At 66.3% G+C, this 56399-nt stretch carries 57 protein-coding genes, 4 tRNA genes and 1 pseudogene (2 of these 62 running past the window's edge); 46 read left to right on the top strand and 16 right to left on the bottom strand.

What is annotated here, in order from left to right; translation table 11 throughout:
* Nucleotides 1–342, top strand: partial view of an FAD-dependent oxidoreductase gene (locus HLA91_RS01615; RefSeq protein ID WP_170273256.1) — the 3' portion only. 1080 nt of this gene lie to the left of the window's left edge; 342 of the gene's 1422 nt are visible here — the last part of the coding sequence; its start codon lies beyond the left edge, outside the window; the stop codon is at nucleotides 340–342.
* A 73-nt stretch (nucleotides 343–415) separates the two neighbouring features.
* Here the strand turns inward: HLA91_RS01615 and HLA91_RS01620 are convergent, their stop codons facing one another.
* Complete coding sequence (locus tag HLA91_RS01620) at nucleotides 416–907, bottom strand: YajQ family cyclic di-GMP-binding protein (protein ID WP_102161404.1); 492 nt, start codon at nucleotides 905–907, stop codon at nucleotides 416–418.
* A 125-nt stretch (nucleotides 908–1032) separates the two neighbouring features.
* On the opposite strand from HLA91_RS01620, the gene HLA91_RS01625 reads away from it, so the two are divergent.
* A tRNA-Tyr gene (locus HLA91_RS01625) sits at nucleotides 1033–1114 on the top strand.
* A gap of 138 nt (nucleotides 1115–1252) precedes the next feature.
* On the opposite strand, the gene HLA91_RS01630 is transcribed toward HLA91_RS01625, so the two are convergent.
* The 7 genes from HLA91_RS01630 to HLA91_RS01660 form a co-directional block, all read right to left on the bottom strand.
* On the bottom strand, nucleotides 1253–1597 hold the full coding sequence (locus HLA91_RS01630) for a transcriptional regulator (RefSeq protein ID WP_170273257.1): 345 nt from the start codon (nucleotides 1595–1597) through the stop codon (nucleotides 1253–1255).
* A 22-nt stretch (nucleotides 1598–1619) separates the two neighbouring features.
* A complete protein-coding gene (locus HLA91_RS01635; RefSeq protein WP_170273258.1) occupies nucleotides 1620–2075 on the bottom strand; it encodes a hypothetical protein in 456 nt (151 codons plus the stop codon).
* A 109-nt stretch (nucleotides 2076–2184) separates the two neighbouring features.
* The gene (locus HLA91_RS01640) at nucleotides 2185–3027 is read right to left on the bottom strand and encodes an LPXTG cell wall anchor domain-containing protein (RefSeq protein ID WP_170273259.1); all 843 of its coding nucleotides are present in this window, start codon (nucleotides 3025–3027) and stop codon (nucleotides 2185–2187) included.
* On the bottom strand, nucleotides 3020–3604 hold the full coding sequence (locus HLA91_RS01645; protein ID WP_170273260.1) for a signal peptidase I: 585 nt from the start codon (nucleotides 3602–3604) through the stop codon (nucleotides 3020–3022). The genes HLA91_RS01640 and HLA91_RS01645 overlap by 8 nt, the downstream gene beginning before the upstream one ends.
* Nucleotides 3604–4821, bottom strand: a complete 1218-nt coding sequence (locus HLA91_RS01650) for a hypothetical protein (protein WP_170273261.1) — start codon at nucleotides 4819–4821, stop codon at nucleotides 3604–3606. The genes HLA91_RS01645 and HLA91_RS01650 overlap by 1 nt, the downstream gene beginning before the upstream one ends.
* A 47-nt stretch (nucleotides 4822–4868) precedes the next feature.
* Nucleotides 4869–5492, bottom strand: a complete 624-nt coding sequence (locus HLA91_RS01655) for a hypothetical protein (RefSeq protein ID WP_170273262.1) — start codon at nucleotides 5490–5492, stop codon at nucleotides 4869–4871.
* A gap of 4 nt (nucleotides 5493–5496) precedes the next feature.
* Complete coding sequence (locus HLA91_RS01660; RefSeq protein WP_170273263.1) at nucleotides 5497–6078, bottom strand: alternate-type signal peptide domain-containing protein; 582 nt, start codon at nucleotides 6076–6078, stop codon at nucleotides 5497–5499.
* Between the two features lie 523 nt (nucleotides 6079–6601).
* Between HLA91_RS01660 and glsA the strand changes: the two genes are divergently transcribed.
* The 5 genes and pseudogenes from glsA (at nucleotide 6602) to HLA91_RS01680 (ending at nucleotide 9419) form a co-directional block, all read left to right on the top strand.
* Nucleotides 6602–8395 (top strand): glutaminase A, encoded by a 1794-nt coding sequence (gene glsA / locus HLA91_RS01665; protein ID WP_170273264.1) that lies wholly within the window; start codon nucleotides 6602–6604, stop codon nucleotides 8393–8395.
* Nucleotides 8395–8598 (top strand): annotated as a pseudogene (locus tag HLA91_RS13730) (glycerophosphodiester phosphodiesterase); the annotation flags it as partial. The gene glsA and the pseudogene HLA91_RS13730, both read left to right, overlap by 1 nt.
* Before the next feature lie 46 nt (nucleotides 8599–8644).
* Entirely contained in the window at nucleotides 8645–9187 is a 543-nt protein-coding gene (locus tag HLA91_RS01670) for a glycerophosphodiester phosphodiesterase (RefSeq protein ID WP_239557136.1), read from the top strand.
* A 56-nt stretch (nucleotides 9188–9243) separates the two neighbouring features.
* A tRNA-Thr gene (locus tag HLA91_RS01675) sits at nucleotides 9244–9316 on the top strand.
* Between the two features lie 26 nt (nucleotides 9317–9342).
* Nucleotides 9343–9419: transfer RNA gene (locus HLA91_RS01680), tRNA-Met, on the top strand.
* A gap of 82 nt (nucleotides 9420–9501) precedes the next feature.
* On the opposite strand, the gene HLA91_RS01685 is transcribed toward HLA91_RS01680, so the two are convergent.
* A complete protein-coding gene (locus HLA91_RS01685; RefSeq protein WP_239557137.1) occupies nucleotides 9502–11166 on the bottom strand; it encodes a class I adenylate-forming enzyme family protein in 1665 nt (554 codons plus the stop codon).
* Nucleotides 11163–12116 (bottom strand): cyclase family protein, encoded by a 954-nt coding sequence (locus HLA91_RS01690; protein WP_170273265.1) that lies wholly within the window; start codon nucleotides 12114–12116, stop codon nucleotides 11163–11165. The genes HLA91_RS01685 and HLA91_RS01690 overlap by 4 nt, the downstream gene beginning before the upstream one ends.
* Nucleotides 12117–12576: 460 nt before the next feature.
* Here HLA91_RS01690 and HLA91_RS01695 point away from each other — a divergent pair, with 460 nt between their 5' ends.
* From HLA91_RS01695 to HLA91_RS01710, 4 genes are all read left to right on the top strand, one after another.
* The gene (locus HLA91_RS01695; RefSeq protein ID WP_170273266.1) at nucleotides 12577–13464 is read left to right on the top strand and encodes a TetR-type transcription factor C-terminal domain-containing protein; all 888 of its coding nucleotides are present in this window, start codon (nucleotides 12577–12579) and stop codon (nucleotides 13462–13464) included.
* Between the two features lie 124 nt (nucleotides 13465–13588).
* Nucleotides 13589–14044: an FAS1-like dehydratase domain-containing protein gene (locus HLA91_RS01700; RefSeq protein ID WP_170273267.1), complete on the top strand. Its 456-nt coding sequence runs from the start codon at nucleotides 13589–13591 to the stop codon at nucleotides 14042–14044.
* Nucleotides 14041–14532 (top strand): MaoC/PaaZ C-terminal domain-containing protein, encoded by a 492-nt coding sequence (locus HLA91_RS01705; RefSeq protein ID WP_170273268.1) that lies wholly within the window; start codon nucleotides 14041–14043, stop codon nucleotides 14530–14532. The genes HLA91_RS01700 and HLA91_RS01705 overlap by 4 nt, the downstream gene beginning before the upstream one ends.
* Nucleotides 14529–15659 carry a UDP-N-acetylmuramate dehydrogenase gene (locus tag HLA91_RS01710; protein ID WP_170273269.1) on the top strand — a complete coding sequence of 377 codons (1131 nt, stop codon included), beginning with the start codon at nucleotides 14529–14531 and terminating at the stop codon, nucleotides 15657–15659. The genes HLA91_RS01705 and HLA91_RS01710 overlap by 4 nt, the downstream gene beginning before the upstream one ends.
* A gap of 38 nt (nucleotides 15660–15697) precedes the next feature.
* Here HLA91_RS01710 and HLA91_RS01715 read toward each other — a convergent pair whose 3' ends face one another.
* Complete coding sequence (locus HLA91_RS01715) at nucleotides 15698–16720, bottom strand: adenosine deaminase (RefSeq protein WP_170273270.1); 1023 nt, start codon at nucleotides 16718–16720, stop codon at nucleotides 15698–15700.
* Between the two features lie 106 nt (nucleotides 16721–16826).
* Here HLA91_RS01715 and HLA91_RS01720 point away from each other — a divergent pair, with 106 nt between their 5' ends.
* The 8 genes from HLA91_RS01720 to rplL all read left to right on the top strand — a co-directional run bounded on the left by HLA91_RS01720 (nucleotide 16827) and on the right by rplL (nucleotide 22983).
* Nucleotides 16827–18578: a metallophosphoesterase family protein gene (locus tag HLA91_RS01720; RefSeq protein ID WP_170273271.1), complete on the top strand. Its 1752-nt coding sequence runs from the start codon at nucleotides 16827–16829 to the stop codon at nucleotides 18576–18578.
* Between the two features lie 107 nt (nucleotides 18579–18685).
* Nucleotides 18686–18758: transfer RNA gene (locus HLA91_RS01725), tRNA-Trp, on the top strand.
* Between the two features lie 40 nt (nucleotides 18759–18798).
* Entirely contained in the window at nucleotides 18799–19050 is a 252-nt protein-coding gene (gene secE / locus HLA91_RS01730; RefSeq protein ID WP_404801662.1) for a preprotein translocase subunit SecE, read from the top strand.
* A gap of 91 nt (nucleotides 19051–19141) precedes the next feature.
* On the top strand, nucleotides 19142–19909 hold the full coding sequence (gene nusG / locus HLA91_RS01735) for a transcription termination/antitermination protein NusG (protein WP_170273272.1): 768 nt from the start codon (nucleotides 19142–19144) through the stop codon (nucleotides 19907–19909).
* A gap of 248 nt (nucleotides 19910–20157) precedes the next feature.
* Entirely contained in the window at nucleotides 20158–20595 is a 438-nt protein-coding gene (gene rplK / locus HLA91_RS01740; protein WP_102161444.1) for a 50S ribosomal protein L11, read from the top strand.
* Nucleotides 20596–20697: 102 nt separating this feature from the next.
* Nucleotides 20698–21393: a 50S ribosomal protein L1 gene (gene rplA / locus HLA91_RS01745; protein WP_102161446.1), complete on the top strand. Its 696-nt coding sequence runs from the start codon at nucleotides 20698–20700 to the stop codon at nucleotides 21391–21393.
* A 589-nt stretch (nucleotides 21394–21982) separates the two neighbouring features.
* Nucleotides 21983–22519, top strand: a complete 537-nt coding sequence (gene rplJ / locus HLA91_RS01750) for a 50S ribosomal protein L10 (RefSeq protein ID WP_170273273.1) — start codon at nucleotides 21983–21985, stop codon at nucleotides 22517–22519.
* A 71-nt stretch (nucleotides 22520–22590) separates the two neighbouring features.
* On the top strand, nucleotides 22591–22983 hold the full coding sequence (gene rplL / locus HLA91_RS01755; protein WP_102161449.1) for a 50S ribosomal protein L7/L12: 393 nt from the start codon (nucleotides 22591–22593) through the stop codon (nucleotides 22981–22983).
* 102 nt (nucleotides 22984–23085) lie between these two features.
* Here the strand turns inward: rplL and HLA91_RS01760 are convergent, their stop codons facing one another.
* Both HLA91_RS01760 and HLA91_RS01765 read right to left on the bottom strand, forming a co-directional pair.
* Nucleotides 23086–23427: an MGMT family protein gene (locus HLA91_RS01760; RefSeq protein WP_170273274.1), complete on the bottom strand. Its 342-nt coding sequence runs from the start codon at nucleotides 23425–23427 to the stop codon at nucleotides 23086–23088.
* Nucleotides 23420–26581 carry a hypothetical protein gene (locus HLA91_RS01765; protein ID WP_170273275.1) on the bottom strand — a complete coding sequence of 1054 codons (3162 nt, stop codon included), beginning with the start codon at nucleotides 26579–26581 and terminating at the stop codon, nucleotides 23420–23422. Before HLA91_RS01765 ends, HLA91_RS01760 begins: the two co-directional genes overlap by 8 nt.
* Nucleotides 26582–27244: 663 nt before the next feature.
* On the opposite strand from HLA91_RS01765, the gene HLA91_RS01770 reads away from it, so the two are divergent.
* Entirely contained in the window at nucleotides 27245–27811 is a 567-nt protein-coding gene (locus tag HLA91_RS01770; protein ID WP_170273276.1) for a hypothetical protein, read from the top strand.
* Between the two features lie 20 nt (nucleotides 27812–27831).
* Here the strand turns inward: HLA91_RS01770 and HLA91_RS01775 are convergent, their stop codons facing one another.
* The gene (locus tag HLA91_RS01775; protein WP_170273277.1) at nucleotides 27832–28632 is read right to left on the bottom strand and encodes an MBL fold metallo-hydrolase; all 801 of its coding nucleotides are present in this window, start codon (nucleotides 28630–28632) and stop codon (nucleotides 27832–27834) included.
* A gap of 313 nt (nucleotides 28633–28945) precedes the next feature.
* On the opposite strand from HLA91_RS01775, the gene rpoB reads away from it, so the two are divergent.
* The 3 genes from rpoB (at nucleotide 28946) to HLA91_RS01790 (ending at nucleotide 37661) form a co-directional block, all read left to right on the top strand.
* Entirely contained in the window at nucleotides 28946–32431 is a 3486-nt protein-coding gene (rpoB, locus tag HLA91_RS01780) for a DNA-directed RNA polymerase subunit beta (RefSeq protein ID WP_170273278.1), read from the top strand.
* Nucleotides 32432–32528: 97 nt separating this feature from the next.
* Entirely contained in the window at nucleotides 32529–36401 is a 3873-nt protein-coding gene (locus HLA91_RS01785) for a DNA-directed RNA polymerase subunit beta' (protein ID WP_170273279.1), read from the top strand.
* A 456-nt stretch (nucleotides 36402–36857) separates the two neighbouring features.
* Nucleotides 36858–37661: a hypothetical protein gene (locus HLA91_RS01790; protein ID WP_212753878.1), complete on the top strand. Its 804-nt coding sequence runs from the start codon at nucleotides 36858–36860 to the stop codon at nucleotides 37659–37661.
* Here the strand turns inward: HLA91_RS01790 and HLA91_RS01795 are convergent.
* Together HLA91_RS01795 and HLA91_RS01800 are read right to left on the bottom strand one after the other, a co-directional pair.
* Nucleotides 37609–38634: a 6-phosphofructokinase gene (locus HLA91_RS01795; protein WP_170273281.1), complete on the bottom strand. Its 1026-nt coding sequence runs from the start codon at nucleotides 38632–38634 to the stop codon at nucleotides 37609–37611. The two genes, HLA91_RS01790 and HLA91_RS01795, sit on opposite strands and share 53 nt — an antisense overlap.
* Before the next feature lie 56 nt (nucleotides 38635–38690).
* The gene (locus HLA91_RS01800) at nucleotides 38691–39374 is read right to left on the bottom strand and encodes a DUF1707 SHOCT-like domain-containing protein (RefSeq protein WP_170273282.1); all 684 of its coding nucleotides are present in this window, start codon (nucleotides 39372–39374) and stop codon (nucleotides 38691–38693) included.
* A 495-nt stretch (nucleotides 39375–39869) separates the two neighbouring features.
* Here HLA91_RS01800 and rpsL point away from each other — a divergent pair, with 495 nt between their 5' ends.
* The 23 genes from rpsL to rpsH form a co-directional block, all read left to right on the top strand.
* Nucleotides 39870–40244, top strand: a complete 375-nt coding sequence (gene rpsL, locus HLA91_RS01805) for a 30S ribosomal protein S12 (protein ID WP_102161472.1) — start codon at nucleotides 39870–39872, stop codon at nucleotides 40242–40244.
* Nucleotides 40244–40714: a 30S ribosomal protein S7 gene (rpsG, locus tag HLA91_RS01810; RefSeq protein ID WP_170273283.1), complete on the top strand. Its 471-nt coding sequence runs from the start codon at nucleotides 40244–40246 to the stop codon at nucleotides 40712–40714. Before rpsL ends, rpsG begins: the two co-directional genes overlap by 1 nt.
* Nucleotides 40715–40786: 72 nt before the next feature.
* Nucleotides 40787–42892: an elongation factor G gene (gene fusA, locus HLA91_RS01815; RefSeq protein WP_102161476.1), complete on the top strand. Its 2106-nt coding sequence runs from the start codon at nucleotides 40787–40789 to the stop codon at nucleotides 42890–42892.
* Between the two features lie 99 nt (nucleotides 42893–42991).
* Nucleotides 42992–44200 (top strand): elongation factor Tu, encoded by a 1209-nt coding sequence (gene tuf / locus HLA91_RS01820; RefSeq protein ID WP_102161478.1) that lies wholly within the window; start codon nucleotides 42992–42994, stop codon nucleotides 44198–44200.
* 253 nt (nucleotides 44201–44453) lie between these two features.
* Nucleotides 44454–45761, top strand: a complete 1308-nt coding sequence (locus HLA91_RS01825) for an extracellular solute-binding protein (protein WP_204514178.1) — start codon at nucleotides 44454–44456, stop codon at nucleotides 45759–45761.
* Nucleotides 45758–46744, top strand: a complete 987-nt coding sequence (locus tag HLA91_RS01830) for a carbohydrate ABC transporter permease (RefSeq protein ID WP_406907626.1) — start codon at nucleotides 45758–45760, stop codon at nucleotides 46742–46744. The genes HLA91_RS01825 and HLA91_RS01830 overlap by 4 nt, the downstream gene beginning before the upstream one ends.
* Before the next feature lie 3 nt (nucleotides 46745–46747).
* Nucleotides 46748–47596, top strand: a complete 849-nt coding sequence (locus HLA91_RS01835; RefSeq protein ID WP_102161480.1) for a carbohydrate ABC transporter permease — start codon at nucleotides 46748–46750, stop codon at nucleotides 47594–47596.
* Nucleotides 47597–47671: 75 nt separating this feature from the next.
* Nucleotides 47672–48937 (top strand): ABC transporter ATP-binding protein, encoded by a 1266-nt coding sequence (locus HLA91_RS01840; protein ID WP_102161483.1) that lies wholly within the window; start codon nucleotides 47672–47674, stop codon nucleotides 48935–48937.
* Nucleotides 48938–49362: 425 nt separating this feature from the next.
* Nucleotides 49363–49671 carry a 30S ribosomal protein S10 gene (gene rpsJ, locus HLA91_RS01845; protein WP_009379191.1) on the top strand — a complete coding sequence of 103 codons (309 nt, stop codon included), beginning with the start codon at nucleotides 49363–49365 and terminating at the stop codon, nucleotides 49669–49671.
* Between the two features lie 9 nt (nucleotides 49672–49680).
* Nucleotides 49681–50355 carry a 50S ribosomal protein L3 gene (rplC, locus tag HLA91_RS01850; protein WP_102161485.1) on the top strand — a complete coding sequence of 225 codons (675 nt, stop codon included), beginning with the start codon at nucleotides 49681–49683 and terminating at the stop codon, nucleotides 50353–50355.
* A gap of 5 nt (nucleotides 50356–50360) precedes the next feature.
* Nucleotides 50361–51038, top strand: a complete 678-nt coding sequence (gene rplD, locus HLA91_RS01855) for a 50S ribosomal protein L4 (RefSeq protein WP_102161487.1) — start codon at nucleotides 50361–50363, stop codon at nucleotides 51036–51038.
* On the top strand, nucleotides 51035–51334 hold the full coding sequence (rplW, locus tag HLA91_RS01860; protein WP_102161489.1) for a 50S ribosomal protein L23: 300 nt from the start codon (nucleotides 51035–51037) through the stop codon (nucleotides 51332–51334). Before rplD ends, rplW begins: the two co-directional genes overlap by 4 nt.
* A 32-nt stretch (nucleotides 51335–51366) precedes the next feature.
* Entirely contained in the window at nucleotides 51367–52203 is an 837-nt protein-coding gene (gene rplB / locus HLA91_RS01865) for a 50S ribosomal protein L2 (protein ID WP_102161491.1), read from the top strand.
* A gap of 15 nt (nucleotides 52204–52218) precedes the next feature.
* The gene (gene rpsS, locus HLA91_RS01870) at nucleotides 52219–52500 is read left to right on the top strand and encodes a 30S ribosomal protein S19 (protein WP_102161493.1); all 282 of its coding nucleotides are present in this window, start codon (nucleotides 52219–52221) and stop codon (nucleotides 52498–52500) included.
* Nucleotides 52501–52539: 39 nt separating this feature from the next.
* Complete coding sequence (gene rplV / locus HLA91_RS01875; RefSeq protein ID WP_102161496.1) at nucleotides 52540–52923, top strand: 50S ribosomal protein L22; 384 nt, start codon at nucleotides 52540–52542, stop codon at nucleotides 52921–52923.
* Entirely contained in the window at nucleotides 52923–53744 is an 822-nt protein-coding gene (gene rpsC / locus HLA91_RS01880; protein WP_102161498.1) for a 30S ribosomal protein S3, read from the top strand. The genes rplV and rpsC overlap by 1 nt, the downstream gene beginning before the upstream one ends.
* A gap of 2 nt (nucleotides 53745–53746) precedes the next feature.
* Nucleotides 53747–54163, top strand: a complete 417-nt coding sequence (gene rplP / locus HLA91_RS01885; RefSeq protein WP_102161500.1) for a 50S ribosomal protein L16 — start codon at nucleotides 53747–53749, stop codon at nucleotides 54161–54163.
* 2 nt (nucleotides 54164–54165) lie between these two features.
* Entirely contained in the window at nucleotides 54166–54417 is a 252-nt protein-coding gene (rpmC, locus tag HLA91_RS01890; protein WP_102161503.1) for a 50S ribosomal protein L29, read from the top strand.
* On the top strand, nucleotides 54417–54713 hold the full coding sequence (rpsQ, locus tag HLA91_RS01895) for a 30S ribosomal protein S17 (RefSeq protein ID WP_102161504.1): 297 nt from the start codon (nucleotides 54417–54419) through the stop codon (nucleotides 54711–54713). The genes rpmC and rpsQ overlap by 1 nt, the downstream gene beginning before the upstream one ends.
* A gap of 196 nt (nucleotides 54714–54909) precedes the next feature.
* Nucleotides 54910–55278, top strand: coding sequence for a 50S ribosomal protein L14 (rplN, locus tag HLA91_RS01900; RefSeq protein ID WP_102161506.1), 369 nt, complete (start codon nucleotides 54910–54912; stop codon nucleotides 55276–55278).
* A 2-nt stretch (nucleotides 55279–55280) separates the two neighbouring features.
* Complete coding sequence (gene rplX / locus HLA91_RS01905) at nucleotides 55281–55649, top strand: 50S ribosomal protein L24 (protein WP_102161507.1); 369 nt, start codon at nucleotides 55281–55283, stop codon at nucleotides 55647–55649.
* On the top strand, nucleotides 55649–56221 hold the full coding sequence (gene rplE, locus HLA91_RS01910; RefSeq protein WP_165884687.1) for a 50S ribosomal protein L5: 573 nt from the start codon (nucleotides 55649–55651) through the stop codon (nucleotides 56219–56221). The genes rplX and rplE overlap by 1 nt, the downstream gene beginning before the upstream one ends.
* A gap of 66 nt (nucleotides 56222–56287) precedes the next feature.
* Nucleotides 56288–56399: the start of a 30S ribosomal protein S8 gene (gene rpsH, locus HLA91_RS01915; RefSeq protein ID WP_102161510.1), read on the top strand. 287 nt of this gene lie beyond the right edge of the window; only the first 112 of its 399 coding nucleotides appear in the window; the start codon lies at nucleotides 56288–56290; its stop codon lies beyond the right edge, outside the window.

Consider the following 56399-nt stretch of genomic DNA (forward strand, 5'->3'; position numbering starts at 1 on the left):
GGCGTGTACGCCACCGGCTGGATCAAGCGCGGACCCGTCGGGCTCATCGGCCACACGAAGGGCGATGCGCTCGAGACGATCACCCACCTCATCGAAGACCATGTCGCCGGCCGGCTGCCGGCCCCGTCGGCCCCGGGCGAGGACGCGATCATCGAACGGCTTGCCGCCAAGGGCGTCGACTACGTCGACTGGGAGGGCTACCACCGGCTCGAAGCCGCGGAGAAGCAGCTGGGCGAACCGCACGGCCGTGAGCGGATCAAGATCGCCACCCGTGAGGGCATGCTCGCCGAAGCCCGCCGCGCCGTCGAGGCAGCCGACCCCGTCGCCGTCGGCGAAGGCTGACCCCGACCGCCTCAGGCACAGACGAAACCGGCCGGCACCCACACGGGTGCCGGCCGGTTCAGTCTTGGGGCAGTCAGCGGTAATTGGTGAACTGCAAGTCGACGTCGAGGTCTTTGCCCTTGAGCAGGGCGATGACGGCCTGCAGGTCATCGCGCTTCTTCGAGCTCACCCGCAGCTCCTCGCCCTGGATCTGGGCTTTGACGCCCTTGGGGCCCTCATCGCGGATGATCTTCGCGATCTTCTTCGCGTTCTCCTTGTCGATGCCCTCCTTGAGGTGACCCTCCAGTCGGTACTCCTTGCCCGAGGCGTACGGGTCGCCGGTCTCGAGGGACTTGAGCGAGATGCCGCGGCGCACGAGCTTGGACTGGAAGACATCGAGCACGGCCTTGACGCGGTCCTCGCTCACCGCCTTCATCATGATCGACTCGCCGGACCATTCGATCGAGGCGTCGGTGCCCTTGAAGTCGTAGCGGGAGCGGATCTCCTTCGCCGCCTGATTCAGGGCGTTGTCGGCTTCCTGCCGGTCGACTTCGGAGACGATGTCGAATGACGATTCGCTGGCCATGGATCCTCCTGGAGACGGTGACGGTTCGCACACCAGTCTAGGCGCTGAGGCGATTGGCGTTTCGGCCGCGAAGCTAGTATTCTTCCATAGGTGCTTGAGCGCGCATGCGCGTCAAGCGCACACCTGGCAGGTTGCCCGAGCGGCCAAAGGGAGCTGACTGTAAATCAGCCGGCATTGCCTTCATAGGTTCGAATCCTATACCTGCCACAGCCAAGGCCCGAGGCGTTCTCGCCTCGGGCCTTCGCCGTCGCCGGGTCTATGCCGTCGCCGGGACTATGCCGTCGCCAGGCCTGTGCGGTCGCCGGGCCTGTGCGGCCGGGTTCGCAGGGTGGTGCCGGCTGCGGCTCACCTGGTGCTCGGTTCGTCTTCCGCCTCGGCTTCGCTGAACGCCAGGTCCGCGATCTGGCGCAGGCCGGCCATATGCGCGTCATAGACCTTCCGGCCGGCTGGGGTGAGGCTCAGCCACGTGCGCGCCCGCTTGCCGACGAAGCCCTTGCGGACGGCCACGATCTCCTCGTCTTCGAGGGCGGAGATGTGCTTCGACAGCGTCGAATCGCTGACGCCGAGCTGCTCGCGGATCGTGCGGAAGTCCGCTCGCACACAGCCGTGGAGTCCGGCGACGAGGGCCAGCCGTGTCGGGTTCGTCAGCAGCGGGCACAGCTGTGCAATCGCATTCTGGTGGGTGCTCATGATCGTTCTCCTGTCTGGCGGCTCACGCGCGGCGGCGCAGCACGGCCATCGCCACGGTGGTGACGAGGATGATGAAGCCGGCGGCCAGGTCGGCGTACAGCGGGGTGGCGAGCAGGTTCGCTGCCATCGCCGCGCCGATGTAGGCGCCCACCTGCAGCACGAGCACCGTGACGAGCAGGGCGGTGTCCCGGCGCGCCCACGAGCGGGCGGCGGAGTAGATGACCGCACCGGGGATGAGCAGTGCGAGGGAGAGCAGGATCCGCAGGATGAACAGCGGTGAGCCTCCCGCCTCGGCGTCAGCGGCGACGACGAGCGACCCGGCGGTCATCGCTGCCCCGGAGGCCAGGAGGCCAGCGGCCAGGGGCAGCGTGTTGGCACGCGCCGAGGTGGTGTGCGCCTGTTCGGCTGCGGCGAGTGATGCGCGGGCTTCGGCTGGGTCGGGGTGCTGGTGGGCGTGTGCTGAGGTGCGGTCGGTCATCGTGACTCCTTCGTCTCTTCGTCTGTCGCTTTCAGCAACTGATGTCAGAGTATCAACCACTTTCCAGTTGGGCAAGTGGTTGAGGTGGGGGAATCTGTTCGGCTGCGCCTCAGCGCTGTGTGGCGTCCTCTTCTGCATCGTGGCGCCGACGGCGAGCCACAAGCAGCGCGGTGATGCCGGCGCCGATCGTCACCAGCCCTGCCGCCAGGAGCAGCAGCGTCTCCGCTCCGGTGCGCGGCAACGGTGCCCAGCGGTCGGCCTCGTCATCGCGCGGCGGGCTGCGATCGCCGTCCTCGGAGTCGCTCTCAGGTCCCGGCGAGGTGGTCGAGGCGGACGGATCCGGCCCGGGCTCATCGCTCGGGTCCGCACTCGGGTCAGGGTTCGGGTCAGGGCTCGGCTCAGACGTCGGCGGCGGATCGGGATCGTCTTCGCCGCTGAGCTGGAGAACGAGATCGAGATCGAGGTACCGCGACTGCGTCGCATTCGGCGCCGAGAACGGCAGCACGGCCTCGGTGTCGAGGCGGGCGGTAGCCTGCGGGGCGAGCTCGCCGAGGTCGACTGTCAGAGGTTCGGCACGCAGCTGGCGGACGGTCGCAGAGCTCCCGTTCATGCCCACGGCGAGTACATCGTCGATCGCTGCCGTGTCCGCCGGCCCGATCCAGCGCATCTGCACGCGAACGGCGATCGGCACATCGGTGGCATTCCTCAGCCACACCGTGTCGTCGACACGGTCACCGGGGGAGAGGCGGTCGACGCTGTCGAACAGCTGCCGGGGCAGCTGCGGCGCCCAGTGCTCACCGTCGACGGAGACGTCGATGGGAGCCGCCGCCGAGGCGGTGGTCGCCGTGGCAGGCAGCACGCCCAGGGTGAGAGCGAGGGCTGCGAGGGCGGCCAGCAGGGCGCGTGCGACTCGGCGCGCGGGGGCGTGCTGTAAGGCGGAGGTCTCAAGCATCAGTGCGCACCTCCTCGGCGTCGGGGGAGTGCTCCTCGGGTGCGGTCTCATCCTCGGAATCCGGGCGGCGTCGCACGCGGTCGCGGCCGGCGAGCAGCAGCTGCCAGATCGCGTAGCCGATGAGCGTCAGGCCGATGACGGTGATCGCAGCGATCTTCGTCGACCCGTCGATGCCGAGCGCGATGTGTCCGACGTAGGGGAGGTGGTAGACGACGACGCCGCGGATCTGCTTGGGCAGCACCGCCTCCGGGTCGGGCGCGTTGTTGGCATCACCCTGGGTGGTGAAGGACTTCTCGCCGGCTCCGTTGACACCGATGCCGGTGACCCGGTGCGTGACGAGCGTGTCGTCATCAGGGTTGGGCATGAACGTGATGACATCGCCGACGGAGACCTCGGACGCGCCCTCGACCGGTTTGACGTAGACCTGCGAACCCGGCGGGATCGCAGGCTCCATCGACCCAGTCAGCACCGTCAGCGGCACCCACCCCATGAGGCGGGGGACGACGACCATCGCCAGCAGCAGGGCGGTGAGGGCCCCGGCGACGATCCACAGCAGCCATCTCAGGAGGGTGCGCATCACCACTCCTCGCTCGGCATGTTCGGGTCGCCGGTGAGGTTGTTCGGCGGGACGATATTGCGCTCGCAGAAGTTGTTCTGCTTACCGGTGAGGCCGTCCCAGGACACGGTCCAGCCCTGGGAGATGACGAAGGTCGTCTGCTGGGTGTCGTTCATGACGCCGACGATGGCGAAATCGCGGTAGGCCGGGACGCCGTTGCCACCGGGACCGCGGATGATGCCGCGTTCGACGAACACCTGGCGCTGATCCTCCGGGATGTTGCCGTTGGGGAACCGCTCGGCCAAGGGATTATCGGTCTTGCGCAGGACGGCCGAGTCGGTGATCTTCGCCCAGCTTCCGCCGGTCGGGCGTGACCAGACCTCCCACCGGGCGATGATGTGCGCCGAGGATGCCATCGACGTGCTCGCCGGCCATTCCCATGCCAGCTTCATATAGCCGGAGGTCGTGCGCTGCTGGCCGCGCTCGCAGCCCAGGGCGGCGCCGTTGACGCTCGTGACCTCCGGTGACGGAATCAGCTGGGGCATCGCCACGCGGTAGAGGCTGGTGATGTGCGCGCTCTCCGTGCCGTCGGTCGAGAGCTTCTCGACTGCTTCGACCTCGGTTGCGGCCTTGATGCCGGCGCCGGCGAAACGGCGCAGCAGCACCTCGCGCTCTTCCGTGGTCTCAGATGGCACGCCGAGGTCGACGCGCATGCACAGCAGTCGCGTCTCACCCGGCGGCAGCGTGAACCGTGCGTCGCCGGTGAGCGGAGTGTAGACACCGTCGGCAGGAGCCGAGGTGCCGGTCTGCTTCACTGTCCACACCGTTTCGTGGCCGGTGCTGTGACATGAGGTCTCCCCGTGCGGAGCCAGCGTGTAGACGATGCGGGAGTTGCGGATCGGGTCGAGGTAGATGTCCGGCGCGGTCGAACCGTAGCTGTAGCGGTTCGCCAGCGTCGTGCGCGTGATGTGCATCGTCCGTGCCAGGGTCTGCGAATGATTCGTCACCCTGATGCCCGGGTGGTTCCAGGTCGGCGGATCGGCCGGATCCGGATTGTCGGTGGAGTCGGGCTGATCCGCGAAGTCGAAGGTGTACTCATCGGCGGTCGCGCTCACCTGATCGGTGGTGAGCTCGTCATACCACCGCGCCAGTGTGGCGCCGGTGGGAGCGATGAACACGGCGATGAAGACGAGGAGCACTGCCGCGATGGACAGAGGGGTGATCCATGTGCGTCTCACGGTTGTGCTCCTTTCATCTCCTGCGGTGCCGGCCCAGCGGGACCGGACTAGGGCGTCACCTGGCGTACGCTGACGGTCAGGGCGCCAAGGTCGATGCTGTTCGCCTCGAATGAAGCAGGCCACTTCTCCGGTGTCGTCACGGTCGTGCGCACCAGCCATACTGCGGTCCTGGCCTCATCCGGGTCGCTTCCGCTGATCGCCACCGGTTCGTTCACCGGCTGGCCGTCGCGGAGGAATTCCGAGCGTGCGGTCGTTCCGGCCGGCAGTTCGTTCGTCGCGCTGCTGCGGTCGATCTGCACCTCGGCTTCCAGGTTCGTGCCCTCGCCGGCGGCGTGGAAGCTCTCCTCGATGAGCAGCTGGTCGCCGGGCAGCAGCAGCTGCCCTTCGAGTTCAGCTGCCGTGAGTTCACGGCACGCCGCGAACCCGCTCGGTGTCGTGCATGCGGTGCCGCCGGTGAAGGTCCGCTGATCTTCGGGAAAGCGGCTGTGCAGCTGCACCGGAGCGGTGGAGCCGGCCTCAAGCGTGAGCGAGCCGGAGGAGATCTGGGTATCCGGCAGGGTGGTCTCTTCGTACCACTTCGCCAGGGTGACGCCGGTCGAGGACAGGAGGACCAGTCCCAGACCGGCGGCCACCCCGGCTGCCGCTACCCGTCGCACGGAGGCAACGGTCATCAGATCAGGGGTTGTCGTTCTGATCGAGTTCGATCTTGATCTCGGAGAGGTTGACGGTTCCGTCCTCGCCACGGTCGCCCCACCAGTTGGACTTGTCTTCGGCCGGATCTTCGCCATCAGCCGTCAATGGGAACGTCAGCTCGACGGACACCGGGATCGCGGCAGTGTCGCCGGGTCTGACGGTCTGCTCGGTCTCGGTGCCGTTACCGACAACGGTCGTGACCTCGACGATATTGGCAAGATCGCCGGTGACGGTGCCTGTGGTGTTGACCTTCAGTGTGGCGACGAGGTTGTCGCCTTCGAGGTCAGGGGTGACGTTTGCGGTGTAGCGCAGTCTGTCACCGGGCACCATCTTGAACTGGGCCTCATCGATGGTCTGACCGCTGTTGAGGTCGGTCCACTGGGCTCCGTCGACAGTCATGTTCAGGTGACCTGACTGCAGGCTGCTTTCGCCGATCGAGGCCTCTTCGTACCACTTGGCGAAGGTGGTGCCGAGTCCGGCGAGCAGGGCCACACCGAGGGCACCGGCTGCGGCTGCCTTGACGGCACGACGATTGGGCTTCTTCTGCGTTGGCGTTTCGGTCATGAGAGATCCGTTCCTCACGTGGGTTGTTTTGCGGCATGCTTCAGTGGCTGTGCGCCTTGGAAGTGGCCCAGGCGCCAGCGTGGAGCAGGCTCAAGTTTATGTGAATTTGAAGATATAAACAATTCAATTCGACAGAGATGCCTGTATAGTATCTGTATACAGTCGCATCTGCGGACACATTTATGAATGCATACTTGAGCCATGCACTGCTGCACAGTAACAGCAGGTGAGTGGTTAGTGGGCGGTTAGCTGACGCATGTGCAAATCCTGCGTAGAGGGCTCACGCGAGATGAATGTGAGCTGAATGCACCTCATAGAAGTGATGAACACCTCATGGCTGCACGCTTCTGCGGGGCAGACGCGAGTGCCTTTGCAGATGCGGAGGGCTCGCCTCGCCGTCCACTCGTCGCCGAACCGGTGCCCATCCGTCTCCGTCGCGCGAACTTCAGACATCAACGGGGTTCGCTGTCTCTGCCGTGCGAACAGTCAGCGTGGGGCAGGAGGTGTCGGCTAGCCTGGAACCATGCAATCGCCCATTCAGCAGTACCTCGACTCCGTGCACGAGCGTCTCTTCGATGTCCACGGCGGTGAACAGCCGCAGAACAACCCCTCTCTCGCCGAGGCCGGCCCTGATCTGTGCGGCCTGGCGATGACAACCGCTGACGGATACACCTACACCTCCGGTGACGCCGAGGTGCCCTTCAGTATGCAGTCGATCTCCAAAGTGTTCTGCTACGCCATCGCGCTGCAGGACCGCGGCTTCCGGTTCATGGACGCGAAGATCGACGTCGAGCCCTCCGGCTCCTCGTTCAAGGACCTCTCCAGTGAGGCCAACACCGGCAGGCCGAAGAACCCGCTCATCAACATCGGTGCGATTGCGGCAACCGCGCAGATTCTGCCGGACTCCGACGGCGAGGTCTTCGACAAGATCCTGCGCGTCATGTCCGACTGCGCTGCCCGGGACCTCGAAGTCGACGAGGTCTCATATGAGGCGGATCGCGACGGCGGCATGCACAACCGCGCGCTGTCATGGTTCCTTGCCTCATGGGGCATCATCGACGGCGACCCGCTGCCGGCCTTCGACGACTACAGTCGCCAGTGCGCCATCCTCACCAGCGCGAAGGACCTGTCGATCATGTCCGCGACGCTGACCAACCTCGGCGTCAACCCGGTCACCGGCAAGCGCGTGTTCTCCCGCCAGGTCGCCCAGCGGGTGCTGTCGGTCATGCTCACCTGCGGCATGTACGACGACTCCGGTGACTGGGTGTCCTCGGTCGGCATGCCGGCCAAGAGCGGCGTCGGCGGCGGCATCATCTCCGCTCTGCCCGGCCAGCTCGGCATCGCCACCTACGCTCCGCCGCTCGACCAGCACGGTTCGAGCGTGCGCGGTCTGGCCGCCCACCGGATCCTCTCCCGCGACCTGGAGCTGCACTTCGTGCGCACCTCTAAGGCCGGCCTGTCGACGATCCGCACGCACGACACCATCGACCATGTGCCCTCGACGACCCGTCGTCCGGAAGCCGCCGAGGCGGTCCTCACCGAATACGGCGAGCGCGCCCACGTGCTCGAAGTCATGGGCGACCTGCTGTTCTCCGGCATCGAAGTGCTTTCCCGTGAGGTCGCCACATTCGACAAGAACACCGTCTGCGTCGTCGTCGACCTCTCGCGTGCCGATCACATCGCCGAGGTCTCAGTCAAGGCGATCTCGCGGCTGGCCGCCGCCCTCGCCGACGTCGACACCTCCCTCGGTCTCGTCGACCCGTTCGACCGGCTGGCGAACCTTCTGGTGCCCGTCGACATGCAGGTCGAGATCTTCGAGGACCGCAACGATGCCCTGTCATGGGCCGAGGATCAGATTCTCCGCGAGTACGGCGACGAGGACTGCTTCCCCGACGAGGCGATCTCCACTCCAGTGCTGCTCGAAGGCATCGACGAGAAGATCCGTGAGAAGGTCGTCAGCCTGCTCAAGCGCGAGGAGTACGACACCGGCGATATCGTCCGCAAGGTCGGTGACGAGTTCGACGGCATTCGGTTCATCGTCTCCGGCGAGGTGCACACGCTCAATCCTGAGGATGAGGGCGGCGACGTCAACGCGCAGCTCGTCGCCGGCATGTCCTTCGGTGAGCTCGCCCTCAATGAGACCTACCATCAGCCCTTCGATGTCCGCGTCGCTGAGCCGACCGTCGTCGAACTGCTGTCGAAGTCCGCGATCGAGAAGCTGGAGAAGTCGGATCCGGAAGCCGCGGCCATGCTGTGGCGTGCGATCGCGGTCGAAGGCTACATCCGCCTCGGGCAGGTCATGCGAGGAGTCAACTGATGCTCGAGGCGTTCCTCGCCGACCACGGGTACCCGCACACCCCCGGCGGGGAGCACAAGCCGTGGGTCATCGCCCACCGCGGCTACTCGGGAGTCGCACCGGAGAACACCCTCGTCGCCATCGAAGCCGCCCGGGTGCTCGGATCCGACTGGATCGAGATCGACATCGGGATCAGTGCCGACGGGACCCCGATCGTGCTGCACGATACGACCCTGAACCGCACCACCTGCGACGGGAACCGCAGCGCAGATGAGCGACGAGCGGATCTCACTGGCCGATGCCGGCTCGTGGCTGGGCCCGGGCTTCATCGGCCAGCGGGTGCCGAAGCTGCGCACCGTGCTCGCCAACCTCGCAGACTTCGACGGCAACCTGCTCTTGGAGTTCAAAGACGACTGGTCGCCAGGTGCGATCGCGCAGGTCGCTGACGACATCATGGCCACCGGGATGGCTGACCGGATGATCCTGCAGAGCTTCTCTCCCGCAACGCTCACGGCCGTGCGCGACCTCATCCCCATGGTTGCCCGCGGGCTGCTGCGCATGGTTCCACGGCCGGAGGACAAGACGCTGGCCTCGGATCTCGATGTGACCTTCTACAACCCGTCGCGGCGCGGCTTCTTCCTCCGGCAGGCGCTGCTGGAGGAGTTCATGGCCGAGGGCTACGGATGCCTTGTGTGGACGTCGAATGTGCCTGCCGACTGGGAGCGCCTCATGGCCGCTGGAGTGCACGGCATCATCACTGATCACCCGGGCCGTCTGCAGGGCTATCTGAGCGCCAAATACGACGCTGATTGAGCACCCCGGAGCTGATTTTGCCCGCGGCTGGAAAGTGTGTATAGTGTTTTCTCGTTGCCCCGATAGCTCAGTCGGCAGAGCATCTCCATGGTAAGGAGAAGGTCAAGGGTTCGATTCCCTTTCGGGGCTCTCGTGCCGCTCAAAAGCGGTACTGCGGCGGGGTAGCTCAGGTGGTTAGAGCGCACGACTCATAATCGTGAGGTCGCGGGATCGAGCCCCGCCCCCGCTACCACTGAAGCAGAACCCTCACCCGCCGGGTGGGGGTTCTCCTCATTGCGCCAGGTTTCCTTCCTGCAGTCGCTCTACCGCCGGGCTCAGGTGCCGCGCAGCTTTCGGCGCAGGATCTTCCCCGTCGCCGTCTTCGGCATCTCATCGAGGATCTCGATGGAGCGCGGATACTTGTATGCGGCCAGATCGGCTTTGCAGAAATCGATGAGCTCGCCAGGGGTCACGGTGCGCCCCTCGTGCAGCGTGACGAAGGCGATGACGGTCTCTCCGCGGTATGCGTCTGCGGCGCCGACGACGGCGGCCTCGGCGACGGCGGGATGCGTGTAGAGGACATCCTCGACCTCGCGCGGCCACACCTTGTAGCCGGAGGCGTTGATCATGTCCTTCTTCCTGTCGACGAGGTAGTACCACCCGTCTGCGTCGACGAACCCGATGTCACCCGTTCTCAGCCACCCATCGGCAAAGCTCTCCGCTATGGCATCGGGGCGATTCCAGTAGCCCGGCGTGATCTGCGGACCGCGCACCAGGATCTCCCCGTATGTCCCCGCCTGGACATCGGCGCGCTGCTCATCGGCGATGCGAACCTGCGTGTCGTATACCGGTCTGCCCACGGACAGTGCGCCGGAGACCGGATCGACCGGTGCCCGCTGGCCGCGGGGGACGAGGTGTGTCGGCGAGGAGGTCTCGCTCATGCCGTAGACATTGTGGACATACGTGCCGAAGATCCCTTCGAGCCGGTCGGCCAGGGCCGGTGCGATCGGAGCGCCACCGGAGTAGATCGTGCGCAGGCTGGCGAAGTCAGCGGCCGTCGCCGCCGGGCAGTCGGCCAGCGCCATGAGCGCAGTGATCGCTCCGATGGTGAAGACCGAACGGCTGTGGCGCATCGATTCGAGCATCACCTGCGGGTGGAAGCGGTGGCTCAGGACGATCGGTGCTCCCACGCGCAAGCCCAGCAGCACATGACCGACCATCCCGGTGATGTGGAACAGCGGAGCGATCGCCAGAATCGGCTCACCGGGCTGAAGAGCCGACATCTGCACATAGGTTTCAGCATTGAACGTCAGATTCCCATGGGTGTTCATCGCACCCTTGGGCCTGCCGGTCGTGCCCGAGGTGTACGTCAGCAGCGCGACATCATCTGCGCAGACCGCAGCCGGCCGGTAGTCCGACCCGTGTGGGAGAGCATCAGCAGACACGACCTCGGCGGAGCCGACACGGCCGAGCAGCTCGGGCGGCACGGGGACGGCAGATGTCTCGAACTGCTCTCCGGTCTGCCTCCATGCGGTATGCGGTGCCAGTATGACGAGCCTGACGTCTCCGATGCCGTCTGCCACCACCTGCTGGGCGACCTGTGTCCACAGCCCAGGGAGGGCGATGAGCGCCACGGCAGCGGAGTCCTCCAGCTGAAACGCCAGCTCCCGGCCGGTGTTCATCGGGTTGATCGGCACGCCGATCGCCCCGAGCTTCCATGTGGCCAGCAGCCCGGTGACGAAGATGGGGTCGTTCTGCACGAACAGCGCCACCCGGTCGCCCGCCGCCACTCCGGTGCCGGCGAGAGCGCGCGCAAGGCGGTGGGCCTCAGCGTCGACCTCGGCGTATGTCCATCTCCGGTCGAAGGCGTGGATGACCTCGGCGTCAGGGTCAGTCGCCAGTGCCGAAGCGCACATCTGCGGCACTGTGTGATGCGGTGGGCTCAGGTGCTGTTCCAGCGGCAGCATCGGATCCGGTGGTCGGCGGCGTGGAGTCGTCATCGCAGCGCCACAGGGTTGACCGGAGAGCCGGTGGCCCGGTGGATCTTCAACGGTGCTGCGACGTAGAAGAACGTGTAGCGGCGGTCTTCGGCGCATGCTTCTGCCAGAGATTCCAGATCGCAGATCTCGGTGAAGGCGACCCCGAGGTTGCGCATGAGCGCATTGTGCAGGACGAGTGCTGCACCGGAGTCCGGATCGGTCGTGACCTCGTTGGCGATCGTATCGGTGACGAGATTCGGGATCTCCATGTCGGCAAACCACTGCACAAGCTCCGGACTGTAGGTCAGCCCTGGTTCGCAGAAGTCGGTGTAGAAGTCATCGCCCTGTTCGAAGAACAGCTGGAGGTGATTGGTGCGGATGACGAGGATGTCTCGCTTGCTGATGGTGACTCCCTGGCGCTCCGCGCACTCCAGCAGGTCAGTGTGATCGAAGGTGTGATTGGCCTCCATCGCCTCGACGCCGAAATGACGCGCCATATCGAGCAGCACGCCGGTGCCGACGACACCGCGCTGAGCGATCGGCTCGACGCTCGCCTTGTCCATGCCCCCGATGGTCGTGCGAGCGTCATAGCCGTTCCACAGCTTCCCGTCGTACCAGACGTGGCCGAGGGCGTCGTACTGGGTCGACCCCTGCAGGAATGCTTCGATCTTGTCGTCTGCATAGTGCAGCCCGCCGGGGAACTGCGGTGCATCATTGCTATCCCAGGTGGCTTCGTCCATCACCATTTCACGCTCAGCCGGAGAGCGGCCCGGCCACACTGGATCGCCCTGCGGGTCGCCGATGAGCCGCTGCAGAGTATGCACCTCGCCAGTCTTGATATGAGCAGCACCGCGGAGCACCTCCTCGGCACTGAGGTAGTTCAGGGCCCCGACTTCGTCGTCTGGGCCCCACTTCCCCCAGTTCTTCGGGGCATCGGCGAGCAGAGCGGTGAGGTCGAGTGCTTCAGTCATGGCGTTCCTCCCATAGAACTCAGGATGTGCGATCTGTGCCGCAGGGTCCGAACCGGTGGCGGCGGAAGCGATCGCTGTGTTGAAATTTTAGTTGCAGTGAACAAACGTTAGGTAGACGTGTGTCGATCTTCGGCATCGGCCTGTCTGCTGTCAATACCCATTCGGGTATTGATCCCGAAGGTCTCGGCGGGCTGAGAGGGCGGCCGGGGTGTCTGTGAGCTGCGCGCTGTCCTCAGGCCACGGTGCCTGCGGCATCTCTATGAGGAGGTCTGCATCGCCTGCCGGCGCTGCTAGCTGTGATTCCATGGTTCGGCGCACACATGGACTGTGGAGCAGGTCGCACGTCACCCCGAGAACTCCACCCTGCCGGCAGCGCCAAGGCCCGCCGCGGCCGCACAGAGAAGCCGGGGCGCGGGGCAGGCGGCTGGACAGCACCGCGCCGTGCTCTATGCTGTTTAGCATGGTTAAAGAAGCGGATCTGAGCGGTGCCAGCGTCGGTGGGCGCGTGAGAGCCGCACGCACGCGAGCCGGCCTGACACTTGAGGAGCTGAGCTCGCAGATCGGTGTCAGCCCTGCCACCCTGTCCCTCATCGAGCGCGAGCGCGTCTCCGTCACCGTCGAGCGGGTCTCGCAGCTGGCTGAGGTGCTCGGCCTCGAACTCGAGGACCTCATGTACTCCGGTGACTTCGAGCCGAGCGCGGTGCGCACCGGACCCGGCGGCCGCGAACACGCCGGTGCCCCACACCTCGTGCGCGGCGCCCCCGATGCCCCGCATCCCAAGATCGTCGAGGCGATCATCGACTGCTTCGTGCGCTGGGGCTACCACGGCACCTCGATGCGGCAGATCGCGCAGGCTGGCGGGGTGAGCGTCGCCGGGGTCTACCACTACTTCACGTCCAAGCAGCAGATGCTCGTCAGCCTCATGGACGAGACGATGGCCGAGCTCATCAGCCGGCTCGACGATGTGCTCACGGCGGCAGAAGGCCAGCCGGTCGAGGAGCGCTACCGGCAAGTGGTGCGCGAGCTGGCGCTGTTCCATCTGGAGCAGCGGCGCAAGGGCTTCATCGGAGCCAGTGAGATGCGCAGCATCGACGAACCCGACCGCTCCCGCATCGCCGGACTGCGTCGCGACGTGCAGCACACCGTCGACGCACTCGCGCGCGAAGGCATTGAGACCGGTGCATTCACCAACCCCGACTGGCGCTTCGCCGGCCGCGTGGTGTCGAACATGTGCACCTCGACCTCGCAGTGGTACGACCCCGAGGGGCCGGTGCCCAAGGACACCGCCGCCGACAACCTCGCCGACTACGCCCTGGCGATGATGCGGGTGCCCGGCCCCGGGCGATAGACTCGCAGACATGGGACTGCCGCACGTCCCCGGTCAGCGGCCGGGAGGTGCCGGCAGTCTGTCCACCTGAGCCGGACGAACCCGCACGGGCACCGTGCCTGTGCCCAAGGAGGTACATCTGCCGATGGCTGTCAACACCGAGCTGCAGGGTGCGAGCTACGCCCTGCCGGAGCCCTATGAGGTCTCCCGCGAGGCGATCATCGAGTTCGCCCGCGCGACCGGGGCGCAGAACCGCGCCCACCGCAGTGCTGAGGCCGCAGCCGAGTTCGGCTACGCCGACGTCGTCGCCCCGCCGACGTTCGCCGTCATCCCCTCCCAGCGCGCCGAAGCGCTCTACATCTCCAACCCGGAAGCCGGCATCGACTTCTCCCGCGTCGTCCACGGTTCCGAGCAGTTCACCTACGCCCGCCCGATCGTCGCCGGCGACAAGCTCAACGCCGTCTGCCACGTCGATGGACTGCGCGAGGCCGGCGGGCATGCGATGATCACCACCCGCACCGAACTTACCGACGCGAACAGCGACGACGCCCCCGTGGTCACCGTGACCTCGACGATCGTCGTGCGAGGAGGAGAAGCATGAACGAGCCCGTCGAACGCGAGGAATACCGTCCCTCCGGCACCGACCTGGCGCCGAAGCTGCGCGACCAGGAGGTCGGCCGCACCGTCGTCTCCGCCCGCATCCCGCTCTCCCGCGCTGATCTCGTCGCCTACGCCGGCGCCTCGGGAGACCACAACCCGATCCACTGGAACGAGCGCTTCGCCCGCGAGGTCGGCCTCGACGACGTCATCGCCCACGGCATGCTCTCGATGGGATCCGTGCTCGCCCGCATCACCGAATGGGCCGCCGACCCCGGTGCGATCGTCGACTGCCGCACCCGCTTCACCGCCCCGGTCATCGTCGCCGATGCGGCCTCCGGCACCCCGGACACCCCGACGGCCTACCTCGACATGGCCGCCGTCGTCGGCGCAATCGATGAAGAGGCCGGCATCGTGCGCCTCGACATCTCCGTCAGCTGCGGTGAGGACACCGTGCTCGGACGCACCCAGGCGAAGGTGCGGTTGGCGTGAGCCGGACACAGCTGGCGGACTACGCGACGATGCGCGTCGGCGGCCCGGCCGCCGACCTCACCGTCGCCGGCACCCGCGAGGAGCTGATCGACTTCCTCACCGCCCACCCGCTGACTGCTGACCGGGCGGCTGAGTTTCCCAGCAGCGGGGGAGAGGCAGCCGGCAGCGGGCAGGGACTGAACCCCGATGTGCTCTTCATCGCCGGCGGATCCAACCTCGTCATCAGCGATGACGGCTTCGCCGGGCCCGTGTGCCTCATCCGCACCAGCGGCATGGAGTTCACCGAGCTCGGCGGCAACCGGGTGCTGCTGCGCGTGGCAGCCGGCGAGAACTGGGACGACTGCGTCGCCGAGACCGTCGCCCGCGGGCTCTCCGGGCTCGAAGCGCTCTCCGGAATCCCCGGCTCAGCCGGTGCGACCCCGGTGCAGAACGTCGGCGCCTACGGAGCCGAGGTCGCCGACACCCTCGAATCCGTCACCGTCTACGATCGGCTCTCCGGCGACGTCATCACCCTGCCGCGCGCCGAGCTCGAATTCGGTTACCGCACCTCCCGGCTCAAGCGCACCACCGCCGAGATCGGCACCGTGCGCTTCGTCGTCCTCGACGTCAGCTTCGCGCTCACCTCCTCGGCCGAGTCCGCGCCGATCCGCTACCGGCAGCTCGCCGCTGCGCTCGGCGTCGACCTCGAAGACCGGGTGCCGCTGGCCGAAGTGCGCGAAGCCGTGCTCGCCGTCCGTGCCTCCAAGGGCATGGTCCTCGACCCTGCCGACCACGACACGTGGTCATGCGGGTCGTTCTTCACCAACCCGATCGTCCCGCTCTCCACCCCGCTGCCCGACGGGGCGCCGGAATACCCGGTCATCGACCCGCTCACCGGCATGCGCGATGAGCACCGGAAGAAGACCTCGGCCGCCTGGCTCATCGACCGAGCCGGGTTCCACAAGGGATTCGGGATCGGCGAACAGCGCGCCCGCCTGTCGACCAAGCACACGCTGGCGCTGACCAACCGCGGGCAGGCACGCACCGCCGACATCCTCGACCTCGCCCGCCACATCCGCGACGGAGTCGAGGAATCCACCGGCATCCGGCTCGAACCCGAACCCAACCTCATCGGCTGCCGGATCTGAGCTCCCGGGGCCGGCAGGCGCGGTCGGCCGCGGCAGGCTCAGCCTGCGGCCTCCCAGCGGTCGATGTCACTGATCGCGGCCTGCCGGATCCGCTCAGGTGCCAGTGAGATCGCAAAGGACTGCCGGGCAAGCTCGGCGATCTCCGCCCGGGTCAGCCCCGCCTCGGCGGCGGCAGCATACTGATCGACCAGCCGCGAATCGAAGATGAGCGGGTCATCGGCCCCGAGCGCGATCTGCGCACCGGAGTCGAACAGCCGGCGCAGCGGCACCTGCTCATCGGTGGCGTACACCCCGAGCGAGACGTTCGAACCCGGGCACACCTCCAGGCCGATACCGGCGTCAACGATCTGGTCCAGCAGCTGCGGATCCTCCACCGCCCGCACCCCGTGCCCGAGGCGGTGGGGGCGCAGGTGCGCGATGACCTCGCGGATGTGCGCGGGTCCGAGCAGCTCCCCGCCGTGGGGCAGGGAGGCCAGGCCGGCTCGGCGGGCGATGCGGAAGGCGTGCCGGAACTCTGCAGTGTCGCCGCGGCGCTCATCGTTCGACAGCCCGAAGCCGACGACGGTGGCGGCCTCATCGCCGGCGTACTGGGCGGCAAGCCGGGCCAGTGTGCGGGCCTCGAACTGGCTGCGGGTGCGGGAGGCGGCGACGATGATCGCCATGCCGAAGTCCGGCCCAGACTGGCGGGCGGCCTCATCGAGGACGATCTCCAAAGCCGGAGTGATGCCGCCGACGTAGGGGCCATAGGAGGTCGGGTCGATCTGCAGCTCCAGCCAGCGCGAGCCCTCGGCCCGTTCGGCGGCTGCGGCCTCGGCGACGACCCGGCGCATGATCGTCTCCCCGCGCACGACCGCGCGGGCGGCATCGTAGAGGCGCTGGAAGCGGAACCAGCCGCGCTGGTCAGGGGACAGGTTCGTCGGAGTCGAACCGACGATGCCGCGCGGCAGCCGGATGCCGGCCTCGGCGGCGAGCTCGGCGAGCGTCTCATCAGCCAGCGAGCCGGTGAAGTGCAGGTGCAGGTGGGCCTTGGGAAGTGCGCGCAGATCCTCCCGTGTCACCATGACGACAGTCTAGTCGATGCCCCGCTGCGCCTGCCGCCGGCAGCCGGCATCTGCCCTGATGGGCTGGCCTGTCACCCGGCGGTGGGCCGCTCGTATAATTGCCCGCATGGTCTCAGCTCAGCGCCCCGCACGCCGGGCAATCTCCCGCCTCGCAGCCGCGGCGCGATTCCTGGCCGCAGCCCTCGGACTGTTCCTCGCAGGCGCCCTGCTCGCTGCACCGTGGGCGGTGACGACCGCGCAGACCGAGGCGAACTTCGGCCCGCACGATGCAACCTATGCGGTCACGACCGACGGGGCGATCACCGTCGACCTCGGGCCGATCGGCGAGCTCGTGATACCGGCAGGCGACAGACTCCCGCTGGGCCTCGGCGTTGACGTCACCGTCGAGGAGATCCCGAACCATGCCGGCGTGCCGGTCTCGACGATCGACGAACTCGCCCAGGACGCCACCGCCTATGCCAGCCTGTTCGGCGATATCGACGCACTCGTCACCGTCGTGCGCAACGGCATCATCGCCGATGCGCTCACCCGCGACCTCATCGCCGCCGGAGTGATCACCGTGGTGGCCGGGGCCTACCTGCTGCACAGGCGCACCCGCCCGCAGCTCGCGACCTCCAGCGAGCGGGACCCGGCCGACGGGCCGATGACCGCGCTCGTGCTCAGCCTCGCCGCGGTGCTCATCGCCATCATCGCCGTGCCGGTGAGCGCGCCCAAGCAGATCACCCCGAACCCGGTGTTCGACCGCACACCGCTGGCCGGGTCCGAGGTGACCGGCAGGTTCTCCGGCATCATCGACGAAGTCGCCCGCGTCGTCACCGACTACTACGACGACAACGAGACCTTCTACGACACCGCCCGCACGAGCCTGGACGCCGCCTGGCTCAGGCGCCCGACCAGCCCGCGCACGACCTCGGGCGCGGACCTGGTGCCCCGGCCCAACTGGGACCAGCCGCTGGCCGGCGACCCGCCAGCCGGTGGCGACGGAGCCCAGGCCGCGACCGGGGAGGCGGCCACCGGCGGGGCTGTCGGCGAGGCGGCCGATAACGGGGAGGCCCAGGCGGGCGGGCAGGCCGGTGCACAAGAGAATGAGCCGGCCGGCGTCATCACCGTGCTCATGGCCTCCGACATCCACTGCAACACCGGCATGTCGCGGGTGCTCGCCCGCGCCGCCCAGCTGTCGGGGGCCGACCTCTACCTCGACGGCGGGGACATCACGATGACCGGCACCACCGCCGAGAACATCTGTGTCGACTCCGTGCACCAGGCGCTGCCGGACGACCTGCCCCGCGTCTACGTCAAAGGCAACCACGACTCGGCCGACACCGCCGCCCACGCCCGCTCACTCGGCTGGAAGGTCCTCGACGGACAGCCGGTGACCGCCGCCGGACTGACGTTCTTCGGGCTGCCGGATCCGCGGCGCACCGTTTTCCCCACCGGCGACGTGCTCGAACGCGGAGAGACCGGCGCCGAGTTCACCGACCGGGTCGCCGCCGAGGCGTGTGCGACCGAGGACATCGACACTCTCGTCATCCACGACCCCAGGCAGGCAGCGGCGGCCCTCGGCGAGGGCTGCGCAGGCTTCGCCATCTCCGGCCACTGGCACCGGCGGGTCGGGCCAGAAGCGTTCGGCCCGGCCACCCGGTTCGTCAACTCGACGACCGGCGGGGCACTGGCCAATGCGCTGACACCGGGCCCGCTCAAGATGCCCGCCGAGTTCTCCTTCATCCGCTACGACGCACAGACCCGCCAGCCCATCGACGTGCAGGTCGTCACCGTCGACATGGACGCACAGGTCAGCTTCAGCCCGTGGATGCCCATCCCGCAGCCGGGCCCCTGGGCGCCGGCCGAAGCGGAGTGAACCGTCGTTAGACGGATGAGACATCGAACGTGTATGCTCGTACCTTGGCGGAAGCCGACCCGGGTCCCCGGGTCTGTTTCATGTCCCGGCCGTGCCCGCACGGCCGAAGGGGTGTGGCGCAATTGGTAGCGCAACGGTCTCCAAAACCGTAGGTTGCAGGTTCGAGTCCTGTCACCCCTGCTGAGAACGGCGAAGCACAACGACCCCCGAGTGAGGAAGCGTGACCGAGACACCCGCAGGAACCTCTGAGAAGCGCGGCTTCTTCGGTACGATCATGCAGTTCTTCCGCGAGGTGATCAGCGAGCTCAAGAAGGTGGTCACGCCCACCCGCAAGGAGCTCATCAACTACACGCTCGTCGTGCTCGGGTTCGTCATCTTCATGATGCTGCTCGTCACCGTCTTGGATCTGCTGTTCGGAAAGCTCTCCGGCTTCGTCTTCGGCGGCTCGCCGATCTGGCCTCTGTGGGGTTAGTCGGCTGATCCAGCCGCTGATCGGCGACACAGCCGCAGACGCGCCCGCACACGCCAGGCCACGCCCCACGACCTAAGCACAAGGAGAACAGGTGTCGGACAACACCCCGGAAACCGAGAACCTCGACGCAGCCGCAGAGCCGACTGCCGATGAGGCTGTCACTGAGGAGACTGCCAGCCAGCCGGCCGCCGACGAGGCGACCGAGCAGGCGCCGGCCGCCGAGGACACCGGCGACGAGCACGATCCGGCCGAGGAATTCAAGTCCGAGCTGCGCATGAAGGACGGCGACTGGTACGTCATCCACTCCTACGCCGGCTACGAGAACCGCGTGAAGGCCAACCTCGAGAACCGCATCATCTCGCTGGACATGGAAGACTACATCTTCGAGATCCAGGTGCCGATGGAAGACGTCATCGAGGTCAAGAACGCCCAGCGCAAGCAGGTCCGCCGGGTGCGCATCCCCGGCTACGTGCTCGTGCGCATGGAGCTGACCGACGAATCATGGGGCGTTGTGCGCCACACCCCGGGTGTCACCGGCTTCGTCGGCAACGCCTACGACCCCGTCCCGCTCACCATCGACGAGGTCTTCTCGATGCTCGCTCCGGTCTTCGAAGAGGAGCAGGCCAAGGCCGCTGCCGAAGCCGGCGAGCAGGCGAAGGCCGCCGCTGAGGGCGGAGCCGCCTACGAGGTCGAATTCGAAGTCGGCGAATCCGTCATGGTCAAGGAGGGCTCCTTCGAAGGACACCCGGCCACGATCCAGGAGATCCGCCCCGAATCGCAGAAGCTCACCGTCCTGCTGTCGATCTTCGAGCGCGATGTTCCCGTCGAACTCGGCTTCGACCAGGTCGCCAAGATCTGAGCCGCACCACAGCGTTCGCCGGCACATCCCGGCACACAGCCGCGCCCGAGGTGAGAACCGCCTCGGGCGCGGCGGCGTCTGGAGGGCCTAGGGCTGGATTTAACAACCACGGGCTGTTCATGGAATAATGGTGTGGTTTGCGCCTGCGACATTCATCGGAGCGCGGCGCAGCACCCCTGACGCATCCCGCGCAGGGAACGACCCTCGGCAGCCGCCGAGGGCTTCATCGAAGTATTAAGGACCGAAGAATGCCTCCCAAGAAAAAGGTAGCCGGCCTGATCAAGCTTCAGATCCAGGCTGGTGCGGCCAACCCCGCACCGCCGATCGGCCCCGCGCTTGGTCAGCACGGCGTCAACATCATGGAGTTCTGCAAGGCGTACAACGCCGCAACGGAATCCATGCGTGGCAACGTCGTCCCGGTTGAAATCACCGTCTACGAAGACCGCTCGTTCACCTTCATCACGAAGACTCCGCCGGCTGCGGAGCTCATCAAGAAGGCCGCCGGTCTGAAGTCGGGCTCGGCCACCCCGCACACCGACAAGGTCGGACATCTGACCAAGGACCAGGTGCGCGAGATCGCCGAAACCAAGATGCCGGACCTCAACGCCAACGACATCGACGCAGCGTCGAAGATCGTCGCCGGCACCGCCCGCTCGATGGGAATCACCACCGACGTCGAAATGTGATGAACGGTGCCCCGGCTCGGTGGAACCGGCCGGCAACGGCACCGACATCACGTGGTAGGAGCAGCGCGCTCCCCGACACCACAACTGCAAGGAGAGAAGCAGATGGCAAAGCGCTCAAAGGCCTATCAGGCCGCCGCGGAGAAGATCGCGGCTGACACATACTACGAACCGGCTCAGGCAGTCTCCCTGGCCAAGGACACCTCTGTCGCGAAGTTCGACGCCACCGTGGAGGTCGCTCTGCGCCTCGGCGTAGACCCGCGCAAGGCTGACCAGATGGTGCGCGGCACCGTCAACCTCCCGCACGGTACCGGCAAGACCGCTAAGGTCCTGGTGTTCGCAGCCGGCGACCGTGCCGAAGCAGCCCGCGAAGCAGGTGCCGACTACGTCGGCTCCGATGACCTGCTCGAGAAGGTCGCTGGCGGCTTCACCGACTTCGACGCAGCCGTCGCCACCCCGGACATGATGGGCAAGGTCGGACGACTCGGCAAGGTGCTCGGCCCCCGCGGCCTCATGCCGAACCCGAAGACCGGCACCGTCACCATGGACGTGGCGAAGGCCGTCTCGGACATCAAGGGCGGAAAGATCGAGTTCCGCATCGACAAGCACTCGAACCTGCACTTCATCATCGGCAAGGTGTCCTTTGACCAGAGTGCACTCGAGGACAACTTCAACGCTGCGATGGACGAGGTCATGCGCCTCAAGCCGTCCTCGTCGAAGGGTCGCTACATCTCGAAGGCGACCATGACGACGACGAACGGCCCGGCCATCCCGATGGACGTATCCGCCCTGCGCAAGTGACACCGGAGGCACGACCCAGCCGCCAGTCGGTCTGAGGTCTGCAGCCGCACCCCACAGGCCCCGCCTGCCCCCACACCGTTGGGGACAGGCGGGCCTGTGGCGTTGAGCGGAGTCTGTCCTGCGTCCGGGATATGCGCTCGCGCCCGCATGTGAAGCTGCAGCTGGCGCAGATTCCCCGTATCACCGCCGTGCACGCACCACCGGCTGACGATCTGCAGCGCGCCAACGATGGATGGGCGCTCATCGCCGTTCCGGACCCAATGCAGGGGCGAACGTCTCCAGCGCAGTGCCGGAGCGCCCGCGAACGCGGCGCCAACCCTGATTTGGATTCTCGGCGCGCTGTGCTCTATGCTGATACTTGCCCAAGACCGTCGGTCTTCACAGGGACTCACATCTCTCCTCCGCGTGCAGCTGTGAGCCGCTGTGAACGAAGACTCGCAAGAGTGGCCAGCGCAGGTGTGTAGTGGATGACTGTCCCGGTGATCCGGCTGCTGAGCAGCCATGAGAATCCGGATGTGCAAGCGTTCCGTGCAACCTGCGCGGAACGCTTTTTCGCGTCTGACGCACCGACATATACGAAAGGAATACCATGGCGAGGCCTGACAAGGCAGCCGCAGTAGCCGAACTCAAGGAACTCTTTGAGAACGCTCCTGCTGCAGTGCTGACCGAGTACCGCGGTCTCACCGTGGCGCAGCTCAAGGAGCTGCGCCGTGGTCTCGGTGAGAACGCCTCCTACGCCGTGGTAAAGAATACGCTGACCGCTATCGCGGCTAAGGAAGCCGGCATCGAAGCGCTCGAGGGACAGCTCACTGGCCCCTCGGCCATCGCCTTCGTCACCGGTGAACCCTCCGAAGCCGCCAAGGTCCTGCGTGACTTTGCCAAGGCGAATCCGCAGCTGGTCATCAAGGGTGGTTACTTCGAAGGTAACGCCATGACCGCTGAGGACATCACGAAACTCGCCGACCTCGAATCCCGTGAGGTGCTGCTGGCCAAGGCGGCCGGTGCCATGAAGGCAAGCATGTACAACGCTGCCTACATGTTCACCGCTCCGCTGGTCAAGGCCGCGCGCACCGTCGACGCTCTGCGCGAAAAGCAGGGCGGCGAAGCGGCTGCCGAGGACGCCTGAGTTTCACTCAGACCCACAGACAATCCATTCACGGCTGAAGAACCAGCCACGTACGGAAGGACATAGCCACCATGGCTAAGCTCACCCCCGAAGAGCTCATCGAAGCATTCAAGGAGCTCTCCCTCATCGAACTGTCGGACTTCGTCAAGAAGTTCGAGGAGACCTTCGAGGTCGAGGCAGCCGCTCCGGTTGCCGCCGTTGCCGCTCCTGCTGCCGGCGGTGCCGGCGGTGGCGATGCCGCTGCTGAAGAGAAGACCGAGTTCGACGTCATCCTCGAGTCGGCCGGCGACAAGAAGGTTCCGGTCATCAAGGAGGTCCGCGGCATCACCTCGCTCGGACTGAAGGAAGCCAAGGACCTCGTCGACAACGCTCCGAAGGCCGTCCTCGAAGGCGCCGACAAGGAGACCGCCGAGAAGGCCAAGGAAGCCCTCGAGGGCGCAGGCGCCACCGTCTCGCTCAAGTGATCTTCCACCCGGCCAGGCAGCGCACACGCGAAGCCGAGCCGGGATCACGTCAACAGCCCCGCTGTCAGCTGGCAGCGGGGCTGCTGCTATTCACAACACCGATCACAGCGCAGGCAGATCAGCGCATGCGGTCTGCCACGCGCTCGCAAGTGCGGCCGCATCCGCCTGAGCGCGCGCCATCGCCACCGCGTGCCGGTCAGCAGTCAGGGGAGTTCCCTCGGCCGTCCACTGCTCCAGCGCGCGGATCGTGATCGCCTCCGGCAGCCGGCCGCTGGCGTTCGTCACCCGCCACCAGGCGACATTCGATCCCCACGTGGCCATGATCCTGCCGACCAGCCGCGGGGAGGTGCCGACGAGCTCGGCGATCATGCCGTAGCTGACCACCTGACCCGCGGGCACGCATTCAGCCGCCCGCAGCACCCGTTCGATCAGCAGGTCATCCATCGTGACGGGGTTCCTGCCACGTCCCCGCCGGCGGGGCAGGCGGGGGCTGGGCAGGCGGTTGCCAGTTCCGTTCCCGAGGCGGCAGCTGGCCGGTCCCGCTTGGGACCTGGCCGGGCGGCTGGGGAGGAGCAGGTGGTGGTGGGCCCTGCCGCGGCGGGACGTGCGGCGGTCCGAATCCGTGCGCCGGGCCGGCATGCGACGGGTTCTGCGGAGGCTCCTGGACTGGGCTGCCCTGCGGCTCGGGACTCTTCGGTTTGCGCAGCAGCTGCCAGATGACGACGCCGATGATGAACACGGCGATGATGACGAGGGCCAGCCACATGAGATCGCGCAGGAACCACACGATGCCGGCGCTGACGCCGGCCAGCCCCCACCACAGCGCCCAGGCTCGCAGCAGGACGGCGCCGGCGATGAGCAGTGCGGCATGGTCGATGAGGAACAGCAGGGAGTAACCGGCGTGCTCGGCGGTGAACGCTGCGATCGTGCCGGTGAGCGTGATGAACGCCATCGGGATGACGGTGCGCAGGTCGACGCGGACGAACTGGGCACCGGGCCCGCTGCGCGGCGGCTGGCTGCGCGCGCAGAAGATCGCCCAGCCGATCGCTGCGGCCAGCAGCACATGCAGGGGCACGACGAGGTGCAGCTGCCAGATTCCAGCCAGCGCGATCATCCCGCCGACCGCGCCGATATAGGTGGCGACCTCAGCGGTGATGCGGCGCGTGAGCTGGTGCGGGAACCGCTGGGCCAGCAGCACGAGCATGAATGCCGGCATCATGAGCGTGATGCCGGCGATGAGCATCGTGAGCGAATGGAGTACCGGCACCTCTGCGTCGACGAGCAGTGCGCTGATGAAGGCGGTGAGCATCGCGGCGAACGCTGCGATCAGCGGGGCGAGTGACCAGCGGGAGAATCCGGCGACGAGGTGCCGGGCATCCGGCTTGCGGTCATAGGCGACCGAGACGAACCAGTACAGCGCGTACGCCAGCATCCAGACCAGCCATGCCGCCAGCAGGTGCGCCAGTGCCGCGTCGGTGATGCCGAGTCCGGCGAGGACCCGAATCCCGTGGTAGAGAGCGAGGAACCCGGGGAGCACGACTTCGGGGACATGGGCGGCGAACGCGTGGGCGAAGGCGACGGCGGCCAGCAGCAGGAGCACGATCGCTGCCGCCAGCCGCACGTGCTCGACCGAATGGAGGCAGATGATGAGCACGCTGGCGAGGAAAGCCGCCACTGCCGAGATGCTCAGCGGCAGCAGCCGCAGCTCGCTGTAGCGAAGCCCGGGCCCGCGACCGGCGGCGGCCAGTCTGCGGCTGGCCCAGTGACCGGCTGCGAACAGTCCGACGGTGATGAACAGGAGAACCGGCCCGGCGATGTAGGCGGCCTGACTGTCCTCGATGCCCAGTGTGACGATCCTGAACAGCAGCCCGAACCCGAAGAACGCCGCGAGGATGCCTGCGGTGATGATCGCGTAGCGGGCACGCCAGGTCCGTCCGCGCCGGCGCAGACCCACCTCGGCGAGGGCCAGCCCGGCAAGAGCTGCGGCGACGATGATGAGGTATCCGCCGGTGACGATCGGGGAGGCGACGCTCGAGCCCAGTCCGAGCGCCTTCCAGATGTCACCGAGGACGTAGCCGAAGGCCAGCGCCACCGGCACAGCGCCGGTGACGAGCAGCGCATTGCGCGCCCACCATGCGCACAGTCCCAGTGCCGCCACAGACGCGATGACGATGAGCGTGCTGACCGGCGAGTCGATATCGGCGGCTGCCATCGGCGCCGGGATCAGCAGCAGGAGAGCGGCAGCCGGCATGAGCGGCGGCATGCCGGCGCGCAGCACCGTGAGGTGGCGGGCCCGGCGGGAGGTGATGATCGAGCTGAGCCACGCGAGCCCGATGAGCAGCAGCACATGCCAGATGAATCCGGCGCTCGTCGCCACCCCGCTGGGCAGCTGGTCACCCAGCGGGGCATCCTGCGGGCCGAGGTCCATAACCTGGTAGACGATGAACGCCCCGGTCCGGGCCGCGACTGCGATCCCGGCGCCCAGCGGCAGCAGTGCATCGGCGCGCAGGGCCGCGAACACGGCGGCACCTGCTGCCAGCAGCCCGGTGACGCTGATGAGGATCGTGGCAATGGTGCTGGCCGGGTCGGTGTAGGGCACCTCGGCGAGCACGATGCCGGTGGCGTAGAGGAAGCTGCCGGCGAGCATGAGCGCGATGTGCGCAGCCGCCGCCTGTATGGCAGGTGCGGCCATGGCCGCCGGCAGCTCGGACGCCTCCGGCTGAGGGGTAGGGCCGCCTCGGCGGGCCGGGCGGCGCAGGGCAGCCTCGGTGAAGAAGGCCGCACCGATGAGCAAGGCCGCGACCGTGGTCAGCGGGCGGTTCCAGCTGGCGTGCAGGCCGATCATCTCGTTGTGGACCAACCCGCTGATGATGAGCAGGATCGCCAGCGCGAAGCTGAACCGCGCCCCGACCCCGCGAAGCGGCGAACGGCGCAGCAGGGCGCCGACGAGGAAGTGCACACCGAGGGCGGCGAACAGGATGCCCCACTCCAGGCGGGTCGGAACCGGGTCGATGAAGACGGCGCCGGCCACGGCCAGGGGTGCGAGCACATCGCCGAGGATGATCTGCGGGCGGATGTACTTCTCGGCCAGCCGGCTGCGCAGCAGCACTGCCAGCAGCGCCAGGGGAGCGGTGGTGAGGATGAGGACGACGAAGTACCAGACCACCGGTGCCGGGGTCAGTGCGATCGCCGACATCGTCAGCGAGAACGTAAACGCCACGCTGAGCCAGGTGACGAGCTGGGAGCGCAGCACCACTGCAGCGCCCAGGTAGGCGAGCACGCCGGCGGCAGAGGAGATGAACCAGGCCAGCGTTCCGGAGGTCAGCTGCCAGCCGCCGAGGCCGAACCCGGCGATCGGGATGATCGCCAGGCCGATTGCCGTGAGGGCGAAGCCGACCGGCCGCAGCTTGGAGACGAACGAATAGACGATGAGCCCGGCGCCGTAGAAGACGACGGCGACGACCCACAGACTCACAGCCTTGACGACAGTCGAGGAGGCGACGGTGATGAAGATGATCGCCGCAGTGATCATGAGCAGCGCCGCGACCCCGAGCAGGATGTTGAGGTACAGGCTCGTCCGGTCGATTGGTGGTCTCACCGGGCCCGAGGCGGTGGCTGCATGACCGGGATGCCCGCCGCCGGCATGGGGCGGGTAGGGCAGCCGGGGTGGGCCGGGCGAGCCGGGGTGCGGACCCGGATGCGGCACGCCCGGGCGCATCGGGGGACCGGCAGGAGCCCGCATGCCCGGAGACGGCGGGGGAGGAGCGAACCGGTTGCCCGCCTGCGGCGGACGCTGGTGAGGGTGCATACCCTCGTGCCGGCCCGGATGTCCAGGTCCCGGATGCTCAGGTCCCGGATTCTCCGGTCGCGGCGGACCTGATTGCGGCGGCGCTGACCCGGGAGGTACAGGCGGTGGTGGTCCTGGTCGGCCGGATGCCGGCTGCCTGCCGGCCGGCGGCTGCCCAGGCGCCGGGCGGTGGGATGCTGGTGCCGGGGTCGGCCGCGGTCGGTCTTTGACACGAGCGGTCGTCCAGGCCGCGAACCACGCCACCGTCGCATAGCCCACCAGCAGCAGTGTGAGGATGAGGCTGATGAGATTCAGTCCTGCTGCAGCTGAGGCGTTCACGGCAGACTCGCTTTCGATGGGTGCTGTGCCTCACCCTAGCGAATCTCCGCGTGCAGAACCGGTTATCCACAGCCGGGAGTGCGACATGCTGACATGCCTCCCGCTTCGGGCGCGGAAGCATCCTAGGATCGGATCATGATCCGACTGCCCCGAAACCGCAGGCGCCTGGCCGCCGGTGCATTGGCGCTTGCACTGGTGAGCGGCCTGTCGGGGTGCACACTGCTCGGCCCGGTCGAGGTCGGCACACACGATGCCGGGATCATCGCCCGGTTCACCGATCCGCGCACCGGCGCGGCCAACCGCAGCTGGGTCATCGAGGCCGTCCCGGAAAAGGCCGCCCTGCGTGTGCACGCCCATGAGGAGTTCCTCGGCTATGAGCGCGTCGAGCTGCCCGCCGAGGTGTGGTCCGAGGTCGCCACCGCCGCTGAGGCCGCTCAGGAGCGGACGAACTTCATCCCCGAGCAGGGCTGCGAGGGCGCGCGCGAGATCGAGGTTGAGCTGTGGCGCGGGGACAAGCAGATGAAGTCGCTGACCGCCAACAACTGCGGCAGCGACGACACCTACTACGACCTCTACATCGCCGTCACCCAGCCGCTGGTCGACCAGTTCGATGCCGGCCGGCTCAACCCCAACGTCGAGCCCGAAGAGACCCAGCCGCGCACGACGATGAGCCGCGAGGTCAGCGGGCCGCCGCGACCCTGAGCGCTCGCCGGTTGAGCTGCTCAGCGCAGGCGGCGCACACCCGCAGGAAGGCCGGTGCTCTCAGCGAAGGAAAACGGCGCGGCGCTTACCGCTGCCAGCTCATGATCCGGATCGGCGGCAAGGGCAGCGATGTCCTCGGCCTGACGGCGGACGAACCCGGCGTCGACCGGCTGTCCGTGACCGGGTGCGAACACCTCGGCACCGGGCAGGGCGGCAAGCTCCCGCAGCCCAGCCGCCCAGCGGCTCGGGGTGGCGTCATCGCCGGCCTGCGGCGCAGCACCCTCTTCGACGAGATCGCCGGTGAAGACGACATCCGCGCAGGCGAGGACGAGATCGGTGTCCGTGTGCCCGGGCACCTCGTAGGCGTGCAGCTGCCAGCCGCCGATGTCGAGGACTGCGCCGTCGGCCAGCGCCGCGACCTCGACGGCCAGCGCACTCGGGTCGGACGGCAGCTGCGGTTCGGCCTCCAGGGGCACCGAATGGAACTGCAGCCAGGCCGAACCGGCCTGATCGCGGACGAAGGCCGGGGAGCCGAAGAACTTCTCGACGCCGCAGGCGGCGAAATGGGCGTTGCCGAAATAGTGGTCCCAATGGTCGTGGGTGTTGACGACGGCGATCGGCAGCTCGCCGTCCCGGCCGGGCGTCCTGTGCTGTGCGAGCACGGTGGTGAAGACGTCGAGGATGCCGGCGGCCTGAGCGGGGCCAGCGCCGGTGTCGATGATGACGGCGCGCTCGGTGCCGATGATGAGATAGGAGTTGAGCGCAGCCGGGTCGGAGGTGTGGACGAAGATCGCCGGGGCCGGCAGGGAAGGCGCAGACATGGCCGCAGACTATCACCGGCTCACCAGGGCAGATGGGGCAGCAGAGGCGAAAACTCAGCACTCTACCACACCGGCTTGCCACATGGGGATGCGGCGACTATGCTGGTCCTTTGCGTTGCTTTGTCTTTGTGGTGCCTTCATATAGCGGTGGGCTCACGCACAGCGCCTGACGGAATCGGGGCCAGCCGACCCTCATTCACCCGGGACTCTACCAGCCACTGCGAGCTGTGTCCGGTGTGTGCGGCGGCGCGTCTCCTCTCCTTCTCAGGCAGGCGAAGCGAACTGACCAGGTGAACCACTCGGAAGGATCCCATTGGCCGCCGCCAACGAACACACCAGGACCGCTAACCCACCCACGCGCGTTTCTTTCGCGAAGATCAACGAGCCGCTGCCGCTGCCGAACCTCCTCGGCCTGCAGACCGACAGCTTCGACTGGCTGATCGGCAACGAGAAGTGGCAGGACCGCGTCGCCGAGGCTATCGAGACCGGCGATGACTCCGTTGCCACCACCTCGGGCCTGGAGGACATCTTCGAGGAGATCTCCCCGATCGAGGACTTCTCCGGCGCGATGAGCCTGTCGTTCCGCGAACACCGCTTCGAGCCTCCGAAGTACTCCATCGATGAGTGCAAGGAACGCGACATGACCTACTCGGCGCCGCTGTTCGTCACCGCCGAGTTCATGAACAACAACACCGGCGAGATCAAGAGCCAGACCGTGTTCATGGGCGACTTCCCGCTCATGACCGACAAGGGCACCTTCGTCATCAACGGCACCGAGCGCGTCGTCGTCTCCCAGCTCGTCCGCTCGCCCGGCGCCTACTTCGAGGCCGCTGCCGACAAGACCTCGGACAAGGACATCTACACCGCCAAGATCATCCCGTCGCGCGGTGCCTGGCTGGAGTTCGAGATCGACAAGCGTGATCAGGTGGGTGTGCGCCTGGACCGCAAGCGCAAGCAGTCGGTCACCGTGCTGCTCAAGGCCCTCGGTTGGACCAGCTCGAAGATCCTCGAGGAGTTCGGCGACTTCGAGTCGATCCGCGAGACCCTGGCCAAGGACACCGTCGAGACCCGCGAAGACGCCCTGCTCGACATCTACAAGAAGCTGCGCCCGGCAGAGCCTGCCACGATCGAAGCGGCAGAGAACCTGCTGAAGAACCTCTACTTCAACGCCAAGCGCTACGACCTCGCCAAGGTCGGCCGCTACAAGATCAACCGCAAGCTCGGCATCGACGCGCCGCTGTCGGACTCGGTGCTCACCGTCGACGACATCGCCCAGACGATCCGCTACATCGTCTCGCTGCACGCCGGCAAGGACACCATGTCCGGCCGCCGCGACGGCGAAGACGCCGAGATCCGCGTCGCCCTCGATGACATCGACCACTTCGGCAACCGCCGCATTCGCGCCGTCGGCGAGCTCATCGAAAGCCAGGTGCGCACCGGTCTGTCGCGTATGGAGCGCGTCGTGCGCGAGCGCATGACGACCCAGGACGTCGAGGCGATCACCCCGCAGTCGCTGATCAACATCCGCCCGGTCGTGGCCGCGATCAAGGAGTTCTTCGGAACCTCCCAGCTGTCGCAGTTCATGGACCAGAACAACCCGCTGGCCGGCCTGACCCACAAGCGCCGCCTGTCGGCACTTGGCCCCGGCGGCCTGTCGCGCGACCGCGCCGGCATGGAAGTCCGCGACGTCCACCCGTCGCACTACGGCCGCATGTGCCCGATCGAGACGCCGGAAGGCCCGAACATCGGCCTCATCGGCTCGCTGGCCTCCTACGGCCGGATCAACCCGTTCGGCTTCATCGAGACCCCGTACCGCAAGGTCGAGAACGGTTTCGTGACCGACACGATCGAATACCTCACCGCCGATGACGAACTTGAATACGACATCGCGCAGGCCAACGCCCCGCTGACCGAGGACGACAAGTTCGCCGAGGAGTTCGTGCTCTGCCGCCCGGCCGGCGGCAGCGGCGAAGCCGAGCTGCTCCCGGTCGACGAGGTCGACTACATGGACGTCTCGGCACGCCAGATGGTCTCGGTCGCCACCGCGCTCATCCCGTTCCTCGAGCACGACGACGCCAACCGCGCGCTCATGGGTGCGAACATGCAGCGTCAGGCGGTGCCGCTGGTGCGCAGCGAATCGCCGCTGGTCGGCACCGGCATGGAGTACCGCTCCGCCGTCGACGCCGGCGACGTCATCCTCGCTGAGCACCCCGGAGTCGTCACCGACGTGTGCGCCGACTACGTCACCGTCATGAACGACGACGGCACCACCACGACGTACAAGGCCGAGAAGTTCCGCCGCTCCAACCACGGCACCTCCTACAACCAGCGCATCCTCGTCAACGAGGGTGACCGGGTGGAGGCCGGTGCGGTGCTCGCCGACGGACCCTCGACCCAGGACGGCGAGATGGCACTGGGCAAGAACCTCCTCGTGGCATTCATGTCGTGGGAGGGCTACAACTACGAGGATGCGATCATCCTGTCCCAGCGCATGGTGCAGGACGACGTGCTCTCCTCGATCCACATCGAAGAGTACGAAGTCGACGCCCGCGACACCAAGCTCGGTGCCGAGGAGATCACCCGGGACATCCCGAACATCTCCCCGGATGCGCTTGCCGATCTCGACGACCGCGGCATCATCCGCATCGGCGCCGAGGTCACCGACGGCGACATCCTCGTCGGCAAGGTCACCCCGAAGGGCGAGACCGAGCTGACCCCCGAAGAGCGCCTGCTGCGCGCGATCTTCGGTGAGAAGTCCCGCGAAGTCCGCGACACCTCGCTCAAGGTCCCGCACGGCGAGTCCGGCACCGTCATCGGCGTCAAGGTCTTCGACCGCGACGAGGACGACGAGCTCTCGCCCGGCGTCAACCAGCTGGTGCGCGTCTACGTCGCCCAGCGCCGCAAGATCACCATCGGTGACAAGATGGCCGGCCGCCACGGCAACAAGGGCGTCATCTCGACGATCCTGCCGGTCGAGGACATGCCGTTCCTCGAAGACGGCACCCCCGTCGACGTCATCCTCAACCCGCACGGCGTGCCGCGTCGTATGAACATCGGACAGGTGTTCGAGGTGCACCTCGGCTGGATCGCCAAGCAGGGCTGGAAGATCGAAGGCAACCCCGAGTGGGCCACCGAACTCCTCGACCACGGCTTCGCCGCCGAGGTGGAGGCCGGCACCAACGTCGCCACCCCGGTGTTCGACGGTGCGCACGAAGAGGAGCTGCGCGGACTGCTCGAAGCCACCCACCCGAACCGCGACGGCGACCGCCTCGTCGACACCTCGGGCAAGGCGCGCCTGTTCGACGGCCGCTCCGGCGAGCCGTTCCCGTACCCGATCTCGGTCGGCTACATGTACCTGCTCAAGCTGCACCACCTGGTCGACGACAAGATCCACGCGCGTTCGACCGGACCGTACTCGATGATCACCCAGCAGCCGCTGGGCGGCAAGGCGCAGTTCGGCGGTCAGCGCTTCGGTGAGATGGAGGTGTGGGCACTGGAGGCATACGGTGCCGCCTACACCCTGCAGGAGCTGCTGACGATCAAGTCCGATGACATCCCCGGCCGCGTCAAGGTCTACGAGGCGATCGTCAAGGGCGACAACCTGCCGAATCCGGGCATCCCGGAATCGTTCAAGGTGCTCATCAAGGAGATGCAGTCGCTGTGCCTCGACGTCGAGGTGCTGTCCTCGGATGGCATGCACGTCGAGATGCGCGACTCCGATGATGAGGTGTTCCGTGCAGCCGAGGAGCTCGGCATCAACCTGTCGCGCCACGAAGCACAGACCGTCGAAGAAGTCTGATCGCCCCTGCCGGCCCCGCGCGGGCCGGCAGGCACAAGCCTGAGTATTCGAGAATTCCGACAGCTGTCCGTCAGCTGTCAAGAGAAAGAGGATTTACGTGCCTGACGTCAATTTCTTTGATGAGCTGCGCATCGGCCTGGCCACCGCTGATGACATCCGCCGCTGGTCCCACGGTGAGGTCAAGAAGCCCGAGACGATCAACTACCGCACCCTCAAGCCGGAGAAGGACGGCCTGTTCTGCGAGAAGATCTTCGGCCCGACCCGCGACTGGGAGTGCTACTGCGGCAAGTACAAGCGCGTGCGCTTCAAGGGCATCATCTGTGAGCGCTGCGGTGTCGAGGTCACCCGCGCCAAGGTCCGCCGTGAGCGCATGGGCCACATCGAGCTCGCCGCCCCGGTGACCCACATCTGGTACTTCAAGGGTGTGCCGTCGCGCCTGGGCTACCTGCTCGACCTGGCGCCGAAGGACCTGGAGAAGGTCATCTACTTCGCCGCCTACATGATCACCTCCGTCGACGAGGAGTCCCGTCACCGGGATCTGCCGACCCTGCAGAACCAGATCGACGTCGAGAAGAAGCGCATCGGCGACCGCCGTGACTCCGACCTCGACCGCCGGTCGAAGAAGCTGGAAGAGGATCTGGCCGAACTCGAGTCCGAGGGTGCCACCGCAGCTGCGAAGAACAAGCTGCGCACCCAGGCCGAGAAGGAGATGAACAACCTCCGCAAGAACGCCGATCGTGAGATCGACCGCATCGAGCAGGTGTGGGACCGTTTCAAGGGTCTCAAGGTCTCCGACCTCGAAGGCGATGAGAGCCTCTACCGCGACATGGTCGCCCGGTTCGGCATCTACTTCACCGGCGCGATGGGCGCTGAGGCGATCCAGAAGCGCCTGCAGGACTTCGACCTCGAAGGCGAGTCCGACAAGCTGCGCGAGCTGATCAAGACCGGCAAGGGACAGCGCAAGACCCGTGCGCTCAAGCGCCTCAAGGTCGTCAACGCCTTCCTGTCGACCGACAACAGCCCTGAGGGCATGGTGCTCGACGCGATTCCGGTGATCCCGCCGGAGCTGCGTCCGATGGTCCAGCTCGACGGCGGCCGCTTCGCCACCTCGGACCTCAACGACCTGTACCGTCGCGTCATCAACCGCAACAACCGCCTCAAGCGCCTGCTCGACCTGGGTGCGCCTGAGATCATCGTGAACAACGAGAAGCGGATGCTGCAGGAAGCCGTCGACTCGCTGTTCGACAACGGCCGCCGCGGTCGTCCGGTCACCGGACCGGGCAACCGCCCGCTCAAGTCGCTGTCGGACATGCTCAAGGGCAAGCAGGGCCGGTTCCGCCAGAACCTGCTCGGCAAGCGCGTCGACTACTCCGGCCGTTCGGTCATCGTCGTCGGCCCGACGCTGAACCTGCACGAGTGCGGTCTGCCCAAGACCATGGCGCTCGAGCTGTTCAAGCCCTTCGTCATGAAGCGGCTCGTCGACCTCAACCACGCGCAGAACATCAAGTCCGCCAAGCGCATGGTCGAACGCCAGCACGCCCAGGTGTGGGACGTCCTCGAGGAGGTCATCTCCGAGCACCCGGTGCTGCTCAACCGCGCACCGACCCTGCACCGCCTCGGCATCCAGGCCTTCGAGCCGCTGCTCGTCGAGGGCAAGGCCATCCAGATCCACCCGCTCGTCTGCTCGGCGTTCAACGCCGACTTCGACGGTGACCAGATGGCCGTGCACCTGCCGCTGAGCGCTGAGGCCCAGGCTGAGGCCCGCATCCTCATGCTCTCGGCGAACAACATCCTCAAGCCCTCGGACGGCAAGCCCGTCACGATGCCGTCGCAGGACATGATCATCGGCCTGTACCACCTCACCAGCGAGCGCTCAGGCTCGGAGGGCGAAGGACGCACGTTCGCGTCGATCGCCGAGGCGATCATGGCCTTCGACCGCGACGAGCTCAACCTCGGTGCCAAGATCAAGCTGCGCATCGACGACATCGTGCCCTCGCGCGCGATGGAGATGCCCGAGGGCTGGGAGCCGGGTCAGCCGGCGATCATCGAGACGACGCTCGGCCGCGCCCTGTTCAACGAGACGCTGCCGGCGGACTACCAGTACGTCAACTCGACGGTGGACAAGAAGGCGCTGTCGAAGATCGTCAACCGCCTGGCCGACCTGTACCCGAAGGTCGAGGTCGCCCACACGCTCGACCAGTTCAAGTCCGAGGGCTTCTACTGGGCCACCCACTCGGGCCTGACCGTCGCGATGTCCGATATCGTCTCCCCGGAGTCGAAGGCCGGTATGCTCGACGAGGCCGAAGAGCAGGCATCCCGCGTGCAGGAGCAGTACGACTTCGGTGCGCTCACCGACGATGAGCGCCGCAGCGAGCTCGTCAAGATCTGGTCGGACACCTCCGACCAGGTCGCCGAGGCGATGCAGAAGAACTTCCCTGAGGAGAACTCCGTCGTCCGCCTCGTCAACTCCGGCGCATCGGGCAACTGGACCCAGGTCCGTCAGCTGGCCGGTATGCGCGGCCTGGTGACGAACCCGAAGGGCGAGATCATCCCCCGTCCGATCAAGTCGAACTACCGCGAGGGCCTGTCCGTCCTCGAGTACTTCATCGCCAGCCACGGTGCTCGTAAGGGCCTGGCCGACACCGCTCTGCGTACGGCGGACTCCGGCTACCTGACCCGTCGTCTCGTCGACGTGTCGCAGGATGTCATCATCCGCTCGGAGTCGACCGATTCGCCCAAGGGCATCACGCTGCCGGTCGCGCAGCGCGGCGTCGACGGCGAACTGGAGCCGCACGAGTTCGCAGAGACCAGCGTCTACGGCCGCCTGACCGTCTCGGACATCACCGACGCTGACGGCAACGTCATCGTCCCGGCCAAGACCGACGTCGGCCCCGACGTCGTCGACACCCTCGTGGCCGCCGGCATCGAGGAGATCAAGGTCCACTCGGTGCTCACCGCCGACTCGGACGTGCAGATCTCGGCGATGCACTACGGCCGTTCGATGGCCACCGGCAAGCTCGTCGACATCGGCGAGGCGATCGGCACCGTCGCAGCCCAGTCGATCGGTGAGCCGGGCACCCAGCTGACGATGCGCACCTTCCACACCGGTGGTGTTGCCGCCGGCGGCGGAGGCGACATCACGCAGGGTCTGCCGCGCGTCACCGAGCTCTTCGAGGCCCGCACCCCGAAGGGCTTCGCCCCGATCGCCGAGGCGACCGGCAAGGTGAAGATCGACGACAGCCGCAAAACCCGCTACGTCATCGTCACCCCGGACGACGGCTCGGAGGAGATCGAGCACCCGGTCGGCCGTCGTGCGCAGCTGCTCGTCGAGGACGGACAGCGCGTCGAGGCCGGATCGAAGCTCGTCGAGGGTGCCATCGACCCGAAGCAGGTGCTGCGCATCCGCGGTCGCCGGGAAGCCGAGCGCTTCCTCGTCGACGAGGTGCAGAAGGTCTACCGCTCGCAGGGCGTGGGCATCCACGATAAGCACATCGAGGTCATCGTCCGCCAGATGCTCCGACGGGTCACCGTCATCGAATCCGGCGACACGAACCTGCTGCCCGGTGAGCTGGTCGACCGCGGCCGCTACCAGGAGGAGAACCGCCGTGTCGTCGCCGAAGGCGGCAAGCCGGCCTCGGCCCGTGACGAACTCATGGGCATCACGAAGGCCTCGCTGGCGACCGAGTCCTGGCTGTCGGCGGCCTCCTTCCAGGAGACCACCCGCGTCCTCACTGAAGCAGCGATGGAAGGCAAGACCGACCCGCTGCTCGGCCTGAAGGAGAACGTCATCCTCGGCAAGCTCATCCCGGCCGGCACCGGTATGCACAAGTACCGCGACATGATCGTCGAGCCGACCGAAGAGGCCCGCCAGGACATGTTCTCCAACTCCTACAACGACTTCTACCCGTCGCTGGCAGGAGAAGGAGCGGCGATCCCGCTGGAGGACTACGACTTCGGCGCCTTCAGCTGATGACGTGATCGGCAGCCCACGGCTGCAGGCCTGAACCGCACGGGGCGGGGACAGCACACGCTGTCCCCGCTCCGTCGGCATTCACCTCCGGTTCCCCACAGCCGGCAGCATCTGTGCACATCCCTGTGGACAGTGCGCATCATGTCTGGTCTCACGCGGTTTTCGGCCCCGTTCCCGAGGCGGGAGTCACCATTGCCGGTTGTCACGGCCTACGTGTCGGTAACCCGCCTGCATGCTTTGCGTGACAGGGGAGGGCGGGGAGCGCGACGGTTGCGTAACGGGGCGTGAGTAACCTCCTGCACATCTGTGGATATACCTGTGGACAGATCGCGGCTTTTCCACAGACCGCGGCTGCCTCTGGCCATCGTGGGCCGTGGGCAGCAGGGTGGCGGCATGGATACGACAACACTGCTCCGTAGTCGGGAGCCGACAGCGATCACGCACACTGCAGCAGCAGTGCTGCCCGCGCCCCTCCCGCCCCTGGCGCCCTCGGACGTCATCTCGCACGAGACCGCCGCACGCCTGCACGGCATGCCTGTCCTCGGAGCCGTCGACGAGGCGCCGATGCATGTCTCGCATCCGCGCAAGGGGGCGGAATCGGCGCTCCTGCGGCGCTGGCGCAACCCGGTGCTGCCTGCCGACCGCCTGACGATCGGCGACCTGCAGATCACCAGCCCGGCCCGCACGGTCATCGATATGGCCCGCGACGTCGGGGTCATCGCAGGGGTGCTGGCCGCTGACCATCTGCTGCGCGGTGCGCACGACCGGGAGCACACCCGGCGAGAGCTGCACACCGTGGCCGACACGCAGCAGCGGCGCAACCGCTTCGCCCAGGTCCGGACGGTGCTCCAAGCCGCCACCGGCGAGGCGGTGACACCGGCTGAATCGGTGCTGCTCGCCGTGCTGCGCGGTCTGGGAATCACCGGCTTCCGGCAGCATGTCGTACTGCCGGGGGCCGAAGAGCCGGCCGAGGGAGCGGCAGTGTCGTTCCTGTTTCCCCGCCTGCGTGTCGTCGTCGATGTCTGCCGGGCAGGGGAGAGTATGCAGGTGCTCGAATCCGCCCATGAGTCGATCAGCGCACTCGGCTACGAGGTTGTGGCCTTCGATGCGCAGGAGCTGCTGGCTCTGGCAGCAGACCCCACGTCAGCCGGCCAGCTGCAGGATCGGGTGGCCGCACGACTGGCGCCCACCCTGCTGGCGGACGAATTCAGCCGAGCAGCACCTGGACTTCATCCCACCTGTGCTGCGGGACGAACTTGAGCCGGTCAACGGCCTCGGCCATCGGCACCCGGATGATGTCGGTGCCGGTCAGGCTGGCCATCTGACCCCAGTCGGCGTCGTGGCACAGATCGACAGCCGCCATCCCGAGCCGGGTGGCGAGCACCCGGTCATAGGCCGTCGGGGAGCCCCCGCGCTGCAGGTGGCCGAGCGTCACCGCCCGGGTCTCCAGACCGGTGCGCTCTTCGATGATCGGGGCGAGGTGGTTGCCGATGCCGCCCAGACGCACCCGCCCGTGCTTGTCGAGACCGGCATCTGAGACCTGGTCGTCGAGGCCCTCGGGCACGAAGCCCTCCGCCACGACGACGAGCGGGGCGCGGCCGCGATCCCACGCTGAGCGCACCCAATCGCAGATCTGCTCATAGCCGACCGGGAACTCCGGGATGAGGATGGCATGAGCGCCGCCGGCCATGCCCGACTGCAGCGCGATCCAGCCGACATTGCGGCCCATGACCTCGAGCACCATGCAACGGTGATGGCTTTCGGCCGTCGTGCGCAGCCGGTCGATCGCCTCAGTGGCGATCTCCTGGGCGGTGTCGAAGCCGAAGGTGTAGTCGGTGTTGTCCAGATCGTTGTCGATCGTCTTCGGCACGCCGACGACCGGCAGCCCCTCGTCATCAGCCAGTCGCGAGGCGCCGGCAAGCGTGCCCTCGCCGCCGATCGCGATGACGGCGTCGATGCCGCGCGCGGCCATCACCTCGCGCATCTTCTCCGGCCCGCCGCCTGAGTACGGGTGCGTGCGCGAGGTCCCGAGAATGGTGCCGCCGCGGGCGCCGATGCCGCGGACGTCGACCATATGCAGCGGATGGATATCGTCTTCGAGCAGCCCGCGCCAGCCGTCCCGGATTGCGGAGAAGCTGTAGCCGTACTGGCGGATGCCCTTGCGCACCGCCCCGCGGATGACAGCGTTGAGTCCGGGGCAGTCGCCGCCGGAGGTCAGAATGCCGATGTTCACTGCAGGTCCTCTCGGGTCGGTGTCAGGTTCAAGGTCAGGTCGGTTCCCGGGAGCGCTCAGCGGTCCTCGGGAGTCCAGTTCGGGTCGAGCTTGACGTCGTGGCCGGCCATGAGGTTGAAGCCGTCGAGGATGAGCGTGCCGTTGGAGCCGTCTCCGTTGGCGTTGCGGGCGATGTCGTTGCCGGCGAGGAAGTTGACGGTGTTGTCGATGACCTTGACGCCGGCCGGCACGTAGATGTCATGTCCGGCCATCACCGCGACGTTCGTGAGCCTGAGCTCCACGCCGGGGCCCATCACCTCGTGCAGGTAGATCTCGCTGCCGCCCATGAGCGCATACGTCTCGACCTTCGAGGTGCCGGCGACGATCGTCTTCGCGGAGCCGCCGAGGACTGCGATGTCGTAGACGGGTTTGCCGGTGCCGGGCGTGGCTGGCGGAATGTGCTTGCGGCGGTGCGACAGCGCCGTGCCCGAGGTGCCGTGCCCGAGGTCGATTCCGGCCTCGGCGCGCAGCCGGGCCACCAGCTCATCGCCTTCGGGCAGGTCGTCGATGAGCTCGGGGAGTTCGGCGAGGAACTTCGTTGCCATCGTCGCCTCCTGCCGCTCATCGAGCTCCGTGGGGTCGAGGCGACCGGAGGCGTGGGCGGAGGAGAGGACGTCGAGGACGGCGTCGCGGTCCTGATCGCTGGCGCGTAGCTTGCGGGGCCGGTCGCTGTCGCCGGCGCTGGGTACGAGGTCGGACATGTGCCCAGCATAGCCAAGCCCGGCGAACGGAACGTGACCTGTGTGTGACGCCGGGGAACGCAGTGTCTGTGGCGCGGCCCACCGCCGCAGTCAACGCGGATTCCCTGCGCGGAACCCGGCGCTGAAGTCGTTTTGACCGGCGGCGCCGCCACCGTTTAGGCTGTACTGTGACTGATTGTGATCAGATCGTGTCCGCATGCGCGCACGAGGCTGTGTCGCCCGCTCCGCACCGGGTGACGAAGAGCAGCCGCGGGCGGCGTCATGCAGGCCGCAAGGCCCCATCGGTTCTCTGACTGGCTGTTTCGGCAGCTCGACAAGGGCGCCCTGCCATCATGGCACATCCGGTTCCGGATGCAGCGGGGACTCGCGGGGACTGGGGACGGGCAGGCAGCTTCACCCGCTCCCAGCAGGACATGTCCGAGGGTGCGGACGGCACAGCAGGCGCTGTGATCGCCATCGGACTTAGGTATATCGAGAAGCATCGGAGAATATTCAGTGCCAACAATCCAGCAGCTGGTCCGCAAGGGCCGGCACGACAAGGCCGCGAAGAACGCGACGCCTGCCCTCAAGGGCAGCCCGCAGCGCCGCGGCGTGTGCACGCGTGTGTACACCACCACTCCCAAGAAGCCGAACTCGGCACTGCGCAAGGTCGCACGTGTCAAGCTCTCCAGCCAGATCGAGGTGACCGCCTACATTCCGGGCGAGGGTCACAACCTGCAGGAGCACTCGATCGTGCTGGTCCGCGGAGGCCGTGTCAAGGACCTCCCCGGCGTGCGCTACAAGATCGTGCGCGGATCGCTCGACACCCAGGGTGTCAAGGGCCGCCAGCAGGCACGCAGCCGTTACGGAGCCAAGAGGGAGAAGAAGTAATGCCACGTAAGGGTCCCGCCCCCAAGCGACCGGTCGGCATCGATCCGGTCTACCACTCGCCGCTGGTCACCCAGCTCATCAACAAGGTGCTCCTCGACGGCAAGCGCTCCACCGCTGAGCGCATCGTCTACAGCGCCCTCGAAGCCGCCGCTGAGAAGGCCAACACCGACGCGGTTTCGCTGCTCAAGAAGGCCCTGGACAACATCCGCCCGGCGCTCGAGGTCCGCTCGCGCCGTGTCGGCGGTGCGACCTACCAGGTGCCGGTCGAGGTGCGTGCAGCGCGCTCGACCACCCTCGCTCTGCGGTGGCTCGTCGGCTTCGCTCGTCAGCGCCGTGAAAAGACCATGACCGATCGCCTCCAGAACGAGATTTTGGATGCGAGCAACGGTCTGGGCGCCGCTGTGAAGCGCCGCGAGGACATGCACAAGATGGCCGAGTCCAACAAGGCCTTCGCCCACTACCGCTGGTAAGCGACGCTGGGCCGGACCGGCTCGACCCGGTCCGGCCTGCTGTCCAACTCAACGAGACGGAAGAGAGACACCGTGGCACTCGACGTGCTGACTGACCTCAAGAAGGTCCGCAACATCGGCATCATGGCTCACATCGATGCCGGTAAGACCACCACCACCGAACGCATCCTGTTCTACACCGGTGTGAACTACAAGCTCGGCGAGACCCACGACGGCGCCTCGACGATGGACTGGATGGAGCAGGAGCAGGAGCGTGGCATCACGATCACCTCGGCTGCCACCACCTGCTACTGGGAAGACAACCAGATCAACATCATCGACACCCCGGGCCACGTCGACTTCACCGTCGAGGTGGAGCGCTCGCTGCGCGTGCTCGACGGTGCCGTTGCCGTGTTCGACGGCAAGGAAGGCGTTGAGCCGCAGTCCGAGACCGTGTGGCGTCAGGCTGACAAGTACGACGTTCCGCGCGTGTGCTTCGTCAACAAGATGGACAAGCTCGGTGCTGACTTCGACTTCACCGTCAAGACCATCCGTGAGCGCCTCGGCGCCAAGCCGCTGGTCATCCAGCTGCCGATCGGTGCTGAGTCCGACTTCCGTGCTGTCATCGACCTCGTTGAGATGAAGGCCTGGGAATGGCCCGACGAGTCGAAGATGGGCCAGGACATGGTCGAGATCGAGATCCCCGAGGAGCTCAAGGCACGCGCCGAGGAGATGCGCGCCAACCTCATGGAGGATGTCGCTGAGGCCAGCGAAGAGCTCATGGACAGGTACCTCGAAGAGGGCGAGCTCACCATCGACGAGCTCAAGGCCGGCATCCGCCAGCTGACCATCTCCTCTGAGGCGTTCCCGGTGATGTGCGGTTCGGCGTTCAAGAACAAGGGCATCCAGCTCGTGCTCAACGCCGTCATCGACTACCTCCCGAGCCCGCTCGACGTCCCGGCTGTCGAAGGCTATGCCCCCGGCAAGGAGGACGAGGTCGTCACCCGCGAACCGCGCAAGGACGGACCGTTCGCCGGTCTGGCCTTCAAGGTCGCCAGCCACCCGTTCTTCGGAACGCTGACCTACGTCCGCGTGTACTCCGGAACCGTGAAGTCGGGTGAGCAGGTGCTCAACACGACCAGCGGCAAGAAGGAGCGCGTCGGCAAGATGTTCCAGATGCACTCGAACAAGGAGAACCCTGTCGAGGAAGCAGTCGCCGGACACATCTACGCCTTCATCGGCCTCAAGGAGACCACCACCGGCGACACCCTGTGCGACCCGCAGCAGCCGGTCGTGCTCGAGTCGATGTCCTTCCCGGAGCCCGTCATCTTCGTCTCCATCGAGCCGAAGACCAAGGGCGACCAGGAGAAGCTCTCGACCGCCATCCAGAAGCTGGTCAAGGAGGATCCGACCTTCACCGTCAACCTCAACGAGGAGACGGGCCAGACCGAGATCGGCGGCATGGGCGAGCTGCACCTCGATGTGTTCGTCGACCGTATGAAGCGCGAATTCAAGGTCGAGGCCAACATCGGCAAGCCGCAGGTCGCCTACCGCGAGACCATCCGCCGCAAGGTGGAAAAGGCTGACTACACGCACAAGAAGCAGACTGGCGGTTCCGGCCAGTTCGCCAAGGTGCAGGTCACCATTGAGCCCATGGAGGTCACTGGCGACCAGATCTACGAATTCGAGAATGCCATCACCGGCGGCCGCGTGCCGCGCGAGTACATCCCGAGCGTCGACCAGGGCATCCAGGATGCCATGCAGATGGGCGTGCTGGCCGGCTACCCGCTGGTCGGCATCAAGGCCACCCTTGTGGACGGCCAGTACCACGATGTCGACTCCTCGGAGATGGCGTTCAAGATCGCCGGCTCGATGGTCCTCAAGGAGGCCGTCCAGAAGGCGAGCCCGGCTCTGCTCGAACCGCTCATGGAGGTCGAGGTGCGCACCCCGGAGGAGTACATGGGTGACGTCATCGGCGACCTGAACTCGCGGCGCGGACAGATCCAGTCGATGGAGGATGCCACAGGCGTTAAGGTTGTCCGTGCGCATGTTCCGCTGTCGGAGATGTTCGGCTACATCGGCGACCTGCGGTCGAAGACCCAGGGTCGTGCCATGTACTCGATGCAGTTCCATAGCTATGCGGAGGTCCCGAAGGCTGTCGCCGACGAGATCATCCAGAAGACCCGCGGCGAAGAGTAATCTCGCCCGTTGCTGCTGGCGCCAGCCGGCAGCTGTCAACAACAGAAGAGGCGCGGGACATGGACCGCATGTCCCGAACCAACCACGAGGAGGAACCCAGTGGCAAAGGCTAGTTTCGACAGGACTAAGCCGCACGTCAACATCGGTACCATTGGTCACGTTGACCACGGTAAGACGACTCTGACCGCGGCTATCACGAACGTTCTGGCAAACAAGTACCCGGACCTGAACCAGGCTCAGGCCTTCGACCAGGTCGACAACGCGCCGGAAGAGAAGCAGCGCGGCATCACCATCAACGTCTCGCACGTTGAGTACGAGACCGAGAAGCGTCACTACGCACACGTCGACGCCCCGGGCCACGCTGACTACATCAAGAACATGATCACCGGTGCCGCTCAGATGGACGGCGCGATCCTCGTGATCGCCGCCACCGACGGCATCATGGCGCAGACCCGCGAGCACGTCCTGCTCGCTCGCCAGGTCAACGTTCCGTACCTGCTCGTCGCTCTCAACAAGACCGACGCCGCACTCGCTGAGTACGGCGACGACGCTGATGAGATGCTCGAGCTCGTCGAGATGGAGATCCGCGACCTGCTCGGTTCGCAGGACTTCGACGAGGACGCCCCGATCGTCCGCGTCTCGGCTCTCAAGGCTCTCGAAGGCGACCCGGAGTGGGTCAAGACCGTCGAGGAGCTCATGGACGCCGTCGACGAGAACGTTCCGGAGCCGGAGCGCGACATCGACAAGCCGTTCCTCATGCCTGTCGAGGACGTCTTCACCATCACCGGCCGCGGCACCGTCGTGACCGGTCGTGTGGAGCGCGGCGTGCTGCTGCCGAACGAGGAAATCGAGATCGTCGGCATCAAGCCGCAGTCGCAGAAGACCACCGTCACCGCCATCGAGATGTTCCGCAAGACCTTGCCGGACGCTCGCGCCGGTGAGAACGTCGGCCTCCTGCTCCGCGGCACCAAGCGCGAGGACGTCGAGCGCGGCCAGGTCATCTGCAAGCCGGGCTCGATCACCCCGCACACGAAGTTCAAGGGCCAGGTCTACATCCTGCAGAAGGAAGAGGGCGGACGTCACAACCCGTTCTACTCCAACTACCGCCCGCAGTTCTACTTCCGTACCACCGACGTCACCGGCGTCATCGAGCTGCCGGAAGGCACCGAGATGGTCATGCCGGGCGACAACGTTGAGATGACCGTTGAGCTCATCCAGCCGATCGCTATGGAAGAGGGCCTGCGCTTCGCCATCCGCGAGGGCGGCCGCACCGTCGGCGCCGGCCGTGTCACCGAGATCATCGCCTGATCACTGATCAGCTGATGTGATCGACACACGATCACACTGAAGCCCCGGGAGTCATTCCGACTCCCGGGGCTTCGTGCATCCAGCGCCCTCATCTGGTCTTCTGGTCGGCTCTTCCCACGCGTTCGCCGATTCTCCGCTAAGGTGAGACCAGAATTGTGATGTGTCTTGCAGGATCCCTCAATGCACCGCACAGGGCTGCACGGCACCGGCGAGGTTCGCAAGAACCGCGAGACGGAAGGCTGGAGGAGCGCTGATGACGGATCCATCCCGCCGCCGCAGGACCCGGCTGCTGGCCGGAGCGGCGATGGCGACAGCGACGCTCATGGCCCTCAGCGGCTGCGGCACGCAGGAGGACGCGAAGACGCTGACGTGGTACATCGACCCTGACAACGGCGGCAAGGCGGCGATGGCCGAAGCCTGCACCGAGGCCTCCGGGGGCAAGTACACGATCCAGACCTCGATGCTGCCCAGCGACGCAGCCGGTCAGCGCGAACAGCTCATCCGAAGGCTCGCCTCCAAAGACAACTCGATCGACATCATGAGCATCGACACCGTCTACGTGCCCGAGTTCGCCAACGCCGACTTCATCGCCCCGGTGCCCGAGGAGTACGTCGACGAATTCACCGACGACGTCGTCGAGGCGGCAGTCGAGTCCTCGATGTGGGAGGACCAGCTCGTCGTCGCCCCCGTCCAGGCCAACACCCAGATCCTGTGGTACCGCAAATCCGTCGCCGAGGCGGCCGGCCTCGACATGTCCAAGCCGGTGACCTGGGATCAGATCATCGAAGCTGCCAAGGACCAGGACAAGGAGATCGGCGCCCAGGGCATCCGCGCCGAATCCCTGACCGTGTGGGTCAACGCGCTGTACGAATCCCAGGGCGAGCCGATCGTCAAGGATCCCGAAGCCGAACCCGAGGACACCGAACTCGGACTCGACTCCCCAGCAGGGGAGAAGGCTGCAGAGATCGTCGACACGATCGGGTCTGAGGGCCTGGGCGGACCGAACTTCTCCAACCTCGACGAGCAGGGCGCTATGCTGCGCTTCCAAGGGGAGAACGGCGGATTCATGGTCAACTGGCCCTTCGTCTACCCAGCCATGAAGGCCGCCGTCGAGGACGGCAGCCTCGACCAGGAGGTCTTCGACGACGTCGGCTGGGCGCAGTACCCCGCCGTCGAAGAGGGTACGCCGGGAGCCGCACCGCTCGGCGGCGGCAAGCTCGCCGTCGGCGCGTTCTCCGACCACCAGGACGAAGCCTTCGAAGCGATCAGCTGCATCCGCGAGACCCAGAAGCAGTCCGAGTACTACATCACCGACGGACTGCCGCCGGCCACCCGCGCCGCCTTCGACGATCCGAAGGTGCAGGAGGAGGCCCCGTACTCGGATGCGATCCTCGACTCGCTCGAAGTGGCGAAGTCCCGGCCGATCTCGCCGTACTACAACGGCATCACCGGCGGCATCCAGCGATCCTGGCACCCGCCGGCTGACGTCAGCCCCCAGAGCACACCGAAGACCTCAGCCGATCTCATCCTCGAGATCCTGCGTGGAGAGGCGCTGCTGTGACCAACGACGACACACACCTGCTCACGACCTCCAAGACCGAGGCGACGGACTCCGCTCCAGGACAGGGCGCCTCGGCGGCGGGCAAGAAGAAGTCCAAGGCGCACAAGTCCCAGCGAACGAAGGACGAGGCGCGCCTGGGCCTCCTGCTCGCCTGGCCGGCCGGAGCCGTGCTGCTGCTGGTGACCGGCTACCCGATCCTGCAGGCGGTCTACCAGTCCTTCTTCAACAAGCGGCTGACCGACCCGGACAACGCCTACTTCAACTGGGGCCTGAACTACGTCACCGTGCTGACCGACCCGCTGTGGTGGCAGACCCTCGGGTTCACCCTGCTCATCACCGTCTTCACCGTCGCCGTCGAGCTCGTGCTCGGCTTCGCGTTCGCCGTTGTCATGCTCAACGCGCTCAAGGCCGTCCGTGGGCCGATCCGCACGATCATCCTCATCCCCTACGGCATCATCACCGTCGTCGCGGCGTTCTCCTGGAAGTACGCCTTCGACCTGGGCACCGGCTTCGTCGGCACCTGGCTGGGGATGGAGAGCTTCGACTGGTTCGGCAACTTCTGGTCCTCCTTCGCCGTCATCTCCCTGGCAGAGATCTGGAAGACCACCCCGTTCATCTCACTGCTCATGCTCGCCGGCCTCGCCCAGATCCCCGGCGACATGCTCGAAGCAGCCACCGTCGACGGCGCCAGCCGCTGGCAGCGCCTCGTGCGGGTGACCCTGCCGAACATGAAGGCCTCGATCATGGTCGCGCTCATGTTCCGCACCCTTGAGGCCTTCCGCATCTTCGACTCGGTGTTCGTCATGACCGAGGGCGCCAACGGGACGGCCACCGTGTCCTCGCTGGCGTATGACCAGACGATCTCGCAGCTGCAGACCGGCCTCGGTTCGGCAGTATCCGTGCTGCTGTTCATCGCAGTCGGCCTCATCTGCCTGCTGTTCATCAAGGGCTTCAACGTCAACCTCGGTGCAGGGAAGGAGTAGGACATGGATTCCGGCAAGAAGACACCGCTGGCGACCTTCGGCTGGATCGCCGCCTTCATCCTCATCGGGCTGTGGGCGCTGTTCCCGGTGGTGTGGACCCTGTCGCTGTCGCTCAAGAGCTCAGCTGACATCTCCAACCGTCAGTTCTGGCCGACGCAGATCAGCTGGGAGAACTACGACCTCATCATCAACGGGGCGGCGCGCGACCTGTTCCTGCCGGCGCTGCGCAACTCGATCGCGATCTGCCTCATCGCCACGCTCATCGCCGTCATCCTCTCCACCCTGGCCGCCTACGCGATCGCCCGGCTGGAATTCCCCGGCAAGCGGTTCGTCCTCTACATGTCACTGGCCGTCACGGTCTTCCCGGTCATCTCGCTCGTCACCCCGCTGTTCAACCTGTGGTCGGTCGTCGGGCTCTACGACACCTGGCTCGGCCTCATCATCCCGTACCTGTCGCTGACCCTGCCGATCTCGATCTGGACGCTGACCTCGTTCTTCCAGCAGATCCCGTGGGAGCTCGAACAGGCCGCCCAGGTCGACGGTGCGAAGTCTTTCCAGGCCTTCCGCAAGGTCATCGTCCCACTGGCTGCCCCCGGCGTGTTCACGACTGCGATCATCGCGTTCTTCATCGCCTGGAACGACTTCCTCTACGGCATCTCGCTGACCTCGACCTCAGCGGCCCGCCCGGTCCCGGCGGCGCTGTCGTTCTTCACCGGCGCCAGCCAGTTCGAGGAGCCGGCCGGTGCGATCGCCGCGGCCGCGATCGTCGTGACCATCCCGGTCATCATCATCGTCCTCGTCTTCCAGCGCCAGATCGTCTCCGGCCTGACCTCGGGTGCGGTGAAGGGATGACCCGCACCACCACCTCGGCAGCGGCCGGCGACCGCGCGGCACACACAGCTTCGGCACCCCATTCAGGAGATCAAGATGGCTGAAATCGAACTCAAGAACATCGTCAAGCGCTACGGCGACGGCTTCCCGGCCGTCAACGACGTGTCGCTGAGCATCGACAACGGCGAGTTCGTCATCCTCGTCGGCCCCTCCGGCTCCGGCAAGTCGACCCTGCTGCGGATGATCGTCGGCCTGGAGGACATCACCGAAGGCGACCTGTTCATCGACGGCAAGCGGGTCAACGACCTGCCGCCGCGCGACCGCGACCTGTCGATGGTGTTCCAGAACTACGCCCTGTACCCGCACCTGACGGTGTACGAGAACATCGCCTTCCCGCTGCGACTGAACAAGGAGCACTACGACGAGAACGAGGTGAGCGCGCGCGTCGAGCGCGCGGCGAAGATGCTCGAACTCGGCGAGCACCTGCAGCGCAAGCCGGCCAACCTCTCCGGCGGCCAGCGCCAGCGTGTGGCGATGGGCCGGGCGATCGTCCGCGATGCCAAGGCGTTCCTGTTCGATGAGCCGCTGTCGAACCTCGATGCGAAGCTGCGCGGCCAGATGCGCACGGAGATCGCGCGCATGCAGCGCCAGCTCGGCGTCACCACCGTCTACGTCACCCACGACCAGACCGAGGCGATGACGCTCGGCGACAAGGTCGCCGTCCTCAAGCGCGGCGCACTCCAGCAGTACGCCAGCCCGCAGGAGCTCTACCGCGAGCCGCTCAATCTCTTCGTCGCCGGCTTCATCGGCTCCCCGTCGATGAACTTCCTGCCCGTCGAGTACGTCGACGGCCGCCTCAGCTCGCCGTTCGGCGACTTCGAGCTGCCGGGCAAGCGGGCCAAGGGCCTGAAGGATGCCCCGCAGCTGCTCATCGCCGGCATCCGGCCCGAGGCCTTCCGCGATGCCACCCTCATGGACGCCGATGAGCGCGACCGCGGTGCCGTCATCACCGCGAAGGTCGACGTCACCGAATGGCTGGGCAACGAGATCTACGCCTACCTGCCCTTCGAGCCCAAGCCCGAGGTGCAGGAGGCACTCGACGAACTCGACCGCGACCTCGACGGCGAGGGCATGCGCCCGCAGGTCGTCGCCGCGCTCGAACCGAGCTCGCAGGTCCGTGAGGGCGATGACGTCGAGCTGTGGTTCGACCCGGCTGATGTCATGGTCTTCAACCCCGAGACAGGCGAGAACCTCACCCGCGATGAGGACCGCGCCCGCGAGATCAGCAAGCGCGTCGAGGAGCAGCGCAAGCGCGCACTCGAGCGCGCGCAGTCCGAAGAGGGCTCGATCGTCTCGAACTGACCTGCAGCCGGCCTCGGCTGCCAACGCGTGAGCGCACCCGGTATCGTGCCGGGTGCGCTTCGCTGTCCGCGCCCGAGGTGTGACGCGCCTGCGTGCGGAAGCTCACGCGGCGCTGCCCGGTGTGGTAGGGTGCCCGATTTGCCTCCCGGTGAGCGGCTGTGACAGTATAGACAAGTTGCGTTTTGGGCAGATGACCCCTGCACTGCGGTCGCTGTGCCGCGAACAGCCCAGAATCGACCGGAAGAATCTGGATGATCCGGGTTCGCTTGCACCGGGCAGCCATTTGATGAATGCGCGTACGTTCAGCCGGAAGGCAAAGACGACACGCCCGACCTCGGGGGTCGGTCACAGCAAGCCGGCGCAGACCATGCGATCCGTACGGACCATGGTTGATGGCCGGAGGACCAACAGAAAGAGACGAAGCCATGGCGGGACAGAAGATCCGCATTCGGCTCAAGTCGTACGACCACGCCGTCATCGACAGTGCAGCACGCAAGATCGTGGACACTGTGACGCGCGCGGGAGCTACGGTTGTGGGCCCAGTGCCGCTGCCGACGGAGAAGAACGTGTACTGCGTCATCCGTTCGCCGCACAAGTACAAGGACAGCCGCGAGCACTTCGAGATGCGCACCCACAAGCGCCTCATCGACATCGTTGACCCGACGCCGAAGGCCGTCGATTCGCTCATGCGCCTCGACCTTGCCGATGACGTCAACATCGAGATCAAGCTCTAAGGGGGAGTAATGGCCAACACCCGTTCACAGCCGCTCCCCACCACACGTGCCGTCAAGGGCCTCATGGGCACCAAGCTCGGCATGACCCAGGTGTGGGACGAAAACGCCAACCTTGTTCCGGTCACTGTGGTCAAGGCTGACGCCAACGTCGTCACCCAGATCCGCAGCGAAGACGTCGACGGCTACTCGGCCGTCCAGCTCGGCTTCGGTGAGATCGACCCGCGCAAGGTCGACAAGCCGACCTCCGGCCACTTCGAGAAGGCCGGTGTCGCTCCGCGTCGCCACCTGGTCGAACTGCGCACCTCCGATGCTGCTGAGTATGAACTCGGCCAGGAGCTGGGCATCGACGTGTTCGAGGCCGGCGCCAAGGTCGACGTGACTGCCACCAGCAAGGGCAAGGGCACCGCTGGTGTCATGAAGCGCCACAACTTCGCCGGTGTCGGAGCCTCGCACGGCCAGCACCGCAACCACCGCAAGGCCGGCTCGATCGGCGGGGCTGCTACCCCCGGTCGCGTCTTCAAGGGCATGCGGATGGCCGGACGCATGGGCAATGTGCGCCGCACCACCCAGAACCTGACGATCCACGCTGTCGACACCGACAACAACCTGCTCCTCATCAAGGGCGCCGTCCCCGGCCCCAAGGGAGCAGTCGTGCTCGTTCGCTCCGCAGCGAAGGAGGCCTGAGAGAGATGACTGAAACCAAGACCATCGACGTCCTCGACGCCGCCGGCAAGAAGTCCGGATCCGCTGAGCTGCCCGCAGCAGTCTTCGGCATCCAGACCAATGTGCCGCTCATCCACCAGGTTGTGGTGGCTCAGATGGCTGCCGCACGTCAGGGCACCCACAAGACCAAGACCCGCGCTGAAGTGCGCGGCGGCGGCCGCAAGCCGTACCGCCAGAAGGGCACCGGCAACGCCCGCCAGGGTTCGATCCGCGCACCGCAGTACGCCGGCGGCGGCATCGTCCACGGCCCGGTGCCGCGTGACTACTCGCAGCGCACCCCCAAGAAGATGAAGGCCGCTGCCCTGCGCGGCGCCCTGTCCGACCGCGCCCGCCTCGACCAGATCTTCGTGGTCAGCGCTCTCGTCGACGGTGAGAAGCCCTCGACGAAGCAGGCACGCGCAGCCCTGGAGAACATCTCGACACGGCCGAACAAGCTCGTGGTGATCGAGCGCGGTGATGACCTCACCGAGCGCAGCGTGCGCAACCTGCCCAAGGTTCACGTGCTCACTGCCGAACAGCTCAACACCTACGACGTCCTCATGGCTGACGACATCGTCTTCACCGAAGCCGCTCTGCAGCGCTTCCTCGACATGTCGGCCGCTAAGAAGACCACGGCTGAGTCCGGTGAGGAGGAAGCCAAATGAGCGTCACGTTCAAGGACCCACGCGACATCATCATCGCGCCCGTCGTGTCTGAGAAGACCTACGCGCTGATGGACGAAGGCAAGTACACCTTCCTGGTGGACCCGCGTTCGAACAAGACAGAGATCAAGTACGCAATCGAATCGATCTTCGGTGTCAAGGTGGCATCGGTGAACACCCTCAACCGTGAGGGCAAGCGCCGCCGCACCCGCACCGGCTGGGGCAAGCGCAATGACACCAAGCGTGCCATCGTCGCCCTCAAGGAAGGTTCGATCGACATTTTCGGCGGATCGCTCTAAGAGCGGTCAGACCTGAAGAAGGATAGAGACTCATGGGAATCCGTAAGCACAAGCCGACGACCCCGGGCCGCCGCGGCTCATCGGTCGCCGACTTTGTAGAAGTGACCCGGTCTACGCCGGAGAAGTCGCTTCTGCGTCCGCTGCCCAAGAAGGGCGGACGCAACAGCCAGGGACGCATCACGACCCGCCACCAGGGCGGAGGCCACAAGCGCCAGTACCGTGTCATCGACTTCCGTCGCCATGACAAGGACGGCGTGCCGGCACGTGTTGCGCACATCGAATACGATCCGAACCGCACGGCTCGCATCGCGCTGCTGCACTACGCAGACGGGGAGAAGCGCTACATCATCGCCCCGGACAAGCTCAAGCAGAACGACCGCATCGAAGCCGGACCGTCGGCTGACATCAAGCCGGGCAACAACCTCGCACTGCGCAACATCCCGGTCGGTACCGTGGTCCACGCAGTCGAGCTGCGTCCGGGCGGCGGTGCGAAGATCGCCCGCTCCGCCGGCGCATCGGTTCAGCTCGTCGCCAAGTACGGCCCCTACGCTCAGCTGCGTATGCCGTCGGGCGAAATCCGCAACGTCGACGCCCGCTGCCGTGCCACGGTCGGCGAGGTCGGCAACGCCGAGCAGTCCAACATCAGCTGGGGCAAGGCCGGCCGTATGCGGTGGAAGGGCAAGCGCCCGACCGTCCGCGGTGTCGTCATGAACCCGGTGGACCACCCGCATGGTGGTGGCGAGGGCAAGACCTCCGGTGGCCGTCACCCGGTCAGCCCGTGGGGTCAGCCGGAAGGCCGTACCCGCCGCCCCAACAAGGAAAGCGACAAGCTCATCGTGCGTCGCCGCCGTACCGGCAAGAAGCGTTGATAGGGAGCCTGAAACATGCCTCGTAGTCTGAAAAAGGGCCCCTTCGTTGACGAGCACCTCTTCAAGAAGGTTGATGCTCAGAACGAAAAGGGCACCAAGAACGTCATCAAGACGTGGTCCCGTCGCTCGATGATCATCCCGGACTTCCTGGGACACACGATCGCCGTGCACGACGGACGCAAGCACGTTCCGGTGTTCATCACCGAATCCATGGTCGGGCACAAGCTCGGCGAATTCGCCCCGACGCGGACGTTCCGCGGCCACGACAAGGACGATCGGAAGGGCAAGCGCCGCTGAGGCGCTGCCTGACGATCGGCAGAGAGAAAGAAGGAAACGATGGAAGCCACGGCGAAAGCACGCTACCTGCGTGTCACGCCTCAGAAGGCTCGTCGCGTCGTTGACCTCATTCGTGGTCAGCAGGCGACCGAAGCCCTCGCGGTGCTGAAGTTTGCAGAGCAGTCGGCCTCCGAACCGATCTACAAGCTGGTCTCCTCCGGCATCGCCAATGCGCGTGTCAAGGCAGACAAGCTCGGTGAGGCCTTCAACGAAGACGACCTGGTCATCTCCGAAGCATTCGTAGATGAAGGACCGATCATGAAGCGGTTCCGCCCGCGTGCCCAGGGGCGCGCCGGTCGCATCAACAAGCGCACCAGCCACATCACCGTGGTGCTCGCATCCGGTGATGACGCCAGCGCTGACGGACGGAAGGAAGACCGCTGATGGGCCAGAAGATCAATCCCAATGGATTCCGTCTCGGAATCACCACCGACCACAAGTCCAAGTGGTTCGCCGACTCGACCAAGCCGGGTCAGCGCTACAAGGACTACGTCGGTGAAGACGTCAAGATCCGCGCGATGCTCTCCGATGGACTCGAGCGCGCCGGCATCTCGAAGGTCAACATCGAGCGCACCCGCGACCGTGTGCGCGTCGACATCCACACCGCCCGCCCGGGCATCGTCATCGGGCGTCGCGGCGCGGAAGCCGACCGCATCCGCGGCAAGCTCGAGAAGCTGACCGGCAAGCAGATCCAGCTCAACATCCTCGAGGTCAAGAACCCCGAGATCGACGCACAGCTCGTCGCCCAGGGTGTTGCCGAGCAGCTCGCCAGCCGCGTGGCCTTCCGCCGCGCAATGCGCAAGGCGATCCAGTCGGCACAGCGCGCTGGCGCCAAGGGCATCCGCGTGCAGTGCTCGGGCCGCCTCGGCGGTGCTGAGATGAGCCGTTCGGAGTTCTACCGCGAAGGCCGTGTGCCGCTGCACACCCTGCGCGCGAACATCGACTTCGGCCTGTACGAAGCGCACACCACCTTCGGCCGCATCGGCGTGAAGGTCTGGATCTACAAGGGCGACATGACCGACAAGGAGCTCGCCGCACAGGAAGCTGCACAGCCGAGCCCCCGCGGAGGACGCGGTGGACGCGGCGGTCGCGGTGGACGCGGCGGTCGCGGTCGCGGCGGCGAACGTCGCAACGACGCCCAGCAGAAGAAGAACGACAACACTGCCGACGCAGCTCCGGCTGCACAGGCCGGATCGGAGGGCTGATCATGCTGATCCCTCGCCGAGTGAAATACCGCAAGCAGCACCACCCCAAGCGGCGTGGACTGGCGACCGGCGGCACGACCGTGGCGTTCGGTGACTACGGCATCCAGGCTCTCGAGCCGGCCTACGTCACCAACCGTCAGATCGAGGCTGCGCGTATCGCCATGACCCGTCACATCAAGCGTGGCGGCAAGGTCTGGATCAACATCTACCCGGACCGCCCGCTGACCAAGAAGCCGGCCGAAACCCGTATGGGTTCCGGTAAGGGCTCGCCGGAGTGGTGGGTTGCAAACGTCAAGCCGGGTCGCATCATGTTTGAGATCGCCGGCGTTTCGGAAGAAGTGGCACGCGAGGCCCTGCGCCTGGCCATCCACAAGCTTCCGCTCAAGGCTCGCATCGTGTCGCGTGAAGGTGGTGAATGACAATGGCGATCGGTTCCAAGGAACTCAACATGGACGCCCTCGACGGCTTCGACAATGACCGTCTTGTCGAAGAACTGAAGAAGGCCAAGGCCGAACTGTTCAACCTCCGGTTCCAGTCCGCCACTGGTCAGCTCGAAAGCCACGGACGCCTCAAGGCTGTCCGGCGCGACATCGCACGGATCTACACCGTGTTGCGTGAGCGCGAGCTCGAGATCCGCTCGAACCCGGCAGCTGCCAAGGAAGAGGATAAGTAATGGCCGAGCAGAAGACTCAGCCGGCACAGGCTGAAGCCGCTCCGGAACGCGGGTCGCGCAAGACCGCTCGCGGCTACGTCGTTTCGGACAAGATGAACAAGACCATCGTCGTCGAGGTCGAAGACCGCAAGATGCACCGCCTCTACGGCAAGATCATGCGCACGACGAGCAAGCTCAAGGCACACGACGAGGACAACACCGCCGGCATCGGCGACCTCGTCCGCATTGCCGAGACCCGTCCGCTGTCAGCCACCAAGCGCTGGCGTCTCGTTGAAATCATCGAGCGCGCCAAGTAAGATGGTGTGGTTTGCTCGTCGAGGCACCGGTTTACCCGGTGCCTCGGCGGGCGTCCAGCTCAGCTGAAGCCCCATCACCCTCCCGGTCCCGCCTTATCCGCGGCGGCCACCGGGCTTGGGGCGGACATCAAGTAAACAGACGTTCCGTCAGGCTCATCAGATCGGTGAGAACCGACGCGACGACAGGAGAGAACAAGTGATCCAGCAGGAGTCGCGACTCAAAGTCGCCGACAACACCGGTGCCAAGGAGATCCTGGCCATCCGGATTCTCGGCGGTTCAGGTCGACGTTACGCCGGAATCGGCGACACCATCGTCGCCACCGTCAAGGACGCTATTCCCGGTGGCAACGTCAAGAAGGGCGATGTGGTCAAGGCCGTCATCGTCCGCACCCGCAAGGAACGCCGTCGCAACGACGGCTCGTACATTTCGTTCGACGAGAACGCAGCTGTCATCCTCAAGACCGACGGCGAGCCCCGTGGAACCCGTATCTTCGGACCGGTCGGTCGCGAGCTGCGCGACAAGAAGTTCATGAAGATCATCTCGCTCGCTCCGGAGGTGCTGTGAGTATGGCGAACAAGCTCAAGATCAAGAAGGGCGACCTCGTCCAGGTCATCTCGGGTGCTCGTCAGGAGCGCGGGGGCGACCGCGGCAAGCAGGGCAAGGTTCTGGCTGTCTTCCCGGACACCAACCGTGTCCTCGTCGAAGGCGTCAACCGCGTGAGCAAGCACAAGCGCGCCGGACAGACCGCCTCGGGCGCAACCGCCGGCGGCATCGAGATCCACGAAGCGCCGATCCACATTTCCAACGTCATGCTCGTCGACCCGACGGACAACAAGCCGACTCGCGTGGGATACCGCGAAGAGGTCGTTGACCGCGATGGTCGCAAGCGCACCGTGCGGGTCCGCATCTCGCGCCGGACCGGGGAGGACATCTGATGACTGACACCACTGTGCAGAACCGTCCCCTGCCGCGTCTCAAGCAGGTCTACCGCGAAGAGATCGTGGCAAAGCTGCAGGACGAGTTCGGCTACGCCAACCCGATGCAGGTTCCGACGCTGACCAAGGTCGTCGTCAACATGGGTGTCGGAGACGCCGCCCGTGACTCGAAGCTCATCGAAGGCGCGATCCGCGACCTGACCCTCATCACCGGTCAGAAGCCGGTCGTGACGAAGGCCAAGAAGTCGATCGCCCAGTTCAAGCTGCGTGAAGGACAGCCCATCGGCGCACACGTCACCATGCGCGGCGCCCGCATGTGGGAGTTCCTCGACCGCGTCGTCTCGCTGGCTCTGCCGCGTATCCGCGACTTCCGCGGGCTCTCGGACCGCCAGTTCGACGGCAACGGCAACTACACGTTCGGCCTGACCGAGCAGTCGATGTTCCACGAGATCAACCAGGATGCCATCGACCGCGTGCGCGGCATGGACATCACGGTTGTCACCACCGCCAAGACCGACGACGAAGGCCGTGCGCTGCTCCGCCACCTCGGCTTCCCGTTCAAGACCAACTAAGCACTACGTTGCAGGTCCGGCCGGACACCCGGCAGGAAACCGCAACGAGGAAGGGCAGAAGCCCACATGACAATGACTGATCCCGTCGCAGACATGCTTACGCGTCTGCGCAACGCCAACTCGGCGTATCACGAGGATGTCAGCATGCCGTACAGCAAGCTGAAGTCCAGCATCGCCG

It is taken from the genome of Brevibacterium luteolum (genome assembly GCF_013004595.1).
Classification (GTDB): Bacteria; Actinomycetota; Actinomycetes; order Actinomycetales; family Brevibacteriaceae; genus Brevibacterium; species Brevibacterium luteolum.

Coding starts and splice junctions, on each gene's coding strand:
- HLA91_RS01620 (WP_102161404.1), bottom strand. CDS start 907: ATGGCCAGCGAATCGTCATTCGACATCGTCTCCGAAGTCGACCGGCAG.
- HLA91_RS01630 (WP_170273257.1), bottom strand. CDS start 1,597: ATGAGCACCCACCAGAATGCGATTGCACAGCTGTGCCCGCTGCTGACG.
- HLA91_RS01635 (WP_170273258.1), bottom strand. CDS start 2,075: ATGACCGACCGCACCTCAGCACACGCCCACCAGCACCCCGACCCAGCC.
- HLA91_RS01640 (WP_170273259.1), bottom strand. CDS start 3,027: ATGCTTGAGACCTCCGCCTTACAGCACGCCCCCGCGCGCCGAGTCGCA.
- HLA91_RS01645 (WP_170273260.1), bottom strand. CDS start 3,604: ATGCGCACCCTCCTGAGATGGCTGCTGTGGATCGTCGCCGGGGCCCTC.
- HLA91_RS01655 (WP_170273262.1), bottom strand. CDS start 5,492: ATGACCGTTGCCTCCGTGCGACGGGTAGCGGCAGCCGGGGTGGCCGCC.
- HLA91_RS01660 (WP_170273263.1), bottom strand. CDS start 6,078: ATGACCGAAACGCCAACGCAGAAGAAGCCCAATCGTCGTGCCGTCAAG.
- glsA (WP_170273264.1), top strand. CDS start 6,602: ATGCAATCGCCCATTCAGCAGTACCTCGACTCCGTGCACGAGCGTCTC.
- HLA91_RS01670 (WP_239557136.1), top strand. CDS start 8,645: ATGAGCGACGAGCGGATCTCACTGGCCGATGCCGGCTCGTGGCTGGGC.
- HLA91_RS01685 (WP_239557137.1), bottom strand. CDS start 11,166: ATGACGACTCCACGCCGCCGACCACCGGATCCGATGCTGCCGCTGGAA.
- HLA91_RS01690 (WP_170273265.1), bottom strand. CDS start 12,116: ATGACTGAAGCACTCGACCTCACCGCTCTGCTCGCCGATGCCCCGAAG.
- HLA91_RS01695 (WP_170273266.1), top strand. CDS start 12,577: ATGGTTAAAGAAGCGGATCTGAGCGGTGCCAGCGTCGGTGGGCGCGTG.
- HLA91_RS01700 (WP_170273267.1), top strand. CDS start 13,589: ATGGCTGTCAACACCGAGCTGCAGGGTGCGAGCTACGCCCTGCCGGAG.
- HLA91_RS01705 (WP_170273268.1), top strand. CDS start 14,041: ATGAACGAGCCCGTCGAACGCGAGGAATACCGTCCCTCCGGCACCGAC.
- HLA91_RS01715 (WP_170273270.1), bottom strand. CDS start 16,720: ATGGTGACACGGGAGGATCTGCGCGCACTTCCCAAGGCCCACCTGCAC.
- HLA91_RS01720 (WP_170273271.1), top strand. CDS start 16,827: ATGGTCTCAGCTCAGCGCCCCGCACGCCGGGCAATCTCCCGCCTCGCA.
- rplK (WP_102161444.1), top strand. CDS start 20,158: ATGCCTCCCAAGAAAAAGGTAGCCGGCCTGATCAAGCTTCAGATCCAG.
- rplA (WP_102161446.1), top strand. CDS start 20,698: ATGGCAAAGCGCTCAAAGGCCTATCAGGCCGCCGCGGAGAAGATCGCG.
- rplJ (WP_170273273.1), top strand. CDS start 21,983: ATGGCGAGGCCTGACAAGGCAGCCGCAGTAGCCGAACTCAAGGAACTC.
- rplL (WP_102161449.1), top strand. CDS start 22,591: ATGGCTAAGCTCACCCCCGAAGAGCTCATCGAAGCATTCAAGGAGCTC.
- HLA91_RS01760 (WP_170273274.1), bottom strand. CDS start 23,427: ATGGATGACCTGCTGATCGAACGGGTGCTGCGGGCGGCTGAATGCGTG.
- HLA91_RS01770 (WP_170273276.1), top strand. CDS start 27,245: ATGATCCGACTGCCCCGAAACCGCAGGCGCCTGGCCGCCGGTGCATTG.
- HLA91_RS01775 (WP_170273277.1), bottom strand. CDS start 28,632: ATGTCTGCGCCTTCCCTGCCGGCCCCGGCGATCTTCGTCCACACCTCC.
- HLA91_RS01800 (WP_170273282.1), bottom strand. CDS start 39,374: ATGTCCGACCTCGTACCCAGCGCCGGCGACAGCGACCGGCCCCGCAAG.
- rpsG (WP_170273283.1), top strand. CDS start 40,244: ATGCCACGTAAGGGTCCCGCCCCCAAGCGACCGGTCGGCATCGATCCG.
- HLA91_RS01825 (WP_204514178.1), top strand. CDS start 44,454: ATGACGGATCCATCCCGCCGCCGCAGGACCCGGCTGCTGGCCGGAGCG.
- HLA91_RS01835 (WP_102161480.1), top strand. CDS start 46,748: ATGGATTCCGGCAAGAAGACACCGCTGGCGACCTTCGGCTGGATCGCC.
- HLA91_RS01840 (WP_102161483.1), top strand. CDS start 47,672: ATGGCTGAAATCGAACTCAAGAACATCGTCAAGCGCTACGGCGACGGC.
- rpsJ (WP_009379191.1), top strand. CDS start 49,363: ATGGCGGGACAGAAGATCCGCATTCGGCTCAAGTCGTACGACCACGCC.
- rplC (WP_102161485.1), top strand. CDS start 49,681: ATGGCCAACACCCGTTCACAGCCGCTCCCCACCACACGTGCCGTCAAG.
- rplD (WP_102161487.1), top strand. CDS start 50,361: ATGACTGAAACCAAGACCATCGACGTCCTCGACGCCGCCGGCAAGAAG.
- rplW (WP_102161489.1), top strand. CDS start 51,035: ATGAGCGTCACGTTCAAGGACCCACGCGACATCATCATCGCGCCCGTC.
- rplB (WP_102161491.1), top strand. CDS start 51,367: ATGGGAATCCGTAAGCACAAGCCGACGACCCCGGGCCGCCGCGGCTCA.
- rpsS (WP_102161493.1), top strand. CDS start 52,219: ATGCCTCGTAGTCTGAAAAAGGGCCCCTTCGTTGACGAGCACCTCTTC.
- rplV (WP_102161496.1), top strand. CDS start 52,540: ATGGAAGCCACGGCGAAAGCACGCTACCTGCGTGTCACGCCTCAGAAG.
- rpsC (WP_102161498.1), top strand. CDS start 52,923: ATGGGCCAGAAGATCAATCCCAATGGATTCCGTCTCGGAATCACCACC.
- rplP (WP_102161500.1), top strand. CDS start 53,747: ATGCTGATCCCTCGCCGAGTGAAATACCGCAAGCAGCACCACCCCAAG.
- rpmC (WP_102161503.1), top strand. CDS start 54,166: ATGGCGATCGGTTCCAAGGAACTCAACATGGACGCCCTCGACGGCTTC.
- rpsQ (WP_102161504.1), top strand. CDS start 54,417: ATGGCCGAGCAGAAGACTCAGCCGGCACAGGCTGAAGCCGCTCCGGAA.
- rplX (WP_102161507.1), top strand. CDS start 55,281: ATGGCGAACAAGCTCAAGATCAAGAAGGGCGACCTCGTCCAGGTCATC.
- rplE (WP_165884687.1), top strand. CDS start 55,649: ATGACTGACACCACTGTGCAGAACCGTCCCCTGCCGCGTCTCAAGCAG.